This window comes from Mesorhizobium sp. P2_F7 (assembly GCF_056403695.1).
This window is the reverse complement of record NZ_JBFUFA010000004.1, coordinates 161,262-216,424: the sequence shown is the minus strand read 5'-3', so window position 1 is coordinate 216,424 and position 55,163 is coordinate 161,262. Positions and strand designations below refer to the sequence as shown.

Annotated in this window: 53 protein-coding genes (2 of these 53 cut by a window edge); 22 read left to right on the top strand and 31 right to left on the bottom strand. The window is 63.7% G+C overall.

The window, feature by feature from the left end:
* Nucleotides 1-1,246 carry the 5' portion of a homogentisate 1,2-dioxygenase gene (gene hmgA / locus AC1DZ8_RS15115; RefSeq protein ID WP_477304478.1) on the bottom strand. The gene continues 68 nt to the left of window position 1, outside the view, so only the first 1,246 of its 1,314 coding nucleotides appear in the window; it begins with the start codon at nt 1,244-1,246; its stop codon lies off the left edge, out of view.
* Between the two features lie 121 nt (nt 1,247-1,367).
* Here hmgA and AC1DZ8_RS15110 point away from each other — a divergent pair, with 121 nt between their 5' ends.
* Complete coding sequence (locus tag AC1DZ8_RS15110) at nt 1,368-1,817, top strand: MarR family winged helix-turn-helix transcriptional regulator (RefSeq protein ID WP_477304568.1); 450 nt, start codon at nt 1,368-1,370, stop codon at nt 1,815-1,817.
* A 204-nt stretch (nt 1,818-2,021) separates the two neighbouring features.
* Here the strand turns inward: AC1DZ8_RS15110 and tdh are convergent, their stop codons facing one another.
* Nucleotides 2,022-3,056, bottom strand: a complete 1,035-nt coding sequence (gene tdh / locus AC1DZ8_RS15105) for an L-threonine 3-dehydrogenase (RefSeq protein WP_477304480.1) — start codon at nt 3,054-3,056, stop codon at nt 2,022-2,024.
* 44 nt (nt 3,057-3,100) lie between these two features.
* The gene (locus tag AC1DZ8_RS15100; protein WP_477304482.1) at nt 3,101-4,288 is read right to left on the bottom strand and encodes a glycine C-acetyltransferase; all 1,188 of its coding nucleotides are present in this window, start codon (nt 4,286-4,288) and stop codon (nt 3,101-3,103) included.
* Nucleotides 4,289-4,598: 310 nt separating this feature from the next.
* On the opposite strand from AC1DZ8_RS15100, the gene AC1DZ8_RS15095 reads away from it, so the two are divergent.
* Nucleotides 4,599-6,665 (top strand): putative bifunctional diguanylate cyclase/phosphodiesterase, encoded by a 2,067-nt coding sequence (locus AC1DZ8_RS15095; protein WP_477304484.1) that lies wholly within the window; start codon nt 4,599-4,601, stop codon nt 6,663-6,665.
* Nucleotides 6,666-6,683: 18 nt separating this feature from the next.
* On the opposite strand, the gene AC1DZ8_RS15090 is transcribed toward AC1DZ8_RS15095, so the two are convergent.
* A complete protein-coding gene (locus AC1DZ8_RS15090; RefSeq protein WP_477262673.1) occupies nt 6,684-7,088 on the bottom strand; it encodes a MarR family winged helix-turn-helix transcriptional regulator in 405 nt (134 codons plus the stop codon).
* Nucleotides 7,089-7,271: 183 nt separating this feature from the next.
* Between AC1DZ8_RS15090 and AC1DZ8_RS15085 the strand changes: the two genes are divergently transcribed.
* Nucleotides 7,272-7,679, top strand: a complete 408-nt coding sequence (locus AC1DZ8_RS15085) for a hypothetical protein (protein ID WP_477304486.1) — start codon at nt 7,272-7,274, stop codon at nt 7,677-7,679.
* Between the two features lie 163 nt (nt 7,680-7,842).
* On the opposite strand, the gene AC1DZ8_RS15080 is transcribed toward AC1DZ8_RS15085, so the two are convergent.
* Nucleotides 7,843-9,888: an oxidoreductase gene (locus AC1DZ8_RS15080; RefSeq protein ID WP_477304488.1), complete on the bottom strand. Its 2,046-nt coding sequence runs from the start codon at nt 9,886-9,888 to the stop codon at nt 7,843-7,845.
* Nucleotides 9,889-10,028: 140 nt separating this feature from the next.
* On the opposite strand from AC1DZ8_RS15080, the gene queF reads away from it, so the two are divergent.
* Nucleotides 10,029-10,490, top strand: coding sequence for a preQ(1) synthase (gene queF, locus AC1DZ8_RS15075; protein WP_477304490.1), 462 nt, complete (start codon nt 10,029-10,031; stop codon nt 10,488-10,490).
* Between the two features lie 7 nt (nt 10,491-10,497).
* On the opposite strand, the gene AC1DZ8_RS15070 is transcribed toward queF, so the two are convergent.
* From AC1DZ8_RS15070 to AC1DZ8_RS15040, 7 genes are all read right to left on the bottom strand, one after another.
* Nucleotides 10,498-11,373, bottom strand: a complete 876-nt coding sequence (locus AC1DZ8_RS15070; RefSeq protein ID WP_477304492.1) for an alpha/beta hydrolase — start codon at nt 11,371-11,373, stop codon at nt 10,498-10,500.
* A gap of 28 nt (nt 11,374-11,401) precedes the next feature.
* Nucleotides 11,402-12,004 (bottom strand): YqhG/Tai3 family protein, encoded by a 603-nt coding sequence (locus tag AC1DZ8_RS15065; RefSeq protein WP_477304494.1) that lies wholly within the window; start codon nt 12,002-12,004, stop codon nt 11,402-11,404.
* A 4-nt stretch (nt 12,005-12,008) separates the two neighbouring features.
* On the bottom strand, nt 12,009-12,488 hold the full coding sequence (locus AC1DZ8_RS15060; protein ID WP_477304496.1) for a DUF3828 domain-containing protein: 480 nt from the start codon (nt 12,486-12,488) through the stop codon (nt 12,009-12,011).
* Nucleotides 12,485-12,634, bottom strand: a complete 150-nt coding sequence (locus tag AC1DZ8_RS15055; protein ID WP_477304498.1) for a hypothetical protein — start codon at nt 12,632-12,634, stop codon at nt 12,485-12,487. Before AC1DZ8_RS15055 ends, AC1DZ8_RS15060 begins: the two co-directional genes overlap by 4 nt.
* Nucleotides 12,624-14,606: an oxidoreductase gene (locus tag AC1DZ8_RS15050; protein ID WP_477304500.1), complete on the bottom strand. Its 1,983-nt coding sequence runs from the start codon at nt 14,604-14,606 to the stop codon at nt 12,624-12,626. Before AC1DZ8_RS15050 ends, AC1DZ8_RS15055 begins: the two co-directional genes overlap by 11 nt.
* A gap of 74 nt (nt 14,607-14,680) precedes the next feature.
* Nucleotides 14,681-16,330, bottom strand: coding sequence for an ABC transporter substrate-binding protein (locus tag AC1DZ8_RS15045; protein WP_477304502.1), 1,650 nt, complete (start codon nt 16,328-16,330; stop codon nt 14,681-14,683).
* 45 nt (nt 16,331-16,375) lie between these two features.
* Nucleotides 16,376-17,926 carry a trimethylamine methyltransferase family protein gene (locus AC1DZ8_RS15040; protein ID WP_477304504.1) on the bottom strand — a complete coding sequence of 517 codons (1,551 nt, stop codon included), beginning with the start codon at nt 17,924-17,926 and terminating at the stop codon, nt 16,376-16,378.
* A gap of 92 nt (nt 17,927-18,018) precedes the next feature.
* Between AC1DZ8_RS15040 and AC1DZ8_RS15035 the strand changes: the two genes are divergently transcribed.
* The 4 genes from AC1DZ8_RS15035 (at nt 18,019) to AC1DZ8_RS15020 (ending at nt 21,823) form a co-directional block, all read left to right on the top strand.
* Nucleotides 18,019-18,921 (top strand): LysR substrate-binding domain-containing protein, encoded by a 903-nt coding sequence (locus AC1DZ8_RS15035; protein ID WP_477304505.1) that lies wholly within the window; start codon nt 18,019-18,021, stop codon nt 18,919-18,921.
* A gap of 271 nt (nt 18,922-19,192) precedes the next feature.
* Nucleotides 19,193-21,070: a DNA mismatch repair endonuclease MutL gene (gene mutL, locus AC1DZ8_RS15030; protein ID WP_477304507.1), complete on the top strand. Its 1,878-nt coding sequence runs from the start codon at nt 19,193-19,195 to the stop codon at nt 21,068-21,070.
* A complete protein-coding gene (locus AC1DZ8_RS15025) occupies nt 21,067-21,483 on the top strand; it encodes a hypothetical protein (RefSeq protein ID WP_477304509.1) in 417 nt (138 codons plus the stop codon). The genes mutL and AC1DZ8_RS15025 overlap by 4 nt, the downstream gene beginning before the upstream one ends.
* Before the next feature lie 25 nt (nt 21,484-21,508).
* Complete coding sequence (locus AC1DZ8_RS15020) at nt 21,509-21,823, top strand: DUF1905 domain-containing protein (RefSeq protein WP_477304511.1); 315 nt, start codon at nt 21,509-21,511, stop codon at nt 21,821-21,823.
* A gap of 32 nt (nt 21,824-21,855) precedes the next feature.
* Here AC1DZ8_RS15020 and AC1DZ8_RS15015 read toward each other — a convergent pair whose 3' ends face one another.
* Together AC1DZ8_RS15015 and AC1DZ8_RS15010 are read right to left on the bottom strand one after the other, a co-directional pair.
* Nucleotides 21,856-22,659 carry a hypothetical protein gene (locus AC1DZ8_RS15015; RefSeq protein WP_477304513.1) on the bottom strand — a complete coding sequence of 268 codons (804 nt, stop codon included), beginning with the start codon at nt 22,657-22,659 and terminating at the stop codon, nt 21,856-21,858.
* A 92-nt stretch (nt 22,660-22,751) separates the two neighbouring features.
* On the bottom strand, nt 22,752-23,645 hold the full coding sequence (locus tag AC1DZ8_RS15010) for a DMT family transporter (protein WP_477304515.1): 894 nt from the start codon (nt 23,643-23,645) through the stop codon (nt 22,752-22,754).
* Nucleotides 23,646-23,737: 92 nt separating this feature from the next.
* On the opposite strand from AC1DZ8_RS15010, the gene AC1DZ8_RS15005 reads away from it, so the two are divergent.
* Entirely contained in the window at nt 23,738-24,664 is a 927-nt protein-coding gene (locus tag AC1DZ8_RS15005; protein WP_477304517.1) for a LysR substrate-binding domain-containing protein, read from the top strand.
* A gap of 17 nt (nt 24,665-24,681) precedes the next feature.
* Here AC1DZ8_RS15005 and AC1DZ8_RS15000 read toward each other — a convergent pair whose 3' ends face one another.
* Nucleotides 24,682-25,272, bottom strand: a complete 591-nt coding sequence (locus tag AC1DZ8_RS15000) for a hypothetical protein (protein ID WP_477304519.1) — start codon at nt 25,270-25,272, stop codon at nt 24,682-24,684.
* 111 nt (nt 25,273-25,383) lie between these two features.
* On the opposite strand from AC1DZ8_RS15000, the gene AC1DZ8_RS14995 reads away from it, so the two are divergent.
* A complete protein-coding gene (locus AC1DZ8_RS14995; protein ID WP_477282411.1) occupies nt 25,384-25,617 on the top strand; it encodes a DUF2093 domain-containing protein in 234 nt (77 codons plus the stop codon).
* A 5-nt stretch (nt 25,618-25,622) separates the two neighbouring features.
* Here AC1DZ8_RS14995 and AC1DZ8_RS14990 read toward each other — a convergent pair whose 3' ends face one another.
* From AC1DZ8_RS14990 to AC1DZ8_RS14960, 7 genes are all read right to left on the bottom strand, one after another.
* Complete coding sequence (locus AC1DZ8_RS14990) at nt 25,623-26,108, bottom strand: hypothetical protein (protein WP_477304521.1); 486 nt, start codon at nt 26,106-26,108, stop codon at nt 25,623-25,625.
* An 83-nt stretch (nt 26,109-26,191) separates the two neighbouring features.
* Nucleotides 26,192-27,220 (bottom strand): tetraacyldisaccharide 4'-kinase, encoded by a 1,029-nt coding sequence (gene lpxK, locus AC1DZ8_RS14985; protein WP_477304523.1) that lies wholly within the window; start codon nt 27,218-27,220, stop codon nt 26,192-26,194.
* A 1-nt stretch (nt 27,221) separates the two neighbouring features.
* The gene (gene waaA / locus AC1DZ8_RS14980) at nt 27,222-28,538 is read right to left on the bottom strand and encodes a lipid IV(A) 3-deoxy-D-manno-octulosonic acid transferase (protein WP_477304525.1); all 1,317 of its coding nucleotides are present in this window, start codon (nt 28,536-28,538) and stop codon (nt 27,222-27,224) included.
* Nucleotides 28,535-29,323 carry a lysophospholipid acyltransferase family protein gene (locus tag AC1DZ8_RS14975; protein WP_477304570.1) on the bottom strand — a complete coding sequence of 263 codons (789 nt, stop codon included), beginning with the start codon at nt 29,321-29,323 and terminating at the stop codon, nt 28,535-28,537. Before AC1DZ8_RS14975 ends, waaA begins: the two co-directional genes overlap by 4 nt.
* 5 nt (nt 29,324-29,328) lie before the next feature.
* A complete protein-coding gene (locus tag AC1DZ8_RS14970; RefSeq protein ID WP_112392632.1) occupies nt 29,329-29,574 on the bottom strand; it encodes a DUF4170 domain-containing protein in 246 nt (81 codons plus the stop codon).
* Between the two features lie 68 nt (nt 29,575-29,642).
* Nucleotides 29,643-30,443, bottom strand: coding sequence for a 3'(2'),5'-bisphosphate nucleotidase CysQ (locus AC1DZ8_RS14965; protein ID WP_477304528.1), 801 nt, complete (start codon nt 30,441-30,443; stop codon nt 29,643-29,645).
* Entirely contained in the window at nt 30,430-31,773 is a 1,344-nt protein-coding gene (locus tag AC1DZ8_RS14960; protein WP_477304530.1) for a TldD/PmbA family protein, read from the bottom strand. The genes AC1DZ8_RS14965 and AC1DZ8_RS14960 overlap by 14 nt, the downstream gene beginning before the upstream one ends.
* Before the next feature lie 429 nt (nt 31,774-32,202).
* Here AC1DZ8_RS14960 and AC1DZ8_RS14955 point away from each other — a divergent pair, with 429 nt between their 5' ends.
* The 7 genes from AC1DZ8_RS14955 (at nt 32,203) to AC1DZ8_RS14925 (ending at nt 40,088) form a co-directional block, all read left to right on the top strand.
* The gene (locus AC1DZ8_RS14955; protein ID WP_477304572.1) at nt 32,203-33,804 is read left to right on the top strand and encodes an ABC transporter substrate-binding protein; all 1,602 of its coding nucleotides are present in this window, start codon (nt 32,203-32,205) and stop codon (nt 33,802-33,804) included.
* 138 nt (nt 33,805-33,942) lie between these two features.
* Nucleotides 33,943-34,926 carry an ABC transporter permease gene (locus tag AC1DZ8_RS14950; RefSeq protein ID WP_477304532.1) on the top strand — a complete coding sequence of 328 codons (984 nt, stop codon included), beginning with the start codon at nt 33,943-33,945 and terminating at the stop codon, nt 34,924-34,926.
* Nucleotides 34,923-35,825: an ABC transporter permease gene (locus tag AC1DZ8_RS14945; RefSeq protein ID WP_477304534.1), complete on the top strand. Its 903-nt coding sequence runs from the start codon at nt 34,923-34,925 to the stop codon at nt 35,823-35,825. Before AC1DZ8_RS14950 ends, AC1DZ8_RS14945 begins: the two co-directional genes overlap by 4 nt.
* Nucleotides 35,822-36,628 (top strand): ABC transporter ATP-binding protein, encoded by an 807-nt coding sequence (locus tag AC1DZ8_RS14940; RefSeq protein ID WP_477304536.1) that lies wholly within the window; start codon nt 35,822-35,824, stop codon nt 36,626-36,628. Before AC1DZ8_RS14945 ends, AC1DZ8_RS14940 begins: the two co-directional genes overlap by 4 nt.
* On the top strand, nt 36,625-37,563 hold the full coding sequence (locus AC1DZ8_RS14935) for an ABC transporter ATP-binding protein (protein ID WP_477304538.1): 939 nt from the start codon (nt 36,625-36,627) through the stop codon (nt 37,561-37,563). Before AC1DZ8_RS14940 ends, AC1DZ8_RS14935 begins: the two co-directional genes overlap by 4 nt.
* Before the next feature lie 11 nt (nt 37,564-37,574).
* On the top strand, nt 37,575-38,051 hold the full coding sequence (locus tag AC1DZ8_RS14930; protein ID WP_477304540.1) for a GNAT family N-acetyltransferase: 477 nt from the start codon (nt 37,575-37,577) through the stop codon (nt 38,049-38,051).
* A 27-nt stretch (nt 38,052-38,078) separates the two neighbouring features.
* Nucleotides 38,079-40,088: a beta-N-acetylhexosaminidase gene (locus AC1DZ8_RS14925; protein ID WP_477304542.1), complete on the top strand. Its 2,010-nt coding sequence runs from the start codon at nt 38,079-38,081 to the stop codon at nt 40,086-40,088.
* Between the two features lie 14 nt (nt 40,089-40,102).
* On the opposite strand, the gene AC1DZ8_RS14920 is transcribed toward AC1DZ8_RS14925, so the two are convergent.
* The 3 genes from AC1DZ8_RS14920 to epmA all read right to left on the bottom strand — a co-directional run bounded on the left by AC1DZ8_RS14920 (nt 40,103) and on the right by epmA (nt 43,071).
* Nucleotides 40,103-40,603 carry a peptide deformylase gene (locus tag AC1DZ8_RS14920; protein WP_477304544.1) on the bottom strand — a complete coding sequence of 167 codons (501 nt, stop codon included), beginning with the start codon at nt 40,601-40,603 and terminating at the stop codon, nt 40,103-40,105.
* Nucleotides 40,604-40,609: 6 nt separating this feature from the next.
* Nucleotides 40,610-41,815: an ROK family transcriptional regulator gene (locus AC1DZ8_RS14915; RefSeq protein WP_477304546.1), complete on the bottom strand. Its 1,206-nt coding sequence runs from the start codon at nt 41,813-41,815 to the stop codon at nt 40,610-40,612.
* Nucleotides 41,816-42,030: 215 nt separating this feature from the next.
* Entirely contained in the window at nt 42,031-43,071 is a 1,041-nt protein-coding gene (gene epmA, locus AC1DZ8_RS14910) for an EF-P lysine aminoacylase EpmA (protein WP_477304548.1), read from the bottom strand.
* A gap of 129 nt (nt 43,072-43,200) precedes the next feature.
* On the opposite strand from epmA, the gene efp reads away from it, so the two are divergent.
* From efp to AC1DZ8_RS14895, 3 genes are all read left to right on the top strand, one after another.
* Nucleotides 43,201-43,770, top strand: a complete 570-nt coding sequence (gene efp / locus AC1DZ8_RS14905; protein ID WP_142866998.1) for an elongation factor P — start codon at nt 43,201-43,203, stop codon at nt 43,768-43,770.
* 66 nt (nt 43,771-43,836) lie between these two features.
* On the top strand, nt 43,837-45,297 hold the full coding sequence (locus AC1DZ8_RS14900; protein ID WP_477304551.1) for a phospholipase D-like domain-containing protein: 1,461 nt from the start codon (nt 43,837-43,839) through the stop codon (nt 45,295-45,297).
* A gap of 82 nt (nt 45,298-45,379) precedes the next feature.
* On the top strand, nt 45,380-46,177 hold the full coding sequence (locus AC1DZ8_RS14895; protein WP_477304553.1) for an endonuclease/exonuclease/phosphatase family protein: 798 nt from the start codon (nt 45,380-45,382) through the stop codon (nt 46,175-46,177).
* Between the two features lies 1 nt (nt 46,178).
* On the opposite strand, the gene AC1DZ8_RS14890 is transcribed toward AC1DZ8_RS14895, so the two are convergent.
* From AC1DZ8_RS14890 to AC1DZ8_RS14870, 5 genes are all read right to left on the bottom strand, one after another.
* The gene (locus AC1DZ8_RS14890) at nt 46,179-48,158 is read right to left on the bottom strand and encodes a glycoside hydrolase family 127 protein (RefSeq protein WP_477304555.1); all 1,980 of its coding nucleotides are present in this window, start codon (nt 48,156-48,158) and stop codon (nt 46,179-46,181) included.
* Between the two features lie 43 nt (nt 48,159-48,201).
* The gene (locus AC1DZ8_RS14885) at nt 48,202-49,059 is read right to left on the bottom strand and encodes a carbohydrate ABC transporter permease (protein WP_477304557.1); all 858 of its coding nucleotides are present in this window, start codon (nt 49,057-49,059) and stop codon (nt 48,202-48,204) included.
* A complete protein-coding gene (locus tag AC1DZ8_RS14880; RefSeq protein ID WP_477304559.1) occupies nt 49,059-49,982 on the bottom strand; it encodes a carbohydrate ABC transporter permease in 924 nt (307 codons plus the stop codon). The genes AC1DZ8_RS14885 and AC1DZ8_RS14880 overlap by 1 nt, the downstream gene beginning before the upstream one ends.
* 295 nt (nt 49,983-50,277) lie before the next feature.
* Nucleotides 50,278-51,519, bottom strand: coding sequence for an ABC transporter substrate-binding protein (locus tag AC1DZ8_RS14875; RefSeq protein WP_477309521.1), 1,242 nt, complete (start codon nt 51,517-51,519; stop codon nt 50,278-50,280).
* Between the two features lie 63 nt (nt 51,520-51,582).
* On the bottom strand, nt 51,583-52,626 hold the full coding sequence (locus AC1DZ8_RS14870) for a LacI family DNA-binding transcriptional regulator (protein ID WP_477309520.1): 1,044 nt from the start codon (nt 52,624-52,626) through the stop codon (nt 51,583-51,585).
* Between the two features lie 274 nt (nt 52,627-52,900).
* On the opposite strand from AC1DZ8_RS14870, the gene AC1DZ8_RS14865 reads away from it, so the two are divergent.
* The gene (locus AC1DZ8_RS14865; protein ID WP_477309519.1) at nt 52,901-53,434 is read left to right on the top strand and encodes a dihydrofolate reductase family protein; all 534 of its coding nucleotides are present in this window, start codon (nt 52,901-52,903) and stop codon (nt 53,432-53,434) included.
* Nucleotides 53,435-53,566: 132 nt separating this feature from the next.
* Here AC1DZ8_RS14865 and AC1DZ8_RS14860 read toward each other — a convergent pair whose 3' ends face one another.
* A complete protein-coding gene (locus AC1DZ8_RS14860; RefSeq protein WP_477309518.1) occupies nt 53,567-53,710 on the bottom strand; it encodes a hypothetical protein in 144 nt (47 codons plus the stop codon).
* Between the two features lie 298 nt (nt 53,711-54,008).
* Here AC1DZ8_RS14860 and AC1DZ8_RS14855 point away from each other — a divergent pair, with 298 nt between their 5' ends.
* On the top strand, nt 54,009-55,163 hold the 5' end (the start) of the coding sequence (locus AC1DZ8_RS14855; RefSeq protein WP_477401122.1) for a Pls/PosA family non-ribosomal peptide synthetase. 2,952 nt of this gene lie beyond the right edge of the window; only the first 1,155 of its 4,107 coding nucleotides appear in the window; the start codon lies at nt 54,009-54,011; the stop codon falls past the right edge of the window.

The following is a 55,163-nucleotide window of genomic DNA, read 5'->3' as shown; positions in this document are numbered from 1 at the left end:
TGTCCTGCCTTGTTTCAAGCTCGGCGCCGTAGCGGGTCAGCATTTGCGGGAATCGGGTCTCGAACATGAACGCCATCGTGTTGTCGAGCTTGACCGGTTTCAGTTCGACACGCGAGGCCTTTTCGAAGCCAGGTGCGTCGGGGCCGTGGGCCAGCATCAGATTGTGAAGGCTGATGCCGCCGGGCACAAAACCTTCCTCCTTGGCATCGTATTGGCCGTGGATCAGGCCCATGAACTCGCTCATGATGTTGCGGTGGTACCAGGGCGGCCGGAACGTGTCCTCCGCCACCAGCCAGCGCGGCGGGAAGATGACGAAGTCGATGTTGGCGGTGCCTTCCTCGCCGCTCGGCGCTGTCAGCACGGTGAAGATCGACGGATCCGGGTGGTCGAACAGGATAGCGCCGACCGGCGAAAATGTCGCCAGATCATATTTGTAGGGCGCGTAGTTGCCGTGCCAGGCGACGACGTCGAGCGGCGAATGGCCGATCTCGGTGACATGGAAATTGCCGCACCATTTCACCGTCAGCCGGCACGGCGTCTCCTTCTCCTCGAACCAGGCGCACGGTGTTTTGAAGTCGCGCGGATTGGCCAGGCAATTGGCGCCGATCGGGCCGCGGTCGGGCAGCGTCAGCTTGGCGCCATAGTTTTCGCAGACATAGCCGCGCACTTCGGCATCGACCAGTTCGACCTTGAACACCAGCCCGCGCGGCAACACGGCGATCTCGCCGGGACGCAATTCGATGACGCCCATCTCGGTGACGAAGCGCAAGGCGCCAACTTGCGGCACGACAAGCAACTCGCCGTCGGCGTTGAAGACGTGGTCGTCGACCATGGAGCGGTTGGCGACATAGACATGCGCCGCCATGCCGCTCTGCCCCAGTACATCGCCGGCGGTGGTGATGGTGCGCATGCCCTGAATGAAATCGGTCGGCTCCTTCGGCATCGGCACCGGGTTCCAGCGGTACTGTCCGAGTGCCAGCTCGTGGTCGCCGACATTGGGTGCGGTCTTCCACAAGGGATACCTCGCCGCCTTGAAGCGGCCGGTGTGTTTTACGCTCGGCCGGATGCGGTAGAGCCAGGAGCGCTCATTGGTGCCGCGCGGGGCCGTGAAGGGCGAGCCGGAAAGCTGCTCGGCATAGAGCCCGTAGGCTGGCCGCTGCGGCGAATTCCGCCCCTGCGGCAGCGAGCCGGGCAAGGTTTCGGTCTCAAAATCATTGCCGAAGCCCGGCATGTAGGAAAAGGTCATGCGATCCTCCCTGATCCCGGCCCCCTTGAAAGAGTGGCTGCCGGCGATATTGACCAAACTGGTTTCATTTGTAACCATTGAAAATGTAACTATCAACGGCGAACGCATCCACGGTGCGCAGATGGAACCTGAAGTTCTCGAACTCGAAAGCTTCCTGCCCTACCGGCTCTACCGGCTTGCCGACGCCGTCAGCCGCGAATTCTCGAAAATCTACCGCGACCGCCACGGCCTGACCCGGCCGGAATGGCGCACGCTTTCAGGGCTGGGCCAGCGCGGCACGATGACCGCGACGGCGCTTGGCGAACAATCGGCGATGCACAAGACCAAGGTTTCGCGAGCGGTAGCCGAACTCGAGCGAAGGCGCTGGCTGACCCGCACGCCGGACGAGAATGACCGGCGTGTCGAGCACCTGGCCCTGACGAAGGCCGGGCTTGCCGCCTACCGCGAGATGGTGCCGTTGGCGAAAGCGTTTGAAATGGAGCTTTTGGCTAGGCTCAGCGCGGGGGAACGAGCGGCGATTGTGAACGGGGTGGCGGCGCTGGAGACGGCGTTGGAAGGAAAGCAGAACTGATAGGCTGGCGGGACAGCGCCCCCCTCTGTCCTGCCGGACATCTCCCCCACTTGGGGGGAGATTAGCGGTTCCAGCGCACCGCTCGTCCTGCAACGTTGGCGATTGGCGAAAGCCCGCGTGACATCTAATCTCCCCCCTCGTGGGGGAGATGTCCGGCAGGACAGAGGGGGGCGCGAAGGATCGCCAACCTCTCCAATCGGCAAACTACCAGTCCATCACCACCTTGCCGGAACTGCCGCTGCGCATCGCATCAAACCCTGTCTGGAAATCGTCGATACCAATGCGATGCGTGATCAGGCCCGACACATCCACCGGGCCCTGCACCAGGGCGATCATCTTGTACCAGGTCTCGAACATCTCGCGGCCATAGATGCCCTTGAGATGCAGCATCTTGAAGATGACCTTGTTCCAGTCGATCTCGAAGCCGGTCGGCGCGATGCCGAGAATGGCGATCTTGCCGCCATTGTTCATGGTATCGATCATGTCGCGGAAGGCGGGCGCGGCGCCCGACATTTCGAGGCCGACGTCAAAACCCTCGGTCATGCCGAGCGCCGGCATGACATCCCTAAGCTTTTCCTTGGACGCATCGACGACATGCTGGACGCCAAGTTTTTTGGCCAGCGCCAGCCGCACCGGGTTGATGTCGGTGATGACGACTTTTCGCGCACCCACACACTGGGCAACGAGCGCGCCCATGATGCCGATCGGGCCGGCGCCGGTGACCAGCACGTCTTCGCCGACGAGATCGAAGGACAAAGCGGTGTGGACGGCATTGCCGAGCGGATCGAAGATCGCGGCGATTTCGTCGGGCACATCGTCGGGGATCGGCACGACATTGTGCTGCGGGATCGCCAGATATTCGCCGAAGGCGCCGGGACGGTTGACGCCGACGCCGAGCGTGTTGCGGCAGAGATGCCCTCGCCCGGCGCGGCAGTTGCGGCAATGGCCGCACACGATGTGGCCCTCGCCCGAAACGCGCTGGCCGACCTTGTATTCGGTGACGGCGGCGCCGAAATCGGCAACGGTGCCGACGAATTCATGGCCGGTCACCATCGGCACCGGCACGGTCTTTTGTGCCCACTGATCCCAATTGTAGATATGCACGTCGGTGCCGCAGATCGCGGTTTTCTTGACCTTGATCAGCACATCGTTGGGGCCGATCTCCGGGACCGGCACCTCTTCCATCCAGATGCCCGGCTCGGCCTTGGCCTTCACCAGCGCCTTCATCATGTTCGACATTCTTTTGTCCCTTGAATCCTTTGATCCGGAATCGCTTTCGGCGATCAGGAAATGACGCCCAGTTCCTTGCCAACCGCCGCGAATGCCGCCACGGCGCGATCGATGTCGGCGCTGGAATGCGCCGCCGACATCTGCGTGCGGATGCGCGCCTGGCCCTTCGGCACCACCGGGAAGGAAAAGCCGATGACATAGATGCCGCGCTTCAGCATGCGCGCAGCCATCTCCTGCGCCAGGCTGGCATCGCCCAGCATCACCGGGATGATCGGATGATCCGCGCCAGCCAGTGTGAAGCCGAGCTTGCCCATTTCGGACCGAAACCGCGCTGCATTGGCATAGAGGCGCTCGCGCAAGGCATCGCCATTGCGGATCAGCTCGAACACCTTGATCGAGGCGCCGGCGATCGCCGGCATCAGCGTGTTGGAGAAGAGGTAAGGCCGCGAACGCTGGCGCAGCCAGTCGACCACCTGGCTTTTGCCCGAGGTGTAGCCGCCGGACGCGCCGCCCAGCGCCTTGCCAAGCGTACCGGTGATGATGTCCACCCTGCCCTCGACGCCGCAATGCTCGGCCGAACCGCGGCCGTTTTTGCCGACGAAGCCGACGGCATGGCTGTCGTCGACCATCACCATGGCGTCGTATTTTTCCGCCAGATCGCAGACGCCCCTGAGATTGGCGATGATGCCGTCCATGGAAAACACGCCGTCGGTGGCTATCAGGCGGAAGCGGCAGTCCTTCGCTTCCTTCAGTCGCGCTTCGAGATCGGACATGTCGTTGTTGGCGTAACGGAAGCGCTTTGCCTTCGACAGCCGCACGCCGTCGATGATCGAGGCGTGGTTGAGCGCATCGGAGATGATCGCATCCTCCTCGCCGAGCAGCGTCTCGAACAAGCCGCCATTTGCATCGAAGCACGAGCCGTAAAGGATGGTGTCGTCCAGGCCGAGGAAGGACGAGATCGTGGCCTCAAGCTGCTTGTGCTCTTCCTGCGTTCCGCAGATGAAGCGCACCGAAGCCATGCCGTAGCCATAGCGGTCGAGCGCGCCTTTGGCGGCGGTGCGCAATTCGGGGCTGTCGGCGAGGCCAAGATAGTTGTTGGCGCAGAAGTTCAGCACCTTGTCGCCACCGACCTCGATCTCGGCCGACTGCGTCGAGGTGATCACCCGCTCGGATTTGTAGAGCCCGGCGGATTTCAGTCCTTGCAGTTCATTGTCGATATGGGAGAGGAATGCCGCGCTCATGATCAGGTCCTATTGAGATTGGCGGCGACTGTCGCGCCCCCCGAGTGAAAAATCCACCGCAAAAGCGACCGCTTCGGTGGCGCGGCAGGCTCAACCCTGGCGCGATCCGATCGTACAACCAGCATGCTGGAGTAGCAGGGGCACGAATATGGCCATGCCGCGAAAGAACATGATAACCATTTCAGCAGCTTTCGTTCACTGCTGAAGCAACAATTCCGCCGGCTTCGAGACCTGTTAACCCTTTCAAGCCAATGGTCTTCTCGCCATGAATCTGTGGCAGAATCCGTTCGACCGAGGGGTCACCTAGAATATGTCGCAGCAGCCGGCGCAAACCATCTCGGGCAAACTGATCCTGCTGATCAAGACTGGCTACTGGCTGGCGCTGTTCATCATCGCGGCCATGGTGATGGCCTCCTTCATCCTGCTGCAGCAGATGATGGCGGCCCAGCAGCACAACCACACTCTGCTCGATATCGTCAGCACCCAGAAGGCGCTGTCGCAGCGCATCGTCTTCCTGGCAAGTGCAACCGGCTCCGCCTCGCGCGACAAGCAGCCGGCTCTGGTTTCTGCGCTGAAGCAAGCGACCACCGAGTTCGAGACGAATTACGATCTGCTGCTTGAGCAGACCGGGGCCGATCCCAAGTCGCCGGCACGGTCCGATCCGAAATCGATCGAAAACGTGCTGTTCGCCAAGCCGTTCCACCTCGACTATTTCTCGGTCGGGCTTATCGCCAACGGCCAAAGGCTGATCTCGTCCTTTGAATCCCAGCTCGCCGGCAATGCCGCCTACAAGGGTGGCGGCGAACGCGTCAATCTCGACGCCTCGGTCGCCAACGCGACGCTCTCGGGCTATGCCGCCCTTGGCCAGCGCATCAGCGCCTTCGCCGACGAACGGTCGGAAAAGCTGCTCGATCTCCATCGCACCTTGTTCTACGCCACCATCGGCGTCATCGTGCTGGTCGCGCTTTTCATCTTCCGGCCGATGTCGAAGGCGATCCTGCGCAAAACGCATGAGCTTATCGACGCCCGCAATTCAATGGCCTTCATCGCCGTGCATGACGGGCTGACCGGCCTGCACAACCGCACCTTCCTCACCGATCATTTCGAAACGCTGATCAAGGGCGCGCATCGCCGGCGTGAAAGGCTGGCGGTGATCCAGCTCGATCTCGACCGGTTCAAGCAGATCAACGACACGCTCGGCCACGCCGCCGGCGACTATGTGCTGGTCGTCACCGCGCAACGCATGCGCGATTCCTGCCGCGCGTCGGATCTGTGCGCACGCCTCGGCGGCGACGAATTCGTCATGATCCTCAACGGCGCCGGTGGCACCGAGGACATCAACATGCTGGCCAGGCGCATTCTCGAACAGATCAACGAGCCGATCATGTTCCAGGGCACGACCATCCTTCCGGGCGCCAGCGCCGGCATTGCCGTCTATCCGATCGACGCCGACAATGCGGCGGATCTGCTCGTCCACGCCGACCTCGCGCTCTATTCCGCCAAGAAGCTCGGCGGCGGCAGCTTCTCGTTCTTCTCCGAGGAGCTCAGGCGCGAGCTCGACCACCGAAAGCAGCTCGAGCACGACATCAAGGTCGCCATCTCTGAGAATGCCTTCCAGGTCTATTTCCAGCCACAGGTGTCGCTGACCAACGGCACCATCAGCGGGATCGAGGCGCTGGTGCGCTGGAAGCATGCCGAACGCGGCATGATCTCGCCGGGCGAGTTCATTCCCGTCGCCGAAAAATGTGGTTTCATGCCCGAGATCGGCCGCATCGTCTTTGCCAAGGCGATCGAGCAAGCAGCCGAGTGGGATCGCGCCGGCATCGCCTTCGGGCGGCTTGCCGTCAACGTATCCGGCACCGAGCTGCGCGAGCCGGACTTCGACCGCTTCCTGTTCGCGACGCTGGAAAAGGCTGGCCTGAAGCCGGAGAAACTGTCGCTGGAAATCGTCGAATCCGTCATTCTCGACGACGAGAAGACCGGCATTGCAGCCAAGCTGCGCCACATCCGCGCTGCGGGCGTGCATCTCGAGCTCGACGATTTCGGCACCGGCTATGCCTCGCTCAGCCATGTCAATCCGAACGAGATCGACCGGCTGAAGATCGACCGCCGCTTCGTCCAGAACATCAACGAGAATGGCGACAACACCAAGATCGTGCGCGCCATCACCGAACTGGCGCGTGGCCTCGGCATTTCGATCGTCGCCGAGGGGGCGGAAACCGAAGCCGAGCTCGATTCGCTGATGGCGATCGGCTGCGATCAGGTGCAGGGCTATTCCATCGCCTTCCCGATGCCGCAGGACAAGGCGCGCGAATGGCTCCTGGCGCGCAGCCCGAAGAAAGCCAAGCTCAAGGTGCTGCAGGGCAATCTGGCGTAGCGGCTCAGACCGCGTCGATCATTTGGCGGGCGCGACATTCGCCCGCAGCGCCGCCAGCACCTCGGCGAATTCCGCCAGCCTGTCGTCCGGCAATCCCGCGCGCAGCCGCTTGTCGAAGATAAGGGCTGCCGCGCGCAGTTTCAGGAACATTGCTTCGCCAGCTTGCGTCAACTCGACCAGATGAACCCGGCGGTTATCAGGATCGCGGCGGCGTGTCAGCAGGCCTTGCGCCTCCATGGCGTTGAGATGGTGGGTCAGTGTGGCGCCCTGGATGCCGATCATGCCGGCAAGCTCGCGCTGATTGGCAAGCTCGCTCGACTTGACCGAAAGCAAGGTCAGCCATACCGGCAGCGTGCCGCCGGCTTCGACCAAAGCAGCGTCAAAGGCCTGCGCCACCAGCTTGGATGTGCGCGCGAGATTCATGCCGACGGGCGGGCGGTCAAAGGGAGTCATGAGCCGACAGTAGAACAAGGCACCGAGCGAGGGAACGCAGCATTATTCATTGACATCGAATCATTCGATACCTAACTATCATGCCTGTCGATCCACCAAGCTTGTTATCGTGCATTCGACAGGACCTGAGCGGCGGGCAAGGAGGAAACGGTCATGCAATATGTCTACATCGTCATTATCGGCCTTCATGTCATGGCCGGCGTGTTTTGGGCCGGCACCACGATTACGCTTGCCCGCGATCCCGAGATCAAGGCGGAGCGCTTCATCCAGCCGCAAATGGGCTCGGCAGGCGTGGTGTTCGTGACCGGCGCGCTGCTCTGGTATTTCTTCCATGGCGCTTATTTCGGCTCGATGGAAATGGTGCTGGCGCTGGGCATCCTGGCCGCCTTCGCGGCTGCCGGCGTTCTCAGCGTCGTGGTTCGCAATACCAGCCGGCAGCTTGCGGGCGCGGACGCCGCCACAGAGAGGGCTTTGCGTGCCAAAATGGCCGGCGGCGAACGCATCGCCGCCTGGCTGCTGGTGCTCACCGTACTTTGCATGGCGACCGCCAGGATGATTTGAGCTCTGCCGCGTTATCACCCGGTTGAGGCATACCGCATCGTACGTCGCTTGGCTCCCGCCGGTGGCGTGCGCGGCGCGCAGCTCGGACGGATGTGCAAGGTGGCTCTCCGCACAGAAGTTTGGCTGCGCGCTACCCAACAAGCCGTAGGGCGGCTTGTAAAGCTTAGACCCGCAAGCCGAACCTGATGCCGTCATAGATGGCGGCGTGGATGTTGCGCGAGGCGACGGCGTCGCCGATGCGCAACAGCACGAATCCGCCTTCGGGGTTGCGTAGAGGAAAAATATCGCCGCCGCCGACCAGCCGCTCATAGTCGACCGCGCCACGGTTTTTCGACAGCGGCTTCAGCGCGAGATAGAGGTCGTCGAGCGGCGCCGTGCCATGCTCGACCACCACCTGGTCGACCCGCCTTTCGCCGCGCCAGCCATCGGCGAAGTCGGAGGCCAATTCGGCGACCAGCTGATTGCCCTCGCGCCGCACCGAACGCAGCCTGGTGTTGATGGTGATGGTGACGCCCTTTTCCTGGAAGGCGCGCATATAGGGCACGTGGTTCATGCCGCCCATTTCCGGGGCGAAGAAGCGTTCCGGCGAAACCAGCTCCAGTTTTGACCCGGCATTGGCGATCAGCTCGGCTGCGCCCATGCCCTGGTGGCCGCCATTGTCGTCGAAGAGCAGCACGTTCTCCGCCGGCTTGACGCTGCCGGCCATGATGTCCCAGCTCGAAGTCACGAGATTGTCGCCCGATGTCAGCGGCGGGTTCTGCGGCAGGCCACCGGTGGCGATCACCACCACATCAGGCGCCAGCGCCAGCACATCGTCCTGCTCGGCCCAGGTGTCGTAGCGGATCTCGACGCCGAGCCGGTCGAGTTCGGCCAGCCGCCAGTCGATGATGCCGATCAGCTCCTTGCGGCGCGGGTTCTGCGTTGCCAGCCGAACCTGTCCGCCGGCCTGACCAGAGGCCTCGAGCACCGTGACGTCATGGCCGCGTTCGGCCATGACACGGGCTGCCTCCAGCCCACCGGCGCCGGCGCCAACGACGACGACTTTCCGCTTCGGCCCTTCGGTCCTGGCGATGATGTGCGGAATTTCGGCCTCGCGACCGGTCGCCGCATTGTGGACGCACAACGCTTCGCCGCCTTCATAGATGCGGTCGAGGCAATAGGTGGCGCCGACGCAAGGACGGATCTCGTGCTCGCGGCCTTCCATGACCTTCTTGATGATGTGCGGATCGGCGATGTGGGCGCGGGTCATGCCGACCATGTCGAGTTTTCCCGTCGCTATGGCATGGCGCGCTGTGGCGACGTCGGAGATGCGCGCCGCATGGAAGGTCGGGAACTTCGTCGCCGCCCTCACCTCGCCAGCGAAATCGAGATGCGGCGAAGAGCGCATGCCGGTCACCGGGATGACCTTGGTCAGTGCCGCATCGGTCTCGATCGAGCCGCGGATGATGTTGAGGAAGTCGACCTTGCCGGAGGCCGCCAGCCGCTTGGCGATCTCGACGCCCTCCGCTTTCGACAGGCCCTTTTCAAAATCCTCGTCGGCGACCATACGGATGCCGACGACGAATTTTTCGCCGACCGCCGCCCGTACCGCATCCAGCACCATGTCGGTGAAGCGCAGCCGGTTGTCGAGCGAACCGCCGAACTCGTCATCGCGCTGGTTTGTCGCCGGAGACCAGAAGCCGTCCATCAAATGGCCGTAGGATTCGAACTCGATGCCGTCGAGGCCGGCCGCCTGGCAGCGCTGCGCAGCCGACGCATAGTCGGCGACGATGCGCTCGATGTCCCAATCCTCAATGGCTTTTGGGAAAGCGCGATGCGCCGGCTCACGCACCGGCGAGGCCGACAAAACCGGCAGCCAGTCGGCCTTGTTCCAGCCGGTGCGGCGGCCAAGGTGGGTGATCTGGATCATCACCTTGCAGTCATGCTCGTGGCAGGCGTCGGCAAGCTCGGCCAACCACGGCACGATGCGGTCGTCATAGACATGAAGATTGCCGAAGGCGGCCGGACTGTCGCGCGAGACGATCGCCGAGCCGGCGGTCATGGTCAGCGCCATGCCGCCCCTCGCCTTTTCGGCATGGTAGAGCCGATAGCGCTGTTTCGGCATGCCGTCCTCGGAATAGGCCGGCTCATGGCTGGTCGACATCACCCGGTTCTTCAGCGTCAAGTGCTTGAGCTGATAGGGCTGGAGAAGCGGATCGTTGGAGGTCATCGTCTTCCTGCTTTTTCATTTTGTGTTGGAGCAGCATGCGCTGCTCCAGTTCTTATATTAAGCATCGGATTTGTCCGAAAACCGCTGCACACTTTTCGGTCCGATGCTAATGAGCGCGGAAAATCCAGGGACAACCGCTTATGATCGATACCAAAACCCTCACCCAGCTCGGCGCTCACGTCGAGGCGCCACAGAGCCCCGAAACTGCGGTCCTGGAGACCGTGCCGTTCCAGCGCGGCGACGGGCCGCCTGCCATCGTGCGCTTCACCTGCCCGGAATTCACCTCGCTCTGCCCGGTCACCGGCCAGCCGGATTTCGCCCATATCGTCATCGATTACGCCCCCGATGCCGCGCTTGTGGAATCGAAGTCGCTCAAACTGTTCATGACCTCGTTTCGCAACCATGGCGCTTTCCATGAAGACTGTACCGTGATGATCGGCCGGCGCATTGTGGCCGCGACCAAGCCGCTATGGTTGCGCATAGGCGGCTATTGGTATCCGCGCGGCGGCATTCCGATCGATGTGTTCTGGCAAACCGGCGCGCCGCCGGAAGGCGCCTGGCTGCCCGACACCGGCGTTGCCCCCTATCGCGGCCGCGGCTGAACGGGCGTCAGCCATTGGCGGCACCGGTCCGGCAGAGCTTTGCCGCCAGGAAGGGAAGCACTGCATCCCGGTAGCGCGGCTGATCGTAGCGCAAAAGGTCGACATGGCCTGCCCCTTCGAACCAGACCAGTCGCGAGCCGGCGGCGGCATTCTGCAGCGCCAGCACCTGCCCGCGGTCGATGAAGGGATCGATGCTGCCCGCAAGCAGCATCAGCGGCGCGCCGATCTTGCCGAGGCGGTCGACCGGCCTGACGTCGTCGGCGCTCACCCCGAGACGAAGCGGCATCTGTGCCAAAAGCACAGATGCCTGGAATCCGCGCCAGAAATGGAAAGGCATGCGCCATGCCGTTGTCTCACGCAAACTGGCGTAAAGCTGCTCCAGCACATAGGCATCGGCAGGCGCTTGCTGTGCTGCAAAGACGAAGGCAGCGGCGCCCAGCGACGAGCCGACAGCGCCAAGCCTCTCGCCAGGGAAACGTTGCCGCGCAAAGGCCATGATGCGCACTGCATCCTGGCTTTCGCTGTAGCCGAAGCCCTGGACGCTGCCGCCGCTCTCGCCATGCCCGGACAGATCGAACAGGACGACGGAGTAGCCGGCATCGAACAAGAGTTTCGCTCTTTGCACCAAAGCGAGCCTGTTGGCGCCGCGCCCGTGCAGCAGGACGATCGCGCCGCAACCGCCTATTCGATCTGCCACCCAGCCGACAAGCTCTGGCGCGCCGGCCTGGTTGAGCACGACGCGCTCGACCGGCAGGTCACCCGGCGGCGCCAGAGCTTGCCGGGGCTCGCGCGCGATCAGCATGGTGCCGATGTGCCAGTAGAAGGCGCCACCGGCAGCGGCGAGCCCGACCAGCACGATCGCGAGCAAAACGCGAAGCTTCATTGCCGCTCACCCGGACGCGATCGGCGGCTCATTCGCACTGATACTGGCTGAGCGCCCATTCGCCGGTCACCGAGAGCAGGTCGGATATCTTCCAGGCGCCGTCGACCTTCTTCAGTTTCCACTCCAGCCGGTGCTGATTGCCTTCGACGACGAAGGCCACCACCACCTTGGCCTGATCGCCGTTGACGGCCTCGATGCTCTTCAGGCTCTTGTCAATTGCAAGCTTGTCGTAATCGGCATTGTCGAGCGCCATGTTGGGGTCGAGGCATTCGCCCTGCCCCGACGCCCGCAGCGCATCGCTCTTGTCGAGCACGGTCTTGGCCGGATCGACGAAGTTCTTGCGCTGGGTCGGATCGAGCTCCAGCCCGAGATGTTCGTAGAACGGCTTGACCACCGCCGTGGGCGAGCCCGGCAACACGGGCGCGGCCGGCTCGGATGGTGGCCATGCCAGGGGTGGCTTCGCCGGCTCCACCGCATTACCGGGTGGATTTGCGGGCGGTGGGCCGCCCGGCGCTGTCTCTGCCGGGGCGTTTGCGGGCGGCGGACCCAGCAGCCCTTGAGCGGCGGCTGTGTTCAGCCCTGCCGCCAGCATCGATAAGGTCGATAACGCCAAAGCGAGACGGCGCTGCACGGCATCACTCCGGCGCTTTGTCCGGCATGCATTCGAGCGCGCTCAGCGTCCAGTTGCTGGTCTTGGAGGTGATGTCGGCGACCTTCCACTTGCCGTCGATCTTCTTGAGCGACCACAGCATTTCGCGTTTGGACTCATCGCCTTCCGCAAACAGGCTGAACGTGGCCGTCACCTCGGCCGTATCGCCGTTGACGGTCTCGGCCAGCTTCAATGTCCTGGCAATCGTCTTCTGGTCGAAATCCTGGGCGTCGAGCCCAGGATCGAAGTCGAGGCAAGCGACCTCGTCGGGCTTGTTCTTCTGCGCCTGGTCGTTGAGATCGAAGAGTTTCGTCACCGGCTCGGTGAAGCGGTCGCGGTATTTGGCGTCCCCTTCGAATTTGACCTCAGGCACATAAAAAAACTTCACGGCGTTCGAAGCCGGCCCGGCAAGTGCCGCGGCGGGCAAGGCAATCGAAAGGGCAGCGGCCAGCACTATCGGTCTCATGCAGGAATCTCCGGCTGTTCGGCGGCAAGGTGGCAATACCACACATCCTGCATATCGGCTTTTTTGCGGCTCATGAAGCCTCCAAGGCTCGTTGCCTGAAGATCGCATCGCTCGATGCGCTCGGTCGGCAAGAGATCAAAGGCCAAGCGCCACCTTGCGTCCATCATGAATGGCAAAGGCTGCCTGCCTCGAAGCGGTGCAATCGCCAATCGAGGTGTGGGCGATGCCGATCCTGTCGAGTTCGATCGACAGGCTGTCCTGGGCCATGCTGGTGCTGGCAAAGACCAATGCGTCCGCCTCGACTTCCTGCTCGGCGCCGTCGAGCAACGATGCTATTGTGGCCTTCGCGCCGTCCCAATGCACCACGGCGCTTTCGGTCACAAACCTGACCTTCAGCGCAGCCAGTGCTCGGCGCAGCGGCGCATCCACGGCCATCCGCTGAAGTTCCTTGCCAACGAGGGCGTCAGGCGTGACGATCGTCACTTCATGACCGTCCTCGGCGAGTTTCCAGGCGGTGCCGCAGCCTTTCCAGTTGCCGCCATCGTCGAGGAAAAGCACGCGCTTGCCCGGCCTCGCCTCCCTGGCCATCACGGCTTCAGCGGAGAAAACCGTGCCACCACCCGGAATGCTTTCCCATTGTGGCATCGCGCGCTGGAATGCGCCGTCCTGAGGCATGGAACCCGTTGCGACGATGACGTGATCGGCGTCCTCGCGCCGGATGTCCTCGGCCTCGACATACTGGCCATAGCGCACATCGACCTGAAGCTGGCCAAGCTGGCGCTGATACCAGTCGATGAGGTCGAGAATCTGCGCCCGGCGCGGCTGCAGGCCTGCGAGCCGGAATTGCCCGCCGAGCCGGTCCGACGCCTCGGCGAGCGTCACGCGGTGGCCGCGCTCGGCCGCTACGCGCGCGGCTTCGAGACCGGCTGGCCCACCCCCAACGACAAACACATGTTTCGGCTGGATGGCCGGGGTGAAGCGATCGCCTCCCCATTCCCATTCCCGCCCCGCCGATGGATTGATCACGCAGCTGATCCAGTAGTCGCGACCGCGCCGGCCCCAACACATCTGATTGCAGGACAGACAGCCGCGAATGTCCTCATGCCGGCCAGCCGCAGCCTTTGCAGCCAGATGCGGATCGGCGATCTGCCCGCGCACGATCGAGACAAGATCGGCGCGGCCTTCGCTCAACACGCTCTCGGCGTTTTCCGGAGTGCGGATGTGGCTTTCCGCCGTGATCAGCGCGTGCCTCACCGTCGATTTCAACACGGCGGCAAGGTCCGCCCCAAGCTTTTCCGGATAAAGGAAGGTCGGCATGATCTTGTAGAAATCGAAATACGACCCCGTTCCGCAGGTGACGTAGTCCATCAGATTGTCACGGTCGTGCAATTCGATAATCTCGGCCAACGCCTCGCGCTTGAGCGCTACCTCGACTTCCGGTTCGTCATTGATCGCGAGACCCACGATGAAGTCATCACCACAAACCTTGCGTATGCGGCTCATCACCTCCCGGCTCATACGGGTGCGGTTTTGCAGGCTGCCGCCCCATTGGTCGTCGCGACGGTTCGACCAGGGCGTCCAGAACTGATCGAGCATCGAATGATAGGCGGCCCAGACCTCGACGCCGTCGAAACCTGCCTCGCGGCAGCGGCGCGCCGCCTGGACGAAGCCGTCGATCGTCTCTTCGATCTGGCGCTCGGACATACGGTGCGATCCGTCTGAATCGTGATAGCTCGGCAGGCCGGACGGCGACCAACCGGCGTGGAACGAGTTGTCCGCATCGGCATGCTGGCCAACGTGGTAGAGTTGTTGGATGGCGACAGCACCGTTGCCGCGGATGGCGTCGGTCACCTTGCGGAAATGCGAGATGACGCTGTCATCGGAAGGGCGAAAGTTGCCGCGAGTCAGCACCGCAGCCTGATGTACCGGCATCGGCTCGACAACGATCATGCCGGCCCCGCCGATGGCGCGTTCGGCGTAATAGCCGATATGGCGGGCAGTCGGCAGGCCGTCCTCGGCCATGTTGGCCGTATGGGCTCCAAATACGATCCGGTTGCGCAGCGTCTTGCCGCGCAATGTCGCCGGTTCGAACAGACGCTTGAAGACCCGCCCGGACATGCACGTTCTCTTCCTCATCGGCGACATTGCGCCGGCCCGCAGGCTCCGGCGCCGTGGTGGCTAAACTTCGAGCGTCAGCTGTCCAGCCAGACGTTCTGGAAGTCCATTTCGTAGGTCTGGTGCATTCCGTAGTTCTTCACCTTCTTGCTCATGTGGCAGTAGAGCTTCTGCCAGAACGGCTGGATGATGACGCCGGAATCCTGCAGGATCTGCTCGACGTCCTTCATCACCTCCTTGCGCTTGGCAGGATCGGCCAGCGAAAGCGCCTGCTTCAGCTTGGCGTCGAAATCCGGGTTGGCAAAGGCCGTCTCATTCCAGGCTTCGCCCGAGCGATAGCCGAGCGCCAGCACCTGGACGCCGAGCGGCCGCATGTACCAGATGGTCATCGAGTATGGATATTTCGTCCAGTCGTTCCAGAAGGTCGAGCCCGGCAGCACCGTGCGCTTCACCTTGATGCCGGCATCGCGCAATTGCCCGGCGATCGCATCGCCGGTGTTCTTCTGCCATTCGTCCTCGACGGTGATCAGTTCGTGCTCGAAATCGGCCTGACCGGCATCCGCCATCAGCTTCTTGGCGGCCGCGGCATCGCGCGTCTTCTTGGGCAGCGGATAGTATTCGGGATGGATCGGTGCGACGTGGTGGTTCTCGCCGACCGTGCCGAGCCCGGCGTAGCCGAGTTGCATGACGGCATTGTTGTCGACGGCCATCTGCAGCGCATTGCGCACCCGCTGATCGTCATAGGGCTTGTGGGTGATGTTGGTGCGGGCAACGAGCGTGGTCGCCGTCGCGACCTCCGATTTCACCAGATCCATCTTGTCGAGGGCGTCGATGAAGTCGGCCGGCGTTTCGAAATCGAGGTCGATCTCGCCGGACTCGAAGGCATTCAGCGTGGCATTGAAGTCGGTGCCGTAGTCGATGAACTCGACACTGTCGAGCGGCGTTTCGCCACCCCACCACTTGCCGTTCTCGCGACGCTTGACGACCGCCTTCGTACCCACAGCATAGGACACCAGTTCGAAAGGTCCGGTGCCGACTGGCTTCTTGATCGGGTCGGCGCCATCCTTGTCGAAGTCGCGATGCACAACCAGCGCCGGATAGTCGGTGAAGCCCGGTATGATCGCGATGTCGGGTTCGGCCAGCTTCAGCTTGACCGTGAGGTCATCGACCTTGGTGATAGCGCCATCCTTGGCCTTGCCGGTCTTTGTGTCGATCAGCGCGCCAACACGTGCCGCCATGGAATTGCCTGAAGCACCCTTCTCGCACCAGCGGTTCAGATTGGCGACCACGTCATCGGCGTTGAAGGCATCGCCATTGTTCCAGGTGACGCCTTTGCGCAGATGCAGTGTGTATTCGGTGGCGTCGTCATTGACGTCCCAGCTTTCGAGCAGGACCGGCTCGAAAGTGAACTCGTGCGTGTAGCGGACGAGCGGCTCCAGCCAGGTGCGCGTGACGTTTGCCATCTCGGTCCAGTCATAGGTGCGCGGATCCTTCTGCGCCTTGACCGACATCGCGACACGCAGCGTTCCGCCCTTTTTCGGTTCATCGGCCAGGGCTTTGGTCGGCGCGGCAAGGCCGATCATGCCGTAGGCGAAAGCCGTCGAGGCGCCGAATGCGCTGGCAAGCGCGAGGAATTCGCGGCGGTCCATATGGCCTGCACGCGTCTCTTTCGCCATTGCCTCGATGGTATCAGGCACGCGGTCGCCATTGCTTCTGAAGAATGTCATTTTTTTTCTCCCTTTTTTGTTCCCGTTAGTTGTTCGTCCGTCGCGTCAACTGACGCTGTTTGGCAGCGCCTCCTCGCGCCGCGCAATGAAATCCGCCAGCCCCTCAGCGATACCCTCGTCGAGCTTCGGCTCCTGGTAATCCGCGAGCATGTTGCGAGCTTTCTCGCGGCCGCGCGTGTCGTGATCCTTGGCCCCTTCGGCCTTCCACTGTTCGTACGAATTGAAGTCCATGATGCTCGGTATGAAGAAGGCCGACTCGAAATGTTCGAGCGTATGCTGTGTGCCGAGGAAATGGCCCTGAGGCCCGACCTCGCGGATGGCCGCCATCGCTTCCTTGAAATCGTCGAACGGCAGCCCGCCCGCATATTTGTACCAGCCAACGAGTTGTTCGCAGTCCGTCGCGAATTTCGAATAACCGCAGCTCAAGCCGGCCTCGAGCCATCCGGCGGAATGCCAGATGTAGTTGGCACCGGAGAGGATTGCGGCATGCATCAGCATGTTCGCCTCGTAGCCCGCCTGGGCATCGTTCAGCTTCGACCCGACATGGAAGCCCGACGTGCGCCATGGCAGGCGGTATTTACGCGCCAATGCCCCCATCAGATACATCATCTGCGCGGCCTCCGGCGTGCCGCCCATCGGAGCGCCGGTCTTCATGTCCACCGTAACCATGAACTGTCCGTAGAGCTGCGGCGAACCCGGACGCAGCAACTGGGTGAACGCGACGCCCGCCAGCGCTTCGGCATTGACCTGCGCGACTGCGCCGACGGCTGAGGCTGAAGTCGAGGCGCCGCACAGTGCGAAGGGCGCCAGGATCAGCGGCTGGTTGTGGCGTGCATAGACCTTCATGGCGTCAAGCATGGTGGCGTCCCACACCAGCGGCGAATTGCAATTGGTGATCGACACCAGCACCGGATTGTCGCGGACATAGTCCTCGCCGAAGACGATGCCTGCCATCGCCATCGTGTCCTCGGCTCGTTCCTTGGACGTCACGATGCCCATGAACGGCTTGTCGGAGTGCTTCAGCGCTGAATGGATGATGTGGAGGTGGCGCTTGGGCACCGCGATTTCCATCGGCTCGCAGATGACCGAGCTCGACGAGTGCAGCGCCGGCGCCATGTAGGCGAGCTTGTGGAAATTCTGCAGGTCGGCGAGCGTGCCATAGCGCCTGTTGTTGTCGAGGTCGCGCACGTAAGGCGCGCCGTACATCGGTACGAAGATGGAGTTGTCGCCGCCAACGCGCACCGTGCGCTGCGGATTTCTCGCATTGAGTGTAAACTCCGACGGGACCTTCGATATGAGCTCCATCAGGAGCGCACGGTCGATCCGGACACGCGTTTCCGACACATCGGCTCCCGCCGCCTTCCACAGTGCAATGGCCTCGTCGTCGCGGAACTCGCATCCCACCTCTTCAAGGATCGAGAGCGACTCCTGGTGGATCAATTCCACCGCCTCATCCGGGACCATCTGATACACGGGGATCTTGCGGACCAGGGTCGGAAACGACGCCATGGGAATTCCCCGCAGCACCTTGCGCCCCAGGCGGCCACCCGCTCGACGGTTGGCAGGTTCGGTCACTTCGACGGTCGGTGCGTTCATGGAAATTCCATCCTCCCAGAGCCAGTCAATTTAGCGAGACAAAATACAGCTGTGACGCTGGAAAATCCTGATCTCTTGTATAAGCTCTGCTTATGCGAAGCTTGCGCCATCTTCTGCCGTCCGCCGGCAGCCTGATCGTCTTCGAGGCCGCCGGCCGGCTGTCGAGCTTTACCGCCGCCGGGCGCGAGCTCGGCATGACGCAAGCGGCGGTGTCCTATGCGATCCGCGGGCTTGAAGAGCAGCTCGGCGCCAAACTCTTCCAGCGTCGCCATCGACAAGTCAGCCTTACCGAAGCCGGTGACCGCTTCCATGCCGACGTCTCGCTCGGCCTGTCGCACATCCGCAAGTCGGCCGAGGGTCTGCGCCAGATCGCCGTCGGCGCGCATGTGACGCTGGCGGCGTCGACCGCGTTCGCCTCGTTCTGGATGATGCCGCGCCTGCAGCAGTTTCGCGACGAACTGCCGGGCGTCGACCTGCGCATCCAGACCGCCGACCGCGACCTCGACATCATCGCCGAGGACATTCCGCTCGGCATTCGCGGCGGTGAGCCGAAGGAATGGCCGGACTATCATGCGCTGCCGCTGGCCGACGAGGAGATCTTCCCGGTTGCCGGCGCAAACTATGTGGCGCGCTTCGGGCTGCCGCAGACCGTCGAGGATTTGCCATCGCACCGGCTCATCCATCTCGAAGAGCCGTTTCGCGAGGCAGCAAGCTGGGACGAGTGGTTCCAATCGGCCGGGGTCGATATCGTCGATGCCGGGCGTGGCCTTCGCATCAACGACTATGCGCTGGTGATCCAGGCGGTGATGGAGGGCCAAGGCATTGCGCTTGGCTGGGGACACCTGGCCGAGCGGCTTTTGGCCTCAGGACTGCTGGTGCGCGTCACCAGCCACACGATGCGAACCGGCAAAGGTTTTCACATCATCTGGTCGCGAAACCGCGAGCTCAGCGACAACGCCCGCAAGGTAAGGGATTGGCTGGCGGCGCAGGCGTGAGACGTCGTTTCGCGGCGCAATCGCTATCGTGGAGTTCTGTCACACCCCCCTCTGTCCTGCCGGACATCTCCCCCCTTAGGGGGGAGATCAGCAGCTTTGGCGCAGGCTCTTCACTTGAACGCAGAAAGTTGGCGAAAGCCGCCGTGACATCCAATCTCCCCACTTGAGGGGGAGATGTCCGGCAGGACAGAGAGGGGTGCTGTCCCGCTGGCGTCTCCGATGTCCGGCACGAAGGCTTCCGCACACCCCTCGAATCCGCCTATAGTGCCCCATGCCCATTCGCCAGCTTTCCGAAACGATGATCAACCAGATCGCCGCCGGCGAAGTCATCGAGCGTCCGGCGAGCGTGGTGAAGGAGCTGGTCGAGAATGCGCTCGATGCTGGCGCCTCCCGCGTCGAGATCGTCACCGCCGGTGGTGGATTGAACCTGATCCGCGTCACCGATGACGGCTCGGGCATTCCCGAACCGGAACTTTCGCTGGCGATCGCGCGCCATTGCACCTCCAAGCTTGGCGACAGCATCCACGATATCCGCTCGCTCGGCTTCCGTGGCGAGGCGCTGCCGTCGATCGGCTCGGTGGCGCGGCTGTCGATCCGCTCGCGCACCGCCGTCGGCGACAGCGCGGCCGAGATCGGCATCGAAGGCGGCCGCGTTTCGGCCGTCAAGCCGGCGGCGGCAAACCGCGGCACCACGGTGGAGGTGCGCGACCTCTTTTTCGCGACGCCCGCCCGGCTCAAATTCATGAAGGGCGAGCGCGCTGAAAGCTCGGCGACCAGTGATGTGGTCAAGCGCATCGCCATCGCTTTCCCCGCCGTGCGCTTCACACTCGCCGGCTCCGATCGCTCGACGCTGGAACTGCCGGCGACTGACGACAACGCGGAAGGCAGCCTGCGCCGCGTCGCCCAGGTGATGGGCGCCGAGTTCCCCGACAATTCCATTGCCATCGATGCCAGCCGTGACGGCGTGCATCTCACCGGCCATGTCTCGATCCCGTCCTTCACCCGCGCCAACGCGCTGCAGCAATATGCCTATGTCAACGGCCGGCCGGTGCGCGACAAGCTGATTGCCGGCGCCATCCGCGGCGCCTTCGCCGATGTGCTGCCGCGCGACCGCCATGCTGTCACGGTGCTGTTCCTGACGCTCGATCCGGCGACCGTCGACGTCAACGTCCACCCGGCCAAGGCCGATGTGCGCTTCCGCGACCCCGGCCTGGTGCGCGGCCTGATCGTCGGCGCCATTCGCGAGGCGCTGGCCAATGCCGGCATCCGCGCCGCCACCAGCGGTGCCGCCGGCATGATGGCGGCGTTCCGGCCGGGTGCTTCTCCTTATGCCCATGCCGGCCCTGCCAATGGCCACCGCAGCTATGACGCGGCCTACCGGCCGTCTGGCTCCGGCGGCTTCGACCCATCGCGCTTGTCACAACGACCGCTGGATATGGGTTACGGCGAAGCAAGGGCGCAGCGAAACGGCTTTGCCGACAACGACCAGGCGGCATTCGATGCCGGGCCGCTCGCCAGCGCCGATGCGCGTGCCGGTACAGCCGAACCGACCGAGACGCTGCTTGGCACGGCACTGGGCGCTGCCCGCGCGCAAGTGCACGAGAATTACATCGTAGCGCAAACCAGGGATTCACTTGTTATCGTTGACCAACACGCGGCGCATGAGCGACTGGTCTACGAAGCGCTGAAGAATGCGCTGCATTCGCGCGCCGTGCCCTCGCAGATGCTGCTCTTGCCGGAGATCGTCGACCTGCCGGAAGAGGATGCCGAGCGGCTGGCCATGCATTCCGAGACGCTGGCCCGCTTCGGTCTCGGCATCGAGCGCTTCGGCCCCGGTGCGGTGGCGGTGCGCGAGACGCCGTCCATGCTGGGCGAAACCAATGTCCAGCAACTGGTGCGTGACCTCGCCGACGAGATCGCCGACAATGACACGGTCGAGACGCTGAAGGAGCGGCTGGACAAGATCGCCGCGACCATGGCATGCCACGGCTCGGTGCGCTCCGGCCGCCTGCTCAAGCCTGAGGAAATGAACGCATTGCTGCGCCAGATGGAAGCGACGCCGGGATCCGGCACCTGCAACCATGGCCGCCCGACCTATATCGAGCTGAAGCTCGCCGATATTGAGCGGCTGTTCGGGCGGCGGGGATGAACGCCGGGGACTCCCTGCAGCAGTTTGGCCTCGTACCGAAAGACGAGGATCTGCCTCGCATCCGTGATCTCTTGGCGCATGAAGCCGATTGCGAGCGCAAAGGCGATGGACGGCAAGCTGACCTGGCATTGCTCTGCTGTGTTCAGCTCTTCAGCAGAGCAATGGATGAAGACGTGCTGCGAATTTGGGACGCCAAGTCATCCGGGTTCGATCTGTTCAGTTATCTGGACGTCCAATTTCTTTGCGGCAATGGCCTGCAAAACACCAAGGATTTCCTGAAGAAGCAGCCTAGCGAGGCTGCAGCAAAGGCGCTTGCCCATCTGAAAGAGTGCGAAGCTGCCGGCGACTTCGAGGAATTCTCCCCGATAGCTCACCTGGAGCATTATCGTGCTTACTTCGGAGTTCCCGGGTGAGCGGTTTCCCAGTGGCGATAAGCCTTTGAGCGACGAGATGACGGTCCGGTTCCAATTCGAGGCCGAGGTGATCCACTGGCGGGGTCCTTCGCCATACTTCTTCGCGCCAATCCCCGAGCAATATGGCGAAGAGATCAAAAAGGTCGCGAAGGTCGCGACCTATGGCTGGGGGGTGATACCTGTCGAGGCGACCATTGACGGCTTCATGTTCGGCACATCGCTGTTTCCCAAGGACGGGAGCTACCTTCTGCCCCTGAAGGATGCCGTCCGGCGCAAGTGCAATCTGACGGCTGGCGATTCGATTTCCGCTCTCATCGCGATAAGCCTTCGCGGACGATAAGACGCGGCCCGTTGGCTATTGTCTCGAAAGGCTCACTTCCTCTTGCGGTACTTCTTGCTCTTGCGGTCAAACGCATACACCTCCTCATACCCGGCGCGGCCATCGTAGAAATTCACGGATATGATGTCCTTGCCCCGTTCTGTCTGCTTCTGCACATTCCAGTAGATGGGTGTCATCAGCATACCCGCATTGCAAAGGTCGCCGCCGAATTTGATGGTCTGTACGGCCTTCTTCCGCTTCTTGTTGATGATCTGCATCTTCGTCATGCAGATCCCGTCGTCGGTTTTCTCGTAAATCCCGGCAAACCGGTCGGTGGCCGTCTGCGCCCAGAAGGGTATCTCGACGGTTCCTTCGACCTTGCCCTCCCCGGTGTCGTCCAGGCCCGCGACCTTCCTGAGACTGACCGGAAATTTGTCGGCGCCCTTGCTCCAGCTTCCCGTCAAGACACCGTCACCAAGCTCCAGGGAAAACGGGCATCCGGAGGTGTCGAGGCCCGTCTTTTTGCCCATGACGATGACGCGCTCGAACTCCTCGTCATCGGCAATCGCGCAAAGCGCAAGGCTGGTGCCACTGGCTTTGCCATAGAGCGCGATCGGACTTTGCTTGGCGTCGTAGAAGAAACTGCCCTGGACAGTGAGGCCGCTGCCGAAACTATAGGTTTGCAAGGAGAGATGGACGGGGTCGGGACCGATGGAACCTTCGTAGTTTTCCACGTGATACCAACCCGCACTGGCTTTGCCGCTGAGCAGCAACACGCAGAAAACCGCTGATACGAACTGCCTGACCATCCCACCCCCGGTGATTTTCAACCCACCATAGCCACCCGATGGGGTCATGTCTGCACCGCAGCGGCAGCCAAATGGGGCGATCGGAGAGAATCCCGGTACGGCTCTCAGTTTGATTCGGGAAAGGCGTCCAACCCGCTGATCTAGCGTTTCAAATTGACCACGATGACACCGCCGAGCGCCAGCGCACCGCCGAGAATACCGAGCAGCGTCGGCACTTCGCCCAGCCAGAAGAAGCCGATCAGGGCCGACATCGGCGAGACCAGATAGAGGAAATTTGAAGCGCGCGCCGCAGGCAGACGCGACAGAGCGGTTGCCCAGGCGGCATAGGCGATCAGGCTCGGCACGATGCCGAGAAAGATGACTGCGCCGATTCCGGCTGTGTTGGCGACCGCTGCCTGCGCAAAGCCGCTTGGCAGAAAGGGTGCCAGGCAAAGGGCGCCAAGGATCATGTTCGAGGCCGAGATGGTCAGCGGGTGGTGACGGGCAAAGAGCGGCTTCTGGACGATGGTGTTGACAGCCGAGCATAGCGCGGAGCCAAGAACCAGCAGCGCGCCGGTGTCGAAATGCAGGCCATTGCCGTCGGCAACCGCAATGATGCCGATGCCGGCGAAAGAAATGGCCGTGCCAAACCAGGCCCAGCCTGAGAAGCGCTCGCCGAGCAATGCCATTGCCATGATGGCGGTGAAGATCGGGCTGACATTGATGATGAAGCCGGCCGCACCTGCCGACACGGTCAGTTCGCCATAGTTGAGCATAACCGTGTAGAGTGCGACGAAGATGGCGCCGCCAAAGGCGAGCCGCCACACTTCGTCGAGCCGCGGCAGCGCCGGGCGCTTGACGGCAAGAAAGATCGCCGCCGGCACTGCGGCAATGGCAAAGCGCAGCGCACCGAGTTCCAGCGGCCCGAAGGCGGCGAGGCCGGCGCGGATTGCGGGAAAGGCCGACGCCCAGCCGACCACCGTCAGCGCCACGGCGATGGCTGCAGTGGCGTCCATCCGCTGTGTCGGATTCGACGTGCTGGTCGTTGCGCTCATCTCACTGTCCTTCGTGTTCCTGGGTCTCGAAAGCCAGAAAGCGCCTTTTCGACGCTGTTGACAAACGATCAAATCGAGGATCACCTGTGACTATGGATCACAGCTCAGACACAATGGTGCCGCTCGAGACACTGCGCGCCTTCGATGCTGCGGCGCGTACGGGCAGCTTTTCGGCTGCGGCCGAGAAGCTCAACATCACCCATGGCGCCGTCAGCCGGCAGATCGCCAAGCTGGAGGACTGGCTGGGCCTGAAAGTGTTCGACCGCGGCGCGCGCGGCGTCTCGCTGACCATCGAGGGCAACCGCCTGCATCTGCGCACGGCGGAAGCCTTTGCGCTGATTTCCAGCCATTCCGACCGCTGGGTCGAACCGCGCGGCACCGCCGTGGTGCGACTGACCTCGATCCCCTCGGTCAGCGGGCTGTGGCTGATGCCGCGGATGGCTGCGCTGGAGAACAATCCCAGCAAGCTGCGCATCGTGCTCGACGTCGACATCCGCCAGGCCGACCTTGCCGACGAAGGCATCGACCTGTCGATCCGCTGCGGCCGCGGCGGCATTCCGGGCCGGATCTCGGTGAAACTGTTCGAGGAGTATGTGTTTCCCGTCGCCGCACCTGGCCTTGCCCGCGAGATCGGCCGCGGCGACCCTGCCCGGCTGCTCAAATTTCCGCTGATCAACGATTCCGACGCTTCGGGATGGCGCGCCTGGTTTGCCGCGCAAGGTATGGATTACCGCCCGCGCCCGCAGGACCGCCGCTTCGAGGACTACAATCTGGTGCTGGACGCCGCCGCCTATGGGTTGGGCATTGCGCTGGCGCGGCCGCCATTAACCGGGCAACAGCTGGAGGCGGGCCGCATCGTCGCCGTCGATGAGCGCACCGCGCTCAACCCGGTATCCTACTGGCTCGACCGGCCGCTGGGCCGGCCACGCACCGCTGCCGCCGAACTTTCGCGCCGCATCGCCGTCGAGGCCGGGTTGGCGATGGACAAGATGGAAGCGTTCCTCGAAGCCGAACGCTAGGATCAATCGTTCGGCGCTCAGCGAAGCAGCAATAGAACGAAGCCAACGATCGCTACGGCCAAAAACCCGGCCGCCATCGCCATCAGGCCGACACGCATCTGTTGCCTGTCTTCGGGCTGAACCGCATCATGCGGCCGAGACGTCGCCTGCCCTCGTTTTGTTGCCGTGTCGATGCCGGAGGCGCGGCGTTGCGGCGAAGCTTCAGGGACGAGAAAGGCAAGCCATGGCAGGCCTGCGGGCTTTGTGGCGCTGCCATCGTCGGCCCTTGCCGGCGGCACAGGCAGACCGCGCTGTGCGTCGTCGTTTGCCGGTGCAGGTGCGGCGGCCCTTGTCGGGGCGCCATCTGGCGCCTCGACGCCCGGTTCGGCAATTGCCAGGTAGGCCTGCAGGATTTCAGCGGATCCTGTCTGCTGCGCCTTGGCAGATGTGCCGGACAACAGTGCCTGCAGCGCTGGCGCCGCTGCCGGCGGCAAAGGCGCGCCGGACGGCGGCTGCGCCAGCGCCTTGATCAGCGCTGCTTTCGCCGGATCGGCCTTCGCCGACGGGGCCGCCGCCAATATCATGGCTTCGCGCAGCAGCGCGGTCAGGCGGGCGGATGCGATGTCCATGCCGGTCCCATAGGATGGTTTCAGCCGACAATAGGGCCTCAGCATTGCGTCAAGCTTGACCTTGGCGGCAATTTATGGCGATGAAATCAGCATGAACTCAGGCACCACCCCATGATGAACCGCTTCGAAGGCCCTGGCGGCAAGGAAGCCCGGATCCGCTATCTCGACGGCGACTTCCAGGTCACCAGCCCCGGCGCATTCGTGCGCTGCGCGGTGACCGGCGAGAGCATTCCGCTGGACGAGCTGAAATATTGGAGCGTCGCCAGGCAGGAGCCTTATATCAACGCTGCCGCCTCGCTGCGCCGCGAGATCGAAACGCATCCGGAGATGCGCAGCCGGCGCTAGACCGGCTATGGAGTTGAGGATTCAGGCACGACCTTGAACTCGAATTCGTGGATCAGCCGGTCACCGACCAGCACCTTGATGGAACACGGCCCGGTCGGGTCACCGTCGGCCACGCACCAGCCATGCGAGATCCATCCGTCCAGCGGCTTGTAGAACATGGTGGTCTCGGAGACTTTCCGGTCGCCCGATAGCTTGCTCAAGCTGTACTCGTTTCCGTCGATGCCGCCCCACTGCTTCGGCTCCGCGGGAAGGGTGAACACCTCCGTAACCGATACCAGCTTGTCGCCCTGCCCCAGCCTTACGCGCCATTCATAGCAGGCACGATCGGGGATAAGCGGAACGACGTTGGAGGTCTCGATATGGGTAACACCGTCGGCATCGGTGACCGAGACCAGAAATTCGCTGTCGCTCGGGGTGGACGTTTGCGCCAACGATGGATTTGCCATCGCCACAACGGCACAAGCGACAAGCAGCGCCCGCAAGCCGATCATTCCACCCTCCGCATGAAAACCCGACCGAGGTTGTAATCGAGAAAAGCGGCGAGAATAGTCCTGCACTGGAAGCGGCGGCTCAATCAGCCCCGCAGCTTGCGCTGGCGCCAGGCATCCAGCGTCTCGTCGATGATGCGTTCGGGCACATTGTCGAGGTCGAACGTGGCGTCGATCTCCAGCACGTCGAGTTGGCCAAGGAATTCGGCTGAGGCTGCGTCATGGCGCAGTCGGGCCGCGTCCTTGGCGGTGGTGACGAGGCCCAGTCCCTCGCGGCGCGCGGTTGCCGCCAGCTCAGTGAGCTCATCAGGGGCATAGAAGTGATGGTCCGGGAACGACCGGCTCAGCGCCACCTCAGCGCCTGTGTCGCGCAGCGTGTCGAAGAATTTTTCGGGATGGCCGATGCCGGCAAAGGCGAGGAAACGCCGACCGGCGAACCGTTCCTTGCCGGCGGGCTCGGCATGCGCCTCGAAGATCGGCCGGCCGGCGCGCGCGGCCTGGCGCACGACCTGGTCGGCGGCGGTGCCCTCGCCCATCTTCAACAGCCCGTCGGTGAAGACCAGCTGGTCGACAATGTTGGCTCTGAGCGGTCCGCCCGGAATGACACGGCCATTACCGATGCCGTAGCGGGCGTCGACGACGACCAGCGCATAATCGATATGGATGCGCGCGCTCTGAAACCCGTCATCCATGATCAGGAAATCACAGCCATGGGCTTCCATGAGCAGTTTGGCGCCGGCGGCGCGGTTAGGGCTGACCGCAACCGGTGCATGCTCGGCCAACAGCAGCGGCTCGTCGCCGACATGCTTGGCGGCGTCGTGGCTGGCGTCCACGACATGCGGCTGCGCGAACGAGCCGCCATGGCCGCGCGACAGGAAGCCGGGATTGAGCTGCATCCGCCTGGCCTGCTTGGCCAAAGCGATGGCGACCGGCGTCTTGCCGCTGCCGCCGACGGTGAAGTTGCCGACGCAAAGCACTGGCGCGTCGATCTTTTCGCGGACCGCCCGGCGCATGCGGCGGCCGGCGACCATGCCATAGACTGATGACAGCGGCGACAGCGCAAAGACCCGCCAGTCGGGTGCTTCCCACCAGAAAGGTGGTGCTTCGGACGCCACCCTAGCGCCCGTCGGCGCCCTTCAGGCGCGACTTGACGATCAATGGCTGGATGTAAGGCTCGAGCGACTTCAGCGTGTGCGCCAGCGCACCGCGCATCTGGTCGACGGTGGCGGCACCGGCCGCCATCATCTCATGGCGGGCGACTTCATTGCTCAACAGGAAATTGACGGCGCCGGCCAGCATGTCGCGGTCGCGCACCAGCTTGGCGCCACCGCTGTCGAGCAGGCGCTGATAGGCTTCGCGGAAATTCTGGACGTTGCGGCCGGCAAGCACAGCTGTGTCGAGCATGGCCGGCTCCAGCGGGTTCTGGCCGCCTTCCGAAGTCAGCGAGCGGCCGACAAAGGCGATTTCCGTCAGCCGGAGATAAAGCCCCATCTCGCCGATCGTATCACCAAGCAGGATATCGGTGTCGGCGGTGATCCTGTCGCCCTTGCTGCGCCGCGCCAGCTTCAGGCCCATGCCGGAAATCTGCGCGGCAAGCGCTTCGGCGCGATCGGGATGGCGCGGCACGATAATCGTCAGCAGGCCATGGTGGCGCTTGTGGAGCGTTGCGTGAACTTCCGCCGCGACCACTTCTTCGCCGTCATGCGTCGAGATAGCCGCCCAGGTCGGGCGGCCGGCGATCTGGCGCTTCAGCGTCGCTAGCGCCCTTTCGTCAACCGGCGGCGGCAAGGTGTCGACCTTGAGGTTGCCGGACACGGTGACCGGCCGGGCGCCAAGCGCGCGAAACCGTTCGCCGTCGACATCCGACTGGGCAACGACATGGGCCAGGTTCTCGAACAGCGCCTCGGCGATGTTGGCGCGCTTCTTCCAGGATTTGAACGAACGGTCGGACAGCCGGCCGTTGACCAAAACCTGCGGCACGCGACGGGCGCCGAGTTCGAGGATGGTCATCGGCCAGATCTCGGATTCGGCGATGATCGCCAGGTCCGGCCGCCAGTGATCGAGGAAGCGGCTGACCGCCGGCTTGAGGTCGAGCGGCACATATTGGTGGATGATGCGGTCGCCGAGCCGTTCGTCGGCGACCTGTGCCGAGGTCACGGTGCCCGTCGTCAGCACGATGTTGACGCCGTAATCGAGGATGCTTTGCACCAGCGGCACCACGGCGAGGGTCTCGCCGACGCTTGCGGCATGGATCCAGATCACCGGCCCTTCGGGACGCGGACGCCCGGCGACGCCGTAGCGCTCGCGGCTGCGGCTGCGGTCTTCCTTGCCCTGTGACGTGCGCCAGGCAACGTAAGGCCCGATCAGCGGATAGGCGGCCGCGCCGGCGAAACGGTACGCCGTCAGGAAGGCGCGCGCCCAGCGCTCGCTCATGGATTGCCGTCCACGAGGCGATAGGCCTCGGCGGTGGCGGCATTGAGTGCGGCCGTGACTTCCAGGCGCTTGCGCTCCATTTCGGCCTCGTCGGCATTGGCCGGCACGAACACCGGCGTTCCAATGACGATCGAGGAGCGGCCGAAGGGCAGGTTGATGGTGGTCTTGTCCCAGCTCCGCTCCAGCACCTTGCGGCGGCTGGTGGCGATGGCGGCAGGCATGATCGGCCGGCCCGAAAGCCGCGCCAAGAGAACAATGCCTAGCCCCGCGTCGCGCGGCGTGCCGTGGGGAATGTCGGCGATCATGGCGACGTTCTTGCCGGCGACGAGTGACTTTTTCAGGGCAATGAGCGCCTTGGCGCCACCCTTGTCGAGGTGCTTCGAGCTTTCGCGACCGCCGGAACCGCGCACCGCCTCGATGCCGAATTTTTCGATCATCAGCGCGTTGAGTTCGGCATCGGCGCTGCGCGAGACCATGGCGACCAGCGGCCGTCCCTTGGGATAATAGGCCGGGGTGAGCAGATGCTGGCCATGCCACAGCGCGATGATGCCGGGCTCGAACTTGGCGTAGGCGCCGCCGGAGAACTGCGCCGAGCCTTCGACCATGCGGTTGGTCAGACGCACGAGGCGGACGAACCAGGCGAGCAGGCTGACGATGATGCTCTTGACGATTCGCGACTGCGCCAATGGCTCGCGGATCTTGCGCCAGACCGTCTTCGTACTGCCGCCGCGCCTTCTTCTGACGGCGGCGCCGGTGGGCTGCCCTTTCACCGCTTCATGCTCCATCGCTGTCAACTGCCGGCCTTGCTTTCAGGGTCGAGCAGCCGGTGCAGATGAACGACGAAATAGCGCATATGGGCATTGTCCACGCTGGCTTGCGCCTTGGCTTTCCACGCGGTGTGCGCGGTTTGGTAATCCGGATAGACGCCGACAATGTCGAGCGCGTCGAGATCGCGGAACTCGGTGCCGCCCAGCTTCTTCAGCTCGCCGCCGAACACCAGGTGCAAAAGCTGTTTCTTTCCGTCTTCCGCGGCCATTTCGGTCCTTCACATATTGTGAGTTTGTGACAGGTCTAGACCAAAGCTGTCGACTTTGGAACCTTCGATCACGCTTCCGTACCGGCAATGACGCCTGCAAGCACGGTCAGCAGCTCGCCGCTGCCGGCGACGAGCGCCCCGTGACGGATCACCTCGCCGGCGTAAAGCGGCGCGCGGCCGTGCCCGTCGAGCACGGCGCCGCCGGCTTCGCGCAAGATAAGATCGGCGGCGGCAATATCCCAGTCATGCGCGTTGGGCTTGACGAAGGTGGCATCGAGCGTGCCGTTGGCGACCATCGCCAGCCTGTAGGCGAGCGAGGGAATGTGCGCCGCGCGATGCACCCGGCCCTGCCATTCCGCCGGCATCAGGTCGATCAGCTGCTTCAGCCCGCCGATCTCGACCGTCTCGGCCGCACGGCGTACGGCAATCGGCTGGCCGTTGCGGAATGCGCCATGGCCGGGCAGCGCCCAATAGGTTTCGTCCTTGGCCGGACATTCGAGCACGCCGGCGAGCGTGCGGCCGTCCTCGACCACGGCGACGCTGACGCACCAGGAGCGCAGGCCCTCGAGGAAGCCGCGCGTGCCGTCTATGGGATCGACGACAAAGGTGCGCCGCGCAAGCAGCCGCGCCGGGTTGTCGGTCGTTTCCTCCGACAGCCAGCCATAATCCGGCCGCGCCGCAAGCAAGGTCTGCCGCAGATAGGCGTCCGCCGCGTGGTCGGCCTCGCTGACCGGCGAGGTGCCGCCTTTCATCCAGACTTGCGGGTTTTTGCCGAAATAGCGCATGGCGATGGCGCCGGCCTCGCGGGCGGCATCGCGCAAAAGCTCAAGGTCTTCCGCAGCCGATATGACCGGATCACGCGCCGGCAAGGGTCATGCCTTCGATCAGCAGCGTCGGTGCGGCGGTGCCGAAATTGCGGTCGAGGTCGCTCGCCGGCACCATGTTGAGGAACATCGTCTTCAGATTGGAGGCGATGGTCACCTCTGCCACCGGATAGGCAAGCTCGCCATTGTCGATCCAGAAGCCGGATGCGCCGCGGCTGTATTCGCCTGTAACCATGTCGACGCCCTGGCCAAACACTTCGGTGACATAAAAGCCTGATCTCAGCGACTTGATCAGATCTTCCGGAGTCCTTTCGCCCGGCTCGATGGCGAGATTGGTCGATGACGGCGACACCGAGGAGCCGCCGCGCGCACCGCGTCCGTTGGTGGTCAGCCCCAATTCACGGGCAGCCGAGGTCGACAGGAACCAGTGCTTCAGCACGCCATTTTCGACCATCAGCAGCTTTTCACCCTCGACGCCTTCGCCATCGAAGGGACGCGAGGCCTGGCCGCGGCGCCGCAGCGGCTCGTCGGTGACGGTGATGTCAGCCGAGGCGACCTGCTTGCCCATCATTTCGCGCAGAAAACTGGTCTTGCGCGCCACCGAAGCACCATTGATGGCGCCGGCGAGATGGCCGGCAATGCCACGTGCAACGCGCGGATCGAACACCACATTGACCGGGCCGGTCGCCGCCTTGCGGGCACCGAGGCGGCGCACGGCGCGCTCGCCGGCCTTGCGGCCGATCAGTTCCGGCGCGTCGAGATCGGAAAAATGCTGGTGCGAGGAATATTCGTAGTCGCGCTCCATGCCGGTGCCCTCGCCGGCAATCACGCTGGCCGAGCGCGAAAAGCGCGAAGCGACATAATGGCCGACGAAACCGCTCGAGGTGGCGAGCACCAGCCCGCCGAGACCGGCGCTGGCGCCGCTGCCTGCCGAATTGGTGACTCCCTTAACGGCAAGCGCTGCCTCTTCGGCGGCCAGGGCCGCTTCCTTCAGCTGGTCGGCCGAAATTTCAGTGGCGTCGAACAGATCGAGGTCGCGCACCTTGCCGACCAGCAAAGCCGGATCGGCAAGACCCTGATAGGGATCCTCGGGCGAGACTTTCGCCATCGCCACGGCACGCTCGGCCAGTGCCTTGGGGTCCGACGCCGCCGTCGCCGACACGCTCGCCACCCGGTTGCCGACGAAGACGCGCAGCGAGACATCGTCGCCTTCGGAGGATTCGGTGTTCTCGACCTTGCCCAGCCGCACCGACACGCCGGTCGAGCGGCCGCGCACGGCAACCGCGTCGGCGGCATCGGCGCCGGCCCGCTTGGCAGCCTCGACCAGTGCCGCGACGCGGTCGGTCAATTTCGCGGCCTCTGATGTATCGGTCATGCGCATGGTCCTGGCTTCAAGCCGCGCCGGGCGGTGGCGGCTGTTGCACCATCTATTGTCCCGCTGCGGCTTGTGCAATGGCGCACGGCCAATTGCGCCGCTGCGGCATAGCGCCCGAGCAGAACGCAAAGCCCATCTTCATCGCCGCGCTCGCAGCCCGGGCCAAGGCGATGGTGATGCGCGCAGGCAAGGCTGCGAACTTTCTCGAAACAGCCGCCCTTTCCACAGAACGCAGGGTTGACGCCCGCTTTCGCCTACGATTAAATCAATTTGATTTACATCATACAGCAGTCTGCTCAGGGAGGAGAAAAGATGCTCGGTCGTGTGCAATCGTTCAACCACTTGATATCAGGGCCTAAGCGGTTCAGCCGGCGCCGACTTTTGGCTTTGGGCGGCGCGGCTGTTGCCTCGATCGCCCTCGCCTCGGGCATGAAGCCGGCAGCGGCCGAATCCGTGCTCGCCATGCATATTGAGGAGCAGACGAGCTGGGTGCAGAACTTCAATCCGTTCGATCTTGGCGGCCGCCGCCAGAGCACGATGGATTTCGTCTACGAGCCGCTGGTCATCTTCAACGACTATGATGGCGGCAAGCCGATCTTCCGGCTGGCGACGGGCTACAAATTCTCCGATGACCTGAAGTCGATCACCTACACGCTGCGCGACGGCGTCAAATGGTCCGACGGCCAGCCGCTGACCTCGGCCGACATGAAATACACGCTCGACCTGATGCTCAAGAACAAGGCCGTCGATATCGTCGGCGCCAGCGAAAGCGTGGCTTCGGTTGAGGCGCCCTCGCCGACGGAAGTGAAGATCACGCTGAAGGACGTCGACACGCATTTCCCCGAATCGATGGCCGATTTCCCCATCGTGCCGGAGCACATCTGGAAAGATATCGCCGACCCGCTCACCTTCAAGAACGAGAAGCCGGTCGGCTCCGGCCCGATGACCGAGATCCGCCGCTTCACGCCGCAGGTCTATGAGCAATGCCGCAACCCGAATTATTGGGACGCAGCCTCGCTGCATGTGGACTGCCTGAAGCTGCCGCAGATTGCCGGCAACGACCAGATGCTGGCGCTGTTGCCGGAAGGCACGATGGACTGGATCGGTTCCTTCCTGCCCGAGATCGACAAGACCTACGTCGCGCTCGACAAGGACCACAATGGCTACTGGCAGCCACCGGCGGAAACCATCGCCTTCGAGATGAACTTCAAGACCGCCAATCCGGGCTTGGCCGAAGCCTTCGGCGACATCAATTTCCGCCATGCCTTCAGCCTGGCGATGGATCGCACGGCGATGGTCGACATTGCGGGCTTTGGCTATCCCGTCGTCAACCTGCACGCCAGCGGCCTGCCGCCGCGCTTCGACGCCTGGCGCAACAAGGCGGCCGAAGGCGACAAGGATGTGTGGATGGCCTATGATGTCGACAAGGCCAACAAGGTGCTTGACGACGCCGGCTACAAGAAGGGCGCCGACGGCATGCGCACCACGCCGAAGGGCCAGCCGATCGCCTTTGTCATCATCGTTCCGAATGGCTGGACCGACTGGATCGACGCCGTGCAGATCGCGACCGAGGGCCTGCGCAAGATCGGCATCAATGCATCTGTCGCCACGCCGGAATACGAGCAGTGGCAGAAGCAACTCCTTGACGGGTCTTTCGACGCCGTCATGAACTCCCGTCCCGACGGCCCGACACCGTTCCGCGGCTACTACCAGACGCTGTCGACGGCGTTCGCCGGGCGCATCGTCCACGCCGACTCGCGCTACTCCAATCCCGAACTCGACAAGGTGTTCGACGCCTACCGCAAGGCAACCACGGATGAGGAGCGCAAGAAGCTGTTCGACCAGGTGCAGCTGATCATGGCCGACGACTTCCCTGTCGTGCCGGTCTTCAACGGCCCGACATGGTACCAATATTCGACCAAGCGCTTCACCGGCTGGGTGACCAAGGATGAGCCGGTGATGAACCCCGAGAACCACGACAACAACCGCATGCGGTTGATGCATCTCCTGCGGCTGAAGCCGGTGCAATAAGCAGCAAAGCCGCCCTTCCCCTCTCGATTGTGAGGGGAAGGTGGCGCCATTTGCACGGGCAGGCGAAGCGGATCAGGATACTCTCCTGTTCGCACTGCTTGTCACACCGGTCGAAACGGAGACCAACGGGGAATGACGATGCGGATACCTCTTCGGCGGCTGGGCGTTTATTTCGCCGCCTTCCTGTTTGCCGTCGTCGTAAACTTCACGCTTCCCAGGCTGATGCCTGGCAGCCCGGTGGACTCGATGATCGCGCAGCTTGGGCCGCGCGCCACGCCCGCGGCCATCGAGGCGATCAAGGCCCGGTTCGGCGCCGTGCAGCAGCCCGTCTGGCTGCAGTTCGTCGACTACATCAAAGGGCTGGCCACCTTCGATCTCGGCGTGTCGGTGAAATACTATCCGCAGACGGTCACGCAGGTGCTGGCGAGGTCTGCCGGCTGGACGGCGCTGCTGATCACCTGCGCCATCATCTTTTCCCTCTGCGTCGGCATCTCCCTCGGCGCAGTGGCAGCCTGGCGGCGGGGCGGACGTTTCGATGCGTTCGTCTCGCCGTTTTCTGTCGTGCTCAAAGCCATTCCGCCCGTCATCTTCGCGCTCGCAGCGCTGTTCACCTTCGGCGTGTCGCTGCGCTGGTTTCCGGTCGGCTATGCCTACAATCCCGACCTCGATCCAGGGCTCAACTTCACCTTCTTCGGCAGCGTGTTCTGGCACGCCGTCCTGCCGGTGCTGACACTGTCGCCCCTCATGATCGGCGAATTCCAGACGACGATGCGCTCCTCGATGATTTCGGTGCTCGGCGAGGACTATGTCACCATGGGCCGCGCCAAGGGCCTGTCGGAGACGGCGGTGATGTTCTCCTACGCGGCGCGCAACGCGATGCTGCCCGTGCTGACCAATCTGGCGCTGATGCTGGGCGCGGTGTTCGGCGGCTCGATCGTCACCGAGATCGTCTTCAACTATCCCGGCCTCGGCCTGACGTTGTTCACGGCGAGCGTGGCGCGCGACTATCCGGTCATCCAGGGCCAGCTTCTGTTGATGACATTGGCGACGCTCGGGGCCAATCTCCTGGTCGACATCATCTATGGCGTGGTCGACCCGCGCGTCAGCGAGGAGCGGGCATGAGGTTCGGGCTGCAACTCCTGCTCCGGCAAAAGAAGGCGGTCGCCGGCTTCATCATCGTCGCAGCACTTTGCCTGATGGCGCTGGCGGCACCCATCCTGGCGCCGAACGATCCCGGTGCGCGCGTCGGCCGCTCGCATCAACCGCCGACGGTCGAGCATTATTTCGGCACCACCAAGATGGGCCGCGATGTCTACAGCCAGTTCGTCTGGGGCGCCCGCTCCTCGCTCGCTGTCGGCTTCGCCACGGGCCTCGCCATTACGGCACTTGGCACAGTGATCGGCCTCTTCGCCGGCTATTTCGGCGGCCGCATCGACGCGACCCTCGACCTTGCCACCAATGCGGTGCTGGTCATTCCCAATATCCCGTTGCTTATTCTGCTCGCGTCCTTTGCCGGAACGGTGGGGCCGATCACCATCATGACGATCATCACGCTGACCTCCTGGCCGTGGGGGGCGCGCATGACGCGGGCGCAGATGATGGGGCTGCGCAACCGTGAATTCGTCACCGCCGCGCGCATGGTCGGCGAGCCTTCATGGCGCATCATCTTCGTCGAGATCCTGCCCAATCTGGTGCCGCTGATCGGCATCAACATCGTCGGCTCGATCATCTACGCCATCGTTGCGCAGACCACGCTCGAATATCTCGGCTTCGGCGATCCGCTCAACGTCACCTGGGGCACCATGCTCTACAATGCGCAGAATTCGTCGGCGATCATCGTCGGCGCCTGGTGGGATATCGGCGCGCCGGCCCTCGGCATTGCCTTGGTTGGCTTGGGCCTGGCGTTGCTCAACTTCACCTTCGACGAGATCGCCAACCCGCAATTGCGGTCGGGTCCGGCGCTGTCGCGCTGGCTGCGCCTGACGCGCCTGCGCAAGCGCGAACTGGAGGCGGCACGGTGAGCGAGCCCCTGCTGCAAGTCCGCGACCTCAGCGTCGACTATCTGCTCGAAAAGGGCGCCTTTCGCGCGGTGAAGAACGTGTCGTTCGACATTGGCCGCGGCGAGCTGTTTGGGCTCGCCGGCGAATCCGGCTGCGGCAAGAGCACCATCGCCTACGCCATTACGAGGCTGGCCAAATCGCCGGCCTGGGTGGCGGGCGGCGAGATTCTGCTCGACGGCCAGGACCTTTTGAAACTGACCGAAGCAGCGCTGCAGAAGGTGCGCTGGAGTCGCATCGGCATGGTGTTCCAGAGTGCGATGAATTCACTCAATCCGCTGATGCGGGTCGAGGATCAGTTTCATGACGTGCTGCGCCGCCACAACAGCTTCAGCCGCGCGCAATCGCGGGCACGCGCCGAAGCGATGTTCAAGCTGGTCGGCATCGCCGCCAACCGGCTGCGCGACTATCCGCACCAATTCAGCGGCGGCATGCGGCAACGCATCGTCATTGCCATTTGCCTGGCGCTGGAGCCGGAACTGATCATCATGGACGAGCCGACGACGGCGCTGGACGTGGTGGTGCAGCGCGAAATCCTCGAACAGGTGATCGACCTGCAGCGCAGCCTCGGCTTTTCCGTGCTGTTCATCACACACGACCTGCATCTGATGTCGCAACTGTGCAACCGTATCGGAGTGATGTTGAAAGGCGAATTGGTGGAAGTCGGCGACGTGCAGCAGGTAAGCCGGTCGCCGGCGCATGAGTATACGCGCAAACTGTGGGGGGCGATCCCGCAACTGCCGGCCCGGGCGCGCGTGGCCGTATGAACGCGCTCCCCTCCTCGCTCTCGGCAGTGGTCAACGCCGAACCCATTATCGCTTTGGATGCGATCGAACGCAGCTTCGGCCTTGTGCAGGCGCTGCGCGGCATCACGCTGGCGCTGCGGCCCGGACGCGCGCTGGCGCTGGTCGGCGAATCCGGCTGTGGCAAGACCACTTGCGCCCGCATCATCGCCCGCATGGACCATCCGACCGCGGGCACGCTATCCTTCCGCGGCCGCGACGCGACCAAAGCCGGCACCGCCGAGGAAGAGCGCGCCTATCGCCGCGCCGTGCAGATGGTGTTCCAGGACCCGTTCGCTTCACTCAACCCGGTGTTCACCGTCTATCACCACCTGTCACGGCCGTTGGCGCTGCATGGCCATGCCAAGGGCAAGGCGGCACTGGTAAAAGGCGTATCGGAGTTGCTCGCCGGCGTCGGCCTCGACCCCGAATTGACGGCACACAAATTCCCGCACGAGCTGTCGGGCGGACAACGCCAGCGCGTCAACATTGCCAGGGCGCTGGCCGTACAGCCGGAAGTGCTGGTCGCCGACGAGCCGACCTCGATGCTCGACGTCTCGATCCGGCTCGGCGTTCTTGACCTGCTTGCCCGCATCAAACGCGAAAAGAGCCTGGCAATGCTCTACATCACGCATGACATCGCCACCGCCGCCCATGTCGCGGAAGACGTCATTGTGATGTTCGCCGGACAGATGGTCGAATGGGGCGCAACGAATGCCGTCATCGGCGATCCGCGCCACCCGTATACGCAGCTTCTGCTGTCGGCCGTGCCCGATCCCGACCGGCCCTTCGTGCCGGGCGACAGCGCGCGTTTCCTTGGCCATGCCGAGGAGGTGCGGCGGCGCTCGCGCCCGACATCCACAGTCGTGGACCAGGTCGGGCCTGACCATTTTGTGCGCGCGCTCGGCGCGGCTTCTTAACGGACATCGCAATGGATTATCTGGTCAATCTCTCCGTGCTTGCAGCCGACCCCGCCCTCGACGCGCGCGTGGCCAAGGCCGGCGTCATCATCCGACGCGCGCTCGCCCCGGAATACGAGCTGGTCACCAACTGGGTCCGGCGGAAATTCAGTGCCGGCTGGGCGGGCGAGACCGCTGTTTCAATGATGCGCCAGCCGCCGACCTGTTTCCTGGCCACCAGGGCGGAAAGACTGGTTGGCTTTGCCTGCCATGAATCGATCGCCCGCGGCTTTTTCGGCCCGACCGGCGTCGACGAGGCGGTGCGCGGCCAGGGCATTGGCCATGCGCTGCTGCTGGCCTCGCTGCTCGATCTCAAAACCATGGGCTATGCCTACGCCATCATCGGCGATGTCGGCCCATCCGAATTCTACGAACGCACCGTCGGCGCGACGCAAATCCCCAATTCGGAGCCCGGCATTTATGCCGGCCTCTTGAAGTCGGCCGACTGACCTTTCACGCTTACACATGAGATTGCCATGACCGAGAGACTTGCCCTGCGGCTGGAGAGTTTTTGGACGCCCGCATCCGACAACCAGGCGCTGGCCTATTCGCTGAAACTCACGAACGCCTCGAAGCAGGCGCTCAAGAATTTCCGGCTCTGCATCAGCGGCCCGGCGCGGATCGATCCGGCAGCAGCGGTCGAGGGCGCCACGCTGGTCGAGCGGCTGTCGAACCATGCCGAATTCGCGCCGCCCGCCGGCTTCGTGCTCGAACCGGGTGCGGCCTGGACATTGACCGCGCGCGGCCTGAGCTACCCGCTGCGCCACTGGACGGACGGCGCCACCGGCGCGTACGTCGTGCTGGCCGATGGCAGCGTCCAACGTCTTTCTGTCGAGCCGACCAAGGCCAAAGGCGACAACGCCCCGCTGAAGCGCGGCGCCGAGCCCTATCCGGTGCCGGCCGTGGCGCCTGTCACCATTTCGGTCATCCCCTGGCCGCGCCAGGTTGAGGTGTCCGGCGCCCTGCCCGTGCCGGCCGGCATCGACCCGAGGCCCGATGGCGAAGAAGCCAAGGCCGCGACAGCCGCTTTCGCCGAGCTGAGCGCCAGGCTGTTTCCGGTCGAAGGACTTGTGCGCCCGGCGGCAGAAGGCGGCTTTCCTGTCTTTCTCTCCCGCAAGGAGGGCTTTGGGCCCGAAGCCTACGCCATTGATTTCACGGCCGATGCGGCGACGGTTTCCGCGTCGACGCGCACGGGCTTCCTCTACGCGCTGATCACGCTCGGCCAGATCTTGCGTGGCGCCAGGCAGCATCCAGCAACCTTTGTCTTCCCCGCGCAGGGAGAAATCCGCGACGAGCCGTCGATGGGTTGGCGTGGTTGCCATCTCGATACGGCACGTCAGTTCTACGCCTCGGCCGAGATCGAACAATTCCTCGCAATTTTCGCCTGGAACAAGCTCAACCGCTTCCATTGGCATCTGTCCGACGACGAGTCCTGGCGGGTCGAGATATCGGCCTATCCGCAACTGACCGCTATCGGCGCCTGGCGAGGCCACGGCCTGCCGATCCCGCCGCTGCTGGGATCAGGTCCCGGCAAGACCGGCGGCTATTACACGAAGGCGGCGATCCGCGACATCGTCGCGCTCGCCGGCCGATTCGGTATCGAGGTGGTGCCGGAGATCGACGTGCCCGGCCACTGCTACGCCATGCTAAAGGCGTTGCCGGAGCTGCGCGACCCCGGCGAACATGGCGAGTATTTTTCCGTGCAAGGCTTTCCCAACAACTGCCTCAACCCGGCGCGCGACGAAACGTATCAAGTGCTCGAAACGATCTTCGACGAGATGATCGAGCTGTTCCCGTTCAAGGCGATCCATGTCGGCGCCGACGAAGTGCCGATCGGCGCATGGTCGGGCTCGCCGCAGGCGCTGAAACGACTTGGCGAACTCGGTGGCGAGGCGCTGGCGCAGTCGCACGCCAAGCGGCTCGGCGTGGTCACCAACACGCATGGCGCCGACGAAATCGACGGCTCGGGCGCGGCGGTGCTGCAAGCCCAGTTCCTCAAGCGCATCCAGACCTTCCTGGCCTCACGCGGCTGCATCACCGGCGGCTGGGAAGAAGCCGCGCATGGCAATGTCATCGACAAGACGAAAAGCTACCTCAATGGCTGGCGCAACGTCGAGGTTTCGGCCGCCCTTGCCGGCGAAGGCTATGACATCGTCGTCAATCCGGGACAGGTCTATTACCTCGACATGGCCAACAGCCAGGAATGGTCGGAGCCGGGCGCTGCCTGGGCCGGCTGGTCATCGCCCGAGAAGCTTTACGGCTTCGATCCGGTAGAGGGCTGGAGCGCGGCGCAGAAGAAGCATTTCCTCGGCGTGCAATGCTGCATCTGGTCGGAGCCGATGACCGATCGCGCTGTCTTCGACCGGCTGGTCTTCCCCCGTCTTTCAGCCCTTGCCGAAACCGGCTGGACCACGCCGGAGCGAAAATCATGGGAGCGGTTCAGAGCGCTCGCCGGGCTGATGCCGGTTCTTTACGGATTGTCCTAGCGCCGGACGTCAGCTCAGGAAGCTCGCATCAGTTTGTCATATCGTTTGGTCAGGCGGTCGCGCTTCAGGCGCGACAGTTTTTGCGTCCAGAAGATACCGTCGAGCTGATCGATCTCATGCTGGTGGCAGACTGCCAGCAGACCATCGGCATCCTCGAAACGCTCATTGCCGTCAAGGTCCTGATAGCGAATGCGCACGCTTGCGTGTCGCTCGATCTCTTCCGTGACACCGGGCATCGAAACACTGCCTTCGGTATGACGGATCATTTCTGGCGAGGCCTGGATAACAGACGGATTGGCATAAATCCCCGGCTTTGGCGCATCAGGCAGCTGGATCACGACCAAGCGTTTCAAAATGCCGATATGCGGTCCGGTGATGCCGATGCCGGGCGCTGCGTGCATGGTGTCGATGAGGTCGTCCGCCAGGCTCGACAATTCATTGTCGAACACCCCTATTGGCTCCGCGACAGCACGCAGGAGCGGATTGGGAAATCTTATGATCGATCGAACCGCCATAAGACCTTAGCCGAACGGTTTCTGCAGCACGTCGAATTGCGGATTGGTTTCCGAAAAAATCGGCAAGGCGGCGGCGCCGAGGACGGACGTGTCCTTGCCGGCGGCGCCCACCAGCACGCGCGGCGTGGTGCGGGCGCTGGTCGCGCTGACGGAGAGGTGAAGCGGCTCCAGCCGGCTGGCCAGCGCCTCGATCACCGGCAGCGGCATGAAGCCGCCGAGCACCACGGTTTCCGGGTCGAGCGCCAGTTCCACCACATCGATCGCCTGGCGCAGCGGATCGACGGCGTCGGCGATCCAGGCGTCGAGACGGCTGTCGCCCCTGGCCAGCAATTCCTCGAGCAGTTCGGGCGAAGCATGGTCGGGGTCCGGAAGATCGAGCGCCTCGTAGGCGGCGCGCAGCGAGACGTAACGCTCCAGGCAACCACGCTTGCCGCAGCCGCAGGCAAGGCCGCCCGGCCGCACGATGATGTGGCCGATTTCGCCGGCATTGTGCCGGCTGCCCTTGTAGAGATGGCCGTTGAGAAACAGCCCAGCGCCGAGACCGGTGCCGATGAACAGGTAGACGAAACTGTCGAGGTTTTTGGCAACGCCGTAGAGACGTTCGCCGATGGCGGCTGCGGTGGCGTCGTTTTCGACCAGCACGGCAATGCCGGTCAGCCGCTGCAGCTCTTCGGCCACCGGAAAATCGTGCCAGCCCGGCAGCGCCGTCGGGCCGACAGAGGTCAGGCCCTCGACGCCGAATGGGCCTGGCATGCTCATGCCGATGCCGAGCAGCCGTGTCCGGTCCAGTCGCGAGGTGGTGATCAGCTCGGCGGCGATGGCGGCCAGCAGCGGCATCGCCTGCGCGGGCGTCGGCCGGTCGACCGGTCTTTCGACGCGCGCGCGCATCGTGCCGGAGAGATCGGTGACGACACCGACGGCAAGCTGATGATCGAGCTGCAGGCCGATCGAATAACCGCCGTCCGGATTGATCGAATAGGGCACGGCCGGTTGGCCGCGCGCGCCCTTCAGCGTCGCCTCCGGGCGCAGCAGTTCGGTCCGCTCAAGCTCCTCGACAATGTTGGAGATGGTCTGCGACGACAGCGCCGTCAGCCGCGCGATCGACGCCCGCGACAGGGCGCCGTTGGTGCGGATCGCCTCGATCACCACGCGCCTGTTGTGCGACTTGGCCTGTTCGAGATTGGTGCCGGAGATGGCTTTTCTGGATGTCATATGGCTTTGTTACCGGGCTCCATAATCATAGAATACCACTTTAGAAAATCAAGTTGATTTAATTTATGGCACACAGATTCGGGCTGAGCCGGATCGGTATGATTTCACAACGAACTGTGAGGTTCCGATAGTCCCGCTTTCCGCTGCCAATCTACTGGCGCGCGGCGCAGCCAGAAGCAGCCGCGCAAGGGCGGATAGCCGGCCCTCGCCCGCCCTCAGGCCACCGGCGTCCAGATCACGTCGTCGATCCGGGCCGCGCCCGTCGCCAGCATCACCAGCCGGTCGAAGCCGAGTGCAGAGCCGCTGGCTTGGGGCATGATGGCCAGCGCTGCGAGAAAATCCTCGTCCAGCGGATAGCGCTCGCCATAGACGCGCTCTTTCTCGTCCATCTCGGCGGCGAAGCGCCGGCGCTGCTCGGCTGCGTCCGTGAGTTCGCCGAAAGCGTTGGCGAGCTCGACGCCGCAGCAATAGAGCTCGAAGCGTTCGGCAACGCGCGGGTCATCGGCGCTTGGCCGGGCAAGTGCTGCCTCCGAGATCGGATAGCCGTAGAGGATGGTGGCCCGCCCCTGCCCCAATACCGGCTCGACCTTTTCGACCATCACGCGGCTGAACAGGTCCGCCCAATTGTCATCCTCAGCCGTGCGCAGGCCGGCCTTGACCAGGGCCTGATAAAGTGCGTTGCGGTCGGTGCTGCCATCGGCGGCCACCGTGGCGAGAAGGTCGATGCCGGCGTTGCGTTGAAAAGCCTCGGCCACGCTCAGCCGCTCCGGCTCGGCGAAAGGATCGGCCTCGCGCCCACGAAAGCGGAAGGTTTTGGCCCTTGCCCGCTCTGCCGCGAGCTTGAGCAGCTCGGCGCAATCGGCCATCAGGCTCTCATAGGTCTCGCCGACCCGGTACCATTCGAGCATGGTGAATTCGGGATGGTGCAAGGGGCCGCGCTCGCGATTCCGCCAGACCGCTCCCAGGCTGAAGATGCGCCTTTCGCCGGCGGCGAGCAGCTTCTTGCAGGCGAATTCCGGCGAGGTGTGGAGGTAGAGCGGCCGGCGAGCGGCATCGGCGCCGATCGCCTCGGTGGCGAAAGCTGAGAGATGCGCCTCATTGCCGGGCGAGATCTGTAGAGCCGCCGTCTCGACCTCGATGAAATCGCGCTCGCCGAACCAGTTGCGCATGGCAGCCGCAATGGCGTTGCGCGCCATCAGCAGCGGCCGGCGGTCGGCGTGAACGTCCGGCGTCCACCAGGGTGACGCCTCGGTCATGGCTTTGCCGGGCAACGGAATTGCTGACAGGGCTGGCGGTTCGCGCCAAGATGCGCTACGGCGACGGCTCTCGCAGCCGATTTGCGCCGAACAATCGTTTCAGGCCAACGAAGTCTAGGATTGAAAACCGTGGTGAAGGTCATCGCCAGTTCGCTCCGTAAAGGCAACGTCGTCGACAAGGACGGCAAGCTTTACGTGATCCTCTTTGCCGAAAACATCCACCCTGGCAAGGGCACGCCGGTCACCCAGCTTGACATGCGCCGCATCTCCGACGGGGTGAAGGTTTCGGAGCGCTACCGCACCACCGAACAGGTCGAGCGCGCCTATGTCGAGGACCGCGAGCACACCTTCCTCTACGCCGATGGCGAAGGCTATCACTTCATGAATCCGGAAAGCTACGACCAGGTCGCGGTATCGGAAAGCGTCGTCGGCGACATGGCGCCCTATTTGCTCGAAGGCATGGCGGTGCAGATCTCGCAGTTCAACGGCATCGCGATTGCCCTGGTGCTGCCGCAGCGCGCCACGTTCGAAGTGGTCGAGACCGAGCCGACGACCAAGGGACAGACGGCATCGTCGTCCTACAAGCCGGCGGTGCTGTCCAACGGCGTGCGCACGGCAGTTCCCCCGCACATCGCCCCCGGCACCCGCGTGGTGGTGATGACGGCCGATGGCTCCTATGTGGAGCGGGCGAAGGACTGAGGCGGCCAGCCCAGTCCTTAATCCCTTGCATTGCCTTCTGCGGCCGCTGGCTCGATAGTCCTGCCGATGTGGCAGACCTTTGTGACCTACTGGCCTCTGATCCTCGTGATCATTCCGATGCTGATGGCCGCTATCGGCATCGTCCACGCTATCATGACCAAGGAAGACGTCCGCGCCGCCACCGGCTGGGTGGGCGTAATGATCTTGTCGCCGTTCCTGGGCGCCATCATCTATGCCATTGCCGGCATCAACCGCATCCGCCGCGCCACGATCAGCGCCATGCGGCCCGTGGCCGGTGAAGCCGAGACAGCCAAACACGACCGCGACCTTGCGCTCGAAGCGCTCATCTCAGCCGAATTCGGCCAGCGCTTTGCCGGCCTGAAGACGTTGGGCGACAGGGTGGCGCGGCGTGGCCTGCTTTCGGGCAACGCAATCGCCATGCTGAGGACGGGCGACGACGCCTACGCGGCCATGCGCAAAGCGATCGACGGCGCACAGCGCAGCGTCCTGCTCGAGACCTACATCTTCGACAATGACGAAATCGGGCAGCGTTTCGTCGAATCGCTGGCCGGCGCGGTCCGGCGCGGCGTCACCGTGCGCGTGCTGATCGATGCCGTCGGCGTGCGCTATTCCGTGCCCAGCATTCTCACGACTCTGCGGGAAGCCGGCGTCACCGTCGATCTCTTCAACGGCAACATCGTCATGGGCCTGAGACTTCCCTATGCGAACTTGAGAACTCACAGAAAAATCCTGATCGTCGACGGTTCAGTCGCATTCACGGGGGGCATGAACATCCGCAAGGGATTCTCGGCCGAATTCGCTGGCGCCGACACCTCGGCGGATACGCATTTTCAGGTCACCGGACCGGTGGTGGCCGACCTGTTTGCGGTTGCCGCCGAAGACTGGCGCTTTGCCGGCAACGAGGCGCTGAAGGACGCGGTCTGGCAGGTCGAAAAACCCGCGCCGCCTCCCGGTCAGCCAATCCTGGTGCGGGCCGTGGCGTCGGGACCGGATTCCAGCATCGAAACCAACCACAAATTGCTGATGGGGGCATTTTCGGTCGCCCGCAAATCGATCCGCATCATGTCGCCTTATTTCCTGCCGGACCGGGAATTCATCAGCGCGCTGACCACGGCGGCGCGGCGCGGCGTCGAAATCGACATCGTCGTGCCGGCGGTCAACAATCTCTTCCTGGTCGGCCGCGCCATGACGGCGCAATACGACCAGGTGTTGAAGCATTATTGCCGGGTGTGGCGCCACGAAGGGTCATTCGACCATTCGAAGCTGCTGTCGGTCGATGGCGTCTGGGCCTATGTCGGCTCCTCCAACCTGGATGCCCGGTCGCTCAGGCTGAACTTCGAGATCGACATGGAGGTGCTGGATGCAGGCTTTGCCGCCGAGATCGAAGCGCGCATCGGAGCGGCAATCGCATCGGCCAAACCCGTCACACTCGCAACGCTGAAAGCGCGGCCATTTGTCATCCGTGTCTTTGACCGGTTGCTATGGCTGGGATCGCCCTATCTCTAATGCATATCGCTCAAAAGTGGTCCCGGTTTTGAGAGAACGATATGCATTAAACAAGGAATCAGGACAGATTGAACGCAGGCCCATGGACATAAACGGACGCAGCCTTCCAGAGACCGTGCTCCTGTCGATCCGCGGCAGGAAAGCGCGCAAGGCGAACGCGACGCCGCGCAAGCGCGTCGACGGCGCCCAGATGGTGGTCGCCTCCTATAACGTCCACAAATGCATCGGCACCGACCGCAGATTCGACCCCGAACGGACCGCCCGCGTCATCCGTGAAATCGGCCCCGACGTCATTGCTTTGCAGGAGGCCGACAACCGCTTCGGCGACCGCGCCGGGCTACTCGACCTTGCCCGGATCGAGCACGAAACCGGACTGGTGCCGGTGCCGGTTTCGGGAAACGGCAAGGGTCATGGCTGGCGCGGCAACGTGCTGTTGTTCAAGCGTGGGACGGTGCGCGACGTGCATCAGATCAAGCTGCCGGGCCTGGAGCCACGCGGCGCGCTGGTGGCCGAGATCGACCTCGACGAAACCCGCACGCTGCGGGTCATTGCCGCGCATCTCGGCCTGTTGCGCCGCTCGCGCTCCGAGCAGGCCCGCGTCGTGCTCGACATTATGAGCAGCCAGGATGAAAGGCCGACCTTGCTGCTCGGCGACCTCAATGAATGGCGGCTGGGCAACCGCTCGGCGCTGAAGACGCTGCACACAACCTTTGCCACGCCGCCGGCCGTACCGACTTTTCCCTCAGGCCTGCCGGTGCTGGCGCTCGACCGGATCATGGCCAACCGGCACGGCATGGTCTCGTCCGTGGAAGCCCATGACACACCGCTGTCGCGGGTTGCGTCGGATCACCTGCCGCTGACGGCGTTTGTGAGTTTGTAACTCACCCGTCCCGCAGCCACACCAGCATCTCGCCCGGGTCGCGATTGTCCCAGGCATAGTAGGGAACCGCCGTGAGCCTGATCTCCTCGTGGGCCGGCGGCTCGCTTCTATAGAGGCCGTTCTCCCAACCTTCCGCCGCCTCGCGGTCGACCGTGGCCGAAAGCGTGACGACGCCGCCGAGCAGGTTCGGTTCCGGGTGTGCTTCTATCCGGGCCGTGCGCGGCAAGCTGATGCGGTGCAGTTGGCCAGGATTGTCTGTTTCCTCAACGCAATAGATCAGCGGGCCGCGTGACAGCGCGACGCGGCCGATATCCTGGCGCACCTGCGGGTTGGCGAACAGGCGCGAGATCGACATGTCGAGGTCGAGTTCGACCCGGTCGCCGTTTTGCCACTCGCGCCAGATCGCCGCGTAGCCATCGTTCGACGCGGCATCGAGGTCGACAGGCACACCGTTGACCTTCAGCGTCGCCTTGCGGCACCAGGATGGCACGCGCAGATGCAGCGTGAACTCGACCGGCGCCTCCGGCTCGACCCGGATCGAGACCGCGCCGTCCCAAGGATAATTGCTGGTCTGGACGAGGCTGACCGGCGTGCCCGCGATGTCGAAACGCGCCGTCGAGTCGCCATAGAGGTGGACGGCCAGCGCATCGTCGGCCAGGCTGTAGAAATAGCTGCCGATCGACGCCACCATGCGGCCGATATTGGGCGGGCAGCAGGGGCAGCGGTGCCATTTCCAGCGATTGTGCCTGCCCCGGCTTTCCAGCGGGTTCTCGTAGAAGAACAGCGAGCCGTCGAGCGACAGGCCGGAGATCGAGCCGTTGTAGAGCGCCCGCTCCATCATGTCGGCGTAGCGGGCGTTGGGGCCCATGCCGAGCATGCGACTGGCCCAGAACACCAGCCCCACCGAGGCGCAGGTCTCGGCATAGGCGGTTTCGTTTGGCAGGTCGTAGTCGCTGGTGAAGCCTTCATTGTGGGCCGACGGCCCAAGGCCGCCGGTGACATAGAGGCTCTTGGTGGTGAGATCGTCCCAGAGCCGGTCGAGTGCTATCCGCAGCGTATCGTCGCCATATTCCGTGGCGATGTCAGCCATGCCGGAATAGAGGTACATCGCCCTGACGGCATGACCGACGACCTTGTCCTGCTCGCGCACCGGCCTGTGCGACTGATTGTATTCGTAGGTCTTGAAATGGTAGGCCTTCGGGTCGGCGCCGCGGGCGCACGCCTCCTCGTCAAAATAATGCGGCTCAACGCCGCGCTGGTCGATGAAGTATTTCGCCAGGTCCATATATTTCCGCTCGCCAGTCGCCCGCGCCAGCTTGACCAGCGCCAGCTCTATCTCCTCATGGCCGCAATAGCCCTTCTGCTTGCCGGGCTCCGGCCCGAACCTGTCGGCGATATGGTCGGCATAGCGGCATAGGATGTCGAGCAGCTTGCGCTTGCCGGTGGCCTGGAAATATGCGACCGCACCCTCGATCAGATGGCCGGCGCAGTAGAGCTCGTGGCAGTCGCGCAGATTGGTCCAGCGCAGACCGGGCTGGATGCGCTGATACCAGCTCGACAGATAGCCGTCGGGCTGCTGCAGCTTTTCGTACATGTCGATGACGGCGTCGATGTTTTTCTCAAGCCGTTCGTTGCGGCGGCGGTAGAGCGAATAGGCGGCGGTCTCGATGGTCTTGCCCCAGTCGGAGTCCCAGAACATCTGCGTCGTCACCGTCGAGCCGGTGAAGCCGGGTGTGGCCGCCTCGTCGGGCGACGGCGAATGGAAGGGGATGACGAGGCCGGGCGACGGCCGGTCCGGATCGATCTGCTCCAGCATGCGGGCTTCGACGCAGCGCTCGTAGAGGATGTCGGCGGTGCGCGACGCCACCGCATCGACGCGGTCGCCCCAGAAGCCGCGCACGTCGACCTGCGGCACCGGCAGCGGGCGGAAGGCGAGGCTCAGTTTGCCGGTCTTTCGGGCGGCGGATTTGTGTGCGGTCATCGGCTGGCTCCGTTCGATTTCGTCATTGTCATTTCACTGCGGGTCATTTCACCGCGCCGGCCATCAGGCCGCGTATGTAGAAGCGCTGCAGCAACAGGAAGAGGATCAGGCAAGGCACCATCATCACGGTGACGCCGGCCTGCACGGCGCCCCAGTCGATGGCGCCGAAGCGGCCGGACTGAAGTGCGGTCATCATGATCGGCAGTGTGAATTTGGACTGGTCGGTCATCAGCACCAGGGCGGCCAGGAACTCGTTCCAGGCGCCGAGGAAGGCGAACAGCGCGATGGTGACGATGCCGGGCCAAACCAAAGGCAGCATCACCTTCAGCAGCATGGTGAGATTGTTGGCGCCGTCCATGCGGGCGGCCTCCTCGATCTCGCGCGGCACCGCGTCGAAGGCGTTGCGCATCATGAAGATCGAGAACGGTAGCTGCAGCGTGACATAGACAAAGACCAGCCCGGTCAGCGTGTTGTGCAGGCCGACCTTGGTCAGCACCAGGAAGATCGGCGTCAGGATCGACTGGAACGGGATCATGATCGTCGACAGGATGACGACAAATAGCAGGTCCTTGAACGGAAAGCGGAAGCGCGAGAAACCGTAGCCGGCAAGCACGCTGACGATCACGGAAAACACCACCGTCATGACCGAGACATAGATGCTGTTTTGCGCCGGCAGCCATAGCCCGTCGCCGAAGGTGTTGAGCGTGCCGTAATTTTCGACCGAAAAACCGGTGGTCGGCCAGGGCGGCAGCGGCGGCAGGCGCGCCTCCTGCGACGGCTTGAAGGCCGACAGCACCGTCCAGACGATTGGCGCCAGGAACAGCACCGAGGCGATCATGCCGGTGGCGTGCTCGGCGATGCCGAGGCGCAAGCGGCTGTTGCGGCTTCTTGCCTGCGCCATCAGTCGACCCCCTCGGGCTTGCGCAGCAGCCAGAGCTGGAACGTGCTGAGCGCGACCAGGATGGCGAGCAGGATCATCGACAGTGCGGCGCCATAGCCGAGCTTGAACGACACGAAGGACTGGTTGAATATCCAGTAGACGGCGGTCAGCGTCTGGTTGCGCGGGCCGCCGCGCAGGATGATGTAGAACTGGTCGAAGGCGAGGATCGAGCCCGCCACCGACAGGATCAGCGCCAGCGCCAGCGTGCGGCGCATCAAGGGCAGCGTGATGGCGCGAAAGCGCGCGAATGGTCCTGCCCCGTCGATCATCGCCGCCTCCTGCAGATCGGTCGGGATCGACTGCAGGCCGGTCATCAGGATGATCATGGTGAAGCCCGCCACCTTCCACACAACCATGGCGATGATCGACCAGAAGGCCGGCTGGAAGGTGGCCAGAAGGTTGAATTTCTTCCCGGTCAGGCCGAGGTCGTAAGCGGCCGGGCTGAACAGGCCTGAATCGACATTGAGCAGCCACGACCAAAGCAGGCTGGCCGAAGCAAAGCCGATGACAGCCGGCATGAAGAAGGACGTGCGGTAGAAGCCGGTGAGCCGCCGGGGACGCTCGATGAACAGCGCCAGCGGAAATGCGACGGCGAAGATCGCGATCGTCACCACCACCGTGTAGAGGCCGGTGAAGCGCAGCGCGTTCCAGAACCTGGTGTCGCGCAGGATCGCCCAATAGTTATCGAGGCCGATGTAGCTGTGCTCGCCCATCAGCGGCCAGTTGTGCAACGACATCCACGCCGTCATGCCGAGCGGGATGATGAAGAACACGACGACCAGCGCCACGGCCGGCGCGACATAGAGCAAGCCGATCCACTGCCGGCGCCCGGCGCCGACCAGTTTTCTGGCACGTGGCGGGGTGGTGGTTGCGATGGCGGTCATAGGCTCTGCTCTTGCTTTGCTCTCCCCTTGTGGGGAGGGAATTTCAGCTTGGGTTCCTCGCCCCCGCCAGAGGCGGGGGAGAGGTGGCCGCGAAGCGGCCGGAGAGGGGGCGATCGTAGGGCGCAGCCCCCTCTCCGTCTCGGCTTCGCCGAGCCACCTCTCCCCCACTTCGTGGGGGCGAGGAACCAAGCTGGACAGATGCGATGTCCGGCCGCCCGTCCAGGGAGACGGACGGGCGGCCGGATCAGGACCTCGGACGGCAGGGCGTTGCGCCACCTTGCCGTCCAGCCAGTCCCTATTTCTGCGGCGCCTGGTCGATGATCGACTGCATGGTCTCCTGGGCGTTCGCGATCGCACCGTCGACATCGTCGCCGAAGAAGACTTCGTTGACCATTTGCGTCCACGGGCCGTTGGCGGAGTTGATCAAATCGTTGAACACCACCGAATAGGGCGTGCGGCCTTTGGCCATCGCCTCGGCGGCGATCTGGTAGCGCGGGTCGAGATCCTTCAGCGCCTCCTTGGCGATGTCGCCGCGCACCGGCAGGCTGCCGTATTTCGCCAGGATGGTCTGGCCCTCCAGCGAATAGGCGAAGTCGAGAAACTCCTTCACCACGGCGAGCTTTGTTGTGCCCTTGGTGACGACGAAATTGTCGCCGCCGGCAAAGGACGACCAGGCGCCATCCTTGCCCGGCAGAAAGGTGACGCCGTAATCGACATTGGGATACTGCGTGTTGAGGGCGCCGATGGCGAAGGCGCCGGACGGCGAAATGCCGATATTGCCGGCGGCAAAGGCGGCAAAGAAGTTGGAACCGGTATCGGTCTGCGCGCCGGCCGGCACCAGATCCTTCTTGACCATCGACCGGTAAAGGTCGATGGCGCCGCGCAGTTGCGGGCTGTCCAGCGTCGCCTTGGAGCCGTCCTCGGAGAGGATGTCGCCGCCCGAGGCCCAGATCAGCGGCGTGAAGGTGAAGATGTTGCAGCCGCCGCAATTGCCGGAGAAGTAGAAACCCTTGATGTCGCCTCCGAGCGCGTTGACCTTCTCGGCGTCGGCTTCGATTTCGGCCCAGTTGGTCGGGCCCTTTTCAGGGTCGAGCCCGGCCTGCTTGAACAGCTTCTTGTTCCAGATCAGCACCGAGCTATCGGCCGAGAACGGCAGGCCGTAGATGCGGCCCTTGTAAGTGCCGGTCTTGACGTGCGCCGGCGACAGGCTGGCGAAATAGGGCAGCGACTTCGCCCAGTCGGTGATGTCTTCCAGCTGGCCGGCGGCGGAAAAGGCCGGCGTGTAGATCAGGTCGAGCGATAGCGCGTCGGGCGCCGTGCCGCCGGCGGCCGCGGCGCCATATTTCGGAATGATCTCGGCATTGGGGATGATGTCGAGCTTGATCTGGTTCTCATGCGCCTTGTTGAAGGCATCGACGATGCGCGGCATGAAATTCGAGCCGTCGGCGCGCACCCAGATATTGGCCGTGTCGGCGGCAAAAGCGGGCAGAGCAAAGATGCTTGCGGCGAGCGCGAGCCCGGCAATCATGGTCTTCATGGTTCTCCTCCTCATGGTTCTGTTCTCCTCCCTATTGCGGCGCAGATCGCGCCGCGCGTTCTCCTAGCCGCCTGGTGGACGGCCGCATGACTGACGCACCACCAGCCGGCACGGCAGTTTTCGGATGCCCGGCGCGGCCGGTTGGCCGCCGACGAGCGAAAGCAGTGCAAGCCCGGCCTCGCGGCCAAGCGCTGACAGGTTCATGTCGACCGAGGTCAGCGGCGGCCGCGTCGCTTCGGCCACGATCTCCCAATTGTCGAAGCCGATGACGCCGACTTCGCCGGGCACACTGACCCCACGCTCGCGCAGCGCATCGATGACGCCGCGCGCGATCTGGTCGTTGCCGCAGAAGACGGCGTCGGGCCTTTCTCCCCTGCCCGCCTTACCGTCGAAAAGTTTGCCGACCGCCTCATGCCCCCAGGCTTCCGACCAGGCGCCGAGCAGCGGCTCGGCAACCGGCAGGCCGTGCTCGGCCAGCACCTCGCGATAGGCGCGCGCCCGCTCATGCACCACGGCAAAGCTCGCCGGACCGCTGACATGGGCGATGCGCCGGCGCCCGAGCGCGCAAAAATGCTCGACCGCCAGCCGCGCCCCGCCGGCATCGTCTGAGACGAAGCCGATGGCGTCGGGATCGGGCTGGGTGAAGGCATAGATCACCGGGATGCGCAGATTGGCGAGGTCGACCGGCAGGTGGCGGTCGATGCGCTTGCCGGTGGCGATGATGCCGTCGACGCGCTTGTCGAGCATGGCCTCGACATGCAGTTGGCCGAGCCGCTGGTCGTCCTCGACATTGCACAGGAACACCGAGACGCCGGCATCGACCAGCGCATCGGAGACGCCAGCCATCAGCGGCAGCGAGAAGCGGCCGTAGGTATCGTTGGTAAGCAGCCCGACGGTGAAGGAGCGCTTGCGCAACAGGCTCTGCGCCAGGCTGTTCGGCCGGAACCCGAGCCGCTGCGCCGTCTCGCGGATGCGCTCGCGCGTCTGTGCCGTCATGCGCCCCTGCCCGTTCAGCGCCTTCGACGCCGTGGCCACACTGACGCCGGCGGCGGACGCCACCTCACGCAGGGTGACGGGGGTCTTGGCGGGAGAGGCGTCGGAGGACATGATGCGCGGCGCGTTCCTTAGCTGAGAAAAGGTTTTCTCTTACCGCCCTGCACGGTGATGACTTGTGAGGTCAGCACGTGCTGGGCGATTTGGGAAAAGGTTTTCTCAGATGAGATTAAGGGAAGGTGGTGGGGATGACAAGGGGGATGGTTAGACCACAATTGCGTAAACCTCGCCTGTCAGCGGTAGGTTGTCGAAGCGCCGCGCTCTTTTTCACCAAGCGTGTAGCATCGGATCTCCGCCATCCGTCCTCTGGCCACAGAAGGAGAACGCTATGAGAAAATTGATCGTCACCGAATTCATCAGCGTCGACGGCATTGCAGAGGTCGAGAAGCTGCCCAAAGTGACCTGGAGCGATGAAATGCAAAGGTTCAAGGAGGATGAGCTTGCCGACAGCGGCGCCATGCTGTTGGGGCGCACGACCTATGAGATTTTTGCCGGCTCATGGCTGAGTGAAACCGGCGATTTTGCCGACCGGTTCAACGCGCTGCCGAAATATGTCGCCTCGACCAGCCTGAAAGCGTTGGACTGGAAGCCGGCGGAATTGCTTGCGGGTTCCTTGCCGGAAGCAGTGAGCAAGCTGAAGCAAGGCAGTGGCGGCAACATCTATGTGCATGGCAGCCTCAGCGTCGCCCAGGAATTGCTGCGCCACGGACTGGTCGACCGCGTCAGGCTGCTGAGTTATCCCGGTACTGTTGGCGACGGCAAGAAGCTGTTTCCGTCCGATGTGCCAGTGGCGCTCGAGCCGATCTCGGCCGTGCAGTTCAGCAATGGCGTGGTGGCGCTGGAGTATGCGGCTGGGAAGTAGGCCAATCTCCCCCCTTGTGGGGGAGATCAGCAGCGTCGGCGCTCAGCTTCCCTCACCCAGCCTTCCCTCGCTTTCCCTTGGCGCGCGCCTCCCTTCCACTTCGCGCTTCAGCGCCATTTTCTTCACGACGTCCTAGACGACCCCGAGAGTCTCGACCCGCCCGGTCGGACGCGGTGCTGTGGTGATGATCAGCGCGTTGGAATGCTGGTGGCCGATCAGGTTGGAATCGATGCTGTAGGCCGGGCCGCGCTTCTCGTCCGCCCTTCGGACCCACAAGGGACTCGCCCCGCCGCCGATCTTGGCCAACTGCCGCCGTTTCGACTCGAAAGAGTAAGCAAGGCACGCTCCAGCCCCCGCAAGAACCAACAAGGGGAATGCGCGCCCAGACACACTCCAGAAACAAAATTCAACCGTTCGGAAAAACTGGCGAAAAGATCGGATGGCATAAGCCTCCGCAGTCGGGATTCCGGGTTCTTCCTTTTTAGAAGCGTCGGTCCTCCACCAACAAAATCGCAGCGGCACAATGCCTGCTCGCGCGGCGGCATGAACGGCCGCCTGGCCAAGACAAGAGAGTATGGAAATGGACTACGATATCGCCGAACTGGATAGCGACGCGGCAACGCCGATCAGCCAAACCGGCCTGGCAAGCATCGATGCGCTGGCAAGGATCGCTCACGGCCCGGCAAGGGCCGGCCATGGCCAGATCCTGACGGGCACCGACTTTGACCGGCATGGCCTGCCCGGTGAGCGGCTCGATACGGTGTTCGAGCAACTCGCAGAAGCGTTCGCCACGTTGCCGGCGGTGATCTCCGACGAGCGTGTCTGGACGTATCAGGAGCTGAACGGCCGTGCCAACCAGTTTGCCCGCATGCTGATCAAGCACGGCGTACGGCCGGGCCACCGGGTCGGGCTCATTCTCGACCGGTCGGCGGACACTTATGTCGCGTTGCTGGCGGTGATGAAGGCGGGAGCCGCCTTCGTGCCGTTGGCCACCGCGTTTCCGCAGGAGCGGATGGCGCTCATCATCGAAGACGCCGGCGTCAGCATGATCGTCACCATCGCCGCCTATGCGTCACGCGCCGGTCAACTGGCCGTGCCGCATGTGTTGATCGACAGCGCCGCCGCAGAGATTTCCGCACAGTCGCCCGCGCCGCTGAAGCCGCATGCGAAGACCGCCGACGACATCTGCTACATCCTCTATACCTCAGGCACCACCGGCAAGCCCAAGGGCGTGGTCATCAAGCACCAGAGCTTCGTCAACTTCATCCGGGTCGCCGCCTCCTCCTACGGATACCGGCCAGGCGACCGGGTCTATCAGGGCATGACCATTGCCTTCGACTTCTCCTCCGAAGAGATCTGGGTGCCGTTCGTCGCCGGTGCGACAGTCGTGCCCGCACCTGGCCAGATGCCACTGGTGGGAGAGGAACTGGCGGATTTCCTGCGCCTCCATGACATCACCTGCATGGCCTGCAGCCCGACCTTGCTGTCGTCGATGACATCGGACGTGCCCAGCCTGCGCACGCTGCTGGTCGGCGGCGAGGCCTGCCCGCACAATCTGGTGGTGCGCTGGTCGAAGCCGGGCAGGCAGATCCTCAACACCTATGGCCCCACCGAGGCGACCGTCACAGCGACCATGGGGGCGCTGACGCCCGACAGTCCGGTGACCATCGGCGCGCCGTTGCCGACCTACTCGATCGTCATTCTCGACGCCTCGTTACCGCAACTTGCC

What these genes read in the sequence shown, in the direction of transcription:
- AC1DZ8_RS14900 (WP_477304551.1), top strand. Translation starts at nt 43,837, where the DNA reads ATGTGGCAGACCTTTGTGACCTACTGGCCTCTGATCCTCGTGATCATT.
- AC1DZ8_RS15060 (WP_477304496.1), bottom strand. Translation starts at nt 12,488, where the DNA reads ATGAGACCGATAGTGCTGGCCGCTGCCCTTTCGATTGCCTTGCCCGCC.
- epmA (WP_477304548.1), bottom strand. Translation starts at nt 43,071, where the DNA reads ATGACCGAGGCGTCACCCTGGTGGACGCCGGACGTTCACGCCGACCGC.
- AC1DZ8_RS14915 (WP_477304546.1), bottom strand. Translation starts at nt 41,815, where the DNA reads ATGACATCCAGAAAAGCCATCTCCGGCACCAATCTCGAACAGGCCAAG.
- AC1DZ8_RS14960 (WP_477304530.1), bottom strand. Translation starts at nt 31,773, where the DNA reads ATGACCGATACATCAGAGGCCGCGAAATTGACCGACCGCGTCGCGGCA.
- mutL (WP_477304507.1), top strand. Translation starts at nt 19,193, where the DNA reads ATGCCCATTCGCCAGCTTTCCGAAACGATGATCAACCAGATCGCCGCC.
- AC1DZ8_RS15040 (WP_477304504.1), bottom strand. Translation starts at nt 17,926, where the DNA reads ATGAACGCACCGACCGTCGAAGTGACCGAACCTGCCAACCGTCGAGCG.
- AC1DZ8_RS15010 (WP_477304515.1), bottom strand. Translation starts at nt 23,645, where the DNA reads ATGAGCGCAACGACCAGCACGTCGAATCCGACACAGCGGATGGACGCC.
- AC1DZ8_RS15035 (WP_477304505.1), top strand. Translation starts at nt 18,019, where the DNA reads ATGCGAAGCTTGCGCCATCTTCTGCCGTCCGCCGGCAGCCTGATCGTC.
- AC1DZ8_RS15025 (WP_477304509.1), top strand. Translation starts at nt 21,067, where the DNA reads ATGAACGCCGGGGACTCCCTGCAGCAGTTTGGCCTCGTACCGAAAGAC.
- AC1DZ8_RS14930 (WP_477304540.1), top strand. Translation starts at nt 37,575, where the DNA reads ATGGATTATCTGGTCAATCTCTCCGTGCTTGCAGCCGACCCCGCCCTC.
- AC1DZ8_RS14895 (WP_477304553.1), top strand. Translation starts at nt 45,380, where the DNA reads ATGGACATAAACGGACGCAGCCTTCCAGAGACCGTGCTCCTGTCGATC.
- AC1DZ8_RS14995 (WP_477282411.1), top strand. Translation starts at nt 25,384, where the DNA reads ATGATGAACCGCTTCGAAGGCCCTGGCGGCAAGGAAGCCCGGATCCGC.
- AC1DZ8_RS14935 (WP_477304538.1), top strand. Translation starts at nt 36,625, where the DNA reads ATGAACGCGCTCCCCTCCTCGCTCTCGGCAGTGGTCAACGCCGAACCC.
- AC1DZ8_RS15085 (WP_477304486.1), top strand. Translation starts at nt 7,272, where the DNA reads ATGCAATATGTCTACATCGTCATTATCGGCCTTCATGTCATGGCCGGC.
- AC1DZ8_RS15100 (WP_477304482.1), bottom strand. Translation starts at nt 4,288, where the DNA reads ATGAGCGCGGCATTCCTCTCCCATATCGACAATGAACTGCAAGGACTG.
- AC1DZ8_RS14970 (WP_112392632.1), bottom strand. Translation starts at nt 29,574, where the DNA reads ATGGCCGCGGAAGACGGAAAGAAACAGCTTTTGCACCTGGTGTTCGGC.
- AC1DZ8_RS15005 (WP_477304517.1), top strand. Translation starts at nt 23,738, where the DNA reads ATGGATCACAGCTCAGACACAATGGTGCCGCTCGAGACACTGCGCGCC.
- AC1DZ8_RS14865 (WP_477309519.1), top strand. Translation starts at nt 52,901, where the DNA reads ATGAGAAAATTGATCGTCACCGAATTCATCAGCGTCGACGGCATTGCA.
- AC1DZ8_RS14880 (WP_477304559.1), bottom strand. Translation starts at nt 49,982, where the DNA reads ATGACCGCCATCGCAACCACCACCCCGCCACGTGCCAGAAAACTGGTC.
- AC1DZ8_RS14990 (WP_477304521.1), bottom strand. Translation starts at nt 26,108, where the DNA reads ATGATCGGCTTGCGGGCGCTGCTTGTCGCTTGTGCCGTTGTGGCGATG.
- AC1DZ8_RS14920 (WP_477304544.1), bottom strand. Translation starts at nt 40,603, where the DNA reads ATGGCGGTTCGATCGATCATAAGATTTCCCAATCCGCTCCTGCGTGCT.
- AC1DZ8_RS14945 (WP_477304534.1), top strand. Translation starts at nt 34,923, where the DNA reads ATGAGGTTCGGGCTGCAACTCCTGCTCCGGCAAAAGAAGGCGGTCGCC.
- AC1DZ8_RS15090 (WP_477262673.1), bottom strand. Translation starts at nt 7,088, where the DNA reads ATGAATCTCGCGCGCACATCCAAGCTGGTGGCGCAGGCCTTTGACGCT.
- AC1DZ8_RS15015 (WP_477304513.1), bottom strand. Translation starts at nt 22,659, where the DNA reads ATGACCCCATCGGGTGGCTATGGTGGGTTGAAAATCACCGGGGGTGGG.
- AC1DZ8_RS14885 (WP_477304557.1), bottom strand. Translation starts at nt 49,059, where the DNA reads ATGGCGCAGGCAAGAAGCCGCAACAGCCGCTTGCGCCTCGGCATCGCC.
- AC1DZ8_RS15110 (WP_477304568.1), top strand. Translation starts at nt 1,368, where the DNA reads ATGGAACCTGAAGTTCTCGAACTCGAAAGCTTCCTGCCCTACCGGCTC.
- tdh (WP_477304480.1), bottom strand. Translation starts at nt 3,056, where the DNA reads ATGTCGAACATGATGAAGGCGCTGGTGAAGGCCAAGGCCGAGCCGGGC.
- AC1DZ8_RS15000 (WP_477304519.1), bottom strand. Translation starts at nt 25,272, where the DNA reads ATGGACATCGCATCCGCCCGCCTGACCGCGCTGCTGCGCGAAGCCATG.
- AC1DZ8_RS14870 (WP_477309520.1), bottom strand. Translation starts at nt 52,626, where the DNA reads ATGTCCTCCGACGCCTCTCCCGCCAAGACCCCCGTCACCCTGCGTGAG.
- AC1DZ8_RS14875 (WP_477309521.1), bottom strand. Translation starts at nt 51,519, where the DNA reads ATGAAGACCATGATTGCCGGGCTCGCGCTCGCCGCAAGCATCTTTGCT.
- AC1DZ8_RS15070 (WP_477304492.1), bottom strand. Translation starts at nt 11,373, where the DNA reads ATGAAGCTTCGCGTTTTGCTCGCGATCGTGCTGGTCGGGCTCGCCGCT.
- AC1DZ8_RS14890 (WP_477304555.1), bottom strand. Translation starts at nt 48,158, where the DNA reads ATGACCGCACACAAATCCGCCGCCCGAAAGACCGGCAAACTGAGCCTC.
- AC1DZ8_RS14955 (WP_477304572.1), top strand. Translation starts at nt 32,203, where the DNA reads ATGAAGCCGGCAGCGGCCGAATCCGTGCTCGCCATGCATATTGAGGAG.
- AC1DZ8_RS14975 (WP_477304570.1), bottom strand. Translation starts at nt 29,323, where the DNA reads ATGGAGCATGAAGCGGTGAAAGGGCAGCCCACCGGCGCCGCCGTCAGA.
- waaA (WP_477304525.1), bottom strand. Translation starts at nt 28,538, where the DNA reads ATGAGCGAGCGCTGGGCGCGCGCCTTCCTGACGGCGTACCGTTTCGCC.
- AC1DZ8_RS15095 (WP_477304484.1), top strand. Translation starts at nt 4,599, where the DNA reads ATGTCGCAGCAGCCGGCGCAAACCATCTCGGGCAAACTGATCCTGCTG.
- AC1DZ8_RS14925 (WP_477304542.1), top strand. Translation starts at nt 38,079, where the DNA reads ATGACCGAGAGACTTGCCCTGCGGCTGGAGAGTTTTTGGACGCCCGCA.
- queF (WP_477304490.1), top strand. Translation starts at nt 10,029, where the DNA reads ATGATCGATACCAAAACCCTCACCCAGCTCGGCGCTCACGTCGAGGCG.
- AC1DZ8_RS15080 (WP_477304488.1), bottom strand. Translation starts at nt 9,888, where the DNA reads ATGACCTCCAACGATCCGCTTCTCCAGCCCTATCAGCTCAAGCACTTG.
- AC1DZ8_RS15045 (WP_477304502.1), bottom strand. Translation starts at nt 16,330, where the DNA reads ATGACATTCTTCAGAAGCAATGGCGACCGCGTGCCTGATACCATCGAG.
- AC1DZ8_RS14950 (WP_477304532.1), top strand. Translation starts at nt 33,943, where the DNA reads ATGCGGATACCTCTTCGGCGGCTGGGCGTTTATTTCGCCGCCTTCCTG.
- AC1DZ8_RS15050 (WP_477304500.1), bottom strand. Translation starts at nt 14,606, where the DNA reads ATGTCCGGGCGGGTCTTCAAGCGTCTGTTCGAACCGGCGACATTGCGC.